General features: G+C 39.7%; 57 protein-coding genes and 1 pseudogene (2 of these 58 cut by a window edge). 16 read left to right on the forward strand and 42 right to left on the reverse strand.

What is annotated here, in order from left to right:
- From PAN07_RS00240 to xerS, 6 genes are all read left to right on the forward strand, one after another.
- Window positions 1-101: the end of a hypothetical protein gene (locus tag PAN07_RS00240; protein WP_084863447.1), read on the forward strand. The gene continues 1078 nt to the left of window position 1, outside the view; only the last 101 of its 1179 coding nucleotides appear in the window; its start codon lies off the left edge, out of view; its stop codon occupies window positions 99-101.
- Window positions 102-289: 188 nt separating this feature from the next.
- Window positions 290-1141 (forward strand): ribosome biogenesis GTPase YlqF, encoded by an 852-nt coding sequence (gene ylqF / locus PAN07_RS00245; protein ID WP_033683581.1) that lies wholly within the window; start codon window positions 290-292, stop codon window positions 1139-1141.
- The gene (locus PAN07_RS00250) at window positions 1128-1907 is read left to right on the forward strand and encodes a ribonuclease HII (protein ID WP_084863445.1); all 780 of its coding nucleotides are present in this window, start codon (window positions 1128-1130) and stop codon (window positions 1905-1907) included. Before ylqF ends, PAN07_RS00250 begins: the two co-directional genes overlap by 14 nt.
- 16 nt (window positions 1908-1923) lie before the next feature.
- Window positions 1924-3474, forward strand: a complete 1551-nt coding sequence (locus tag PAN07_RS00255; protein WP_084863539.1) for a ClC family H(+)/Cl(-) exchange transporter — start codon at window positions 1924-1926, stop codon at window positions 3472-3474.
- Between the two features lie 72 nt (window positions 3475-3546).
- The gene (locus PAN07_RS00260; protein WP_084863443.1) at window positions 3547-3990 is read left to right on the forward strand and encodes a MepB family protein; all 444 of its coding nucleotides are present in this window, start codon (window positions 3547-3549) and stop codon (window positions 3988-3990) included.
- A gap of 331 nt (window positions 3991-4321) precedes the next feature.
- Window positions 4322-5392, forward strand: a complete 1071-nt coding sequence (gene xerS, locus PAN07_RS00265) for a tyrosine recombinase XerS (protein ID WP_084863441.1) — start codon at window positions 4322-4324, stop codon at window positions 5390-5392.
- Between the two features lie 71 nt (window positions 5393-5463).
- On the opposite strand, the gene PAN07_RS00270 is transcribed toward xerS, so the two are convergent.
- The 17 genes from PAN07_RS00270 to eno form a co-directional block, all read right to left on the reverse strand.
- Complete coding sequence (locus PAN07_RS00270; protein WP_020901378.1) at window positions 5464-6453, reverse strand: lipoate--protein ligase; 990 nt, start codon at window positions 6451-6453, stop codon at window positions 5464-5466.
- A 56-nt stretch (window positions 6454-6509) separates the two neighbouring features.
- A complete protein-coding gene (gene lpdA / locus PAN07_RS00275) occupies window positions 6510-8213 on the reverse strand; it encodes a dihydrolipoyl dehydrogenase (protein ID WP_064276157.1) in 1704 nt (567 codons plus the stop codon).
- A 45-nt stretch (window positions 8214-8258) separates the two neighbouring features.
- The gene (locus PAN07_RS00280) at window positions 8259-9302 is read right to left on the reverse strand and encodes a dihydrolipoamide acetyltransferase (protein WP_000752717.1); all 1044 of its coding nucleotides are present in this window, start codon (window positions 9300-9302) and stop codon (window positions 8259-8261) included.
- Window positions 9303-9411: 109 nt separating this feature from the next.
- Window positions 9412-10404, reverse strand: a complete 993-nt coding sequence (locus PAN07_RS00285) for an alpha-ketoacid dehydrogenase subunit beta (protein ID WP_000448714.1) — start codon at window positions 10402-10404, stop codon at window positions 9412-9414.
- A 15-nt stretch (window positions 10405-10419) separates the two neighbouring features.
- Window positions 10420-11388: a thiamine pyrophosphate-dependent dehydrogenase E1 component subunit alpha gene (locus PAN07_RS00290; protein ID WP_023948180.1), complete on the reverse strand. Its 969-nt coding sequence runs from the start codon at window positions 11386-11388 to the stop codon at window positions 10420-10422.
- Window positions 11389-11541: 153 nt separating this feature from the next.
- Window positions 11542-12903, reverse strand: coding sequence for a sodium-coupled multidrug efflux MATE transporter PdrM (gene pdrM / locus PAN07_RS00295; RefSeq protein WP_269796692.1), 1362 nt, complete (start codon window positions 12901-12903; stop codon window positions 11542-11544).
- Between the two features lie 41 nt (window positions 12904-12944).
- On the reverse strand, window positions 12945-14213 hold the full coding sequence (locus PAN07_RS00300; protein ID WP_064276153.1) for a dihydroorotase: 1269 nt from the start codon (window positions 14211-14213) through the stop codon (window positions 12945-12947).
- Window positions 14214-14225: 12 nt separating this feature from the next.
- Window positions 14226-14690, reverse strand: coding sequence for an 8-oxo-dGTP diphosphatase (locus PAN07_RS00305; protein ID WP_001135786.1), 465 nt, complete (start codon window positions 14688-14690; stop codon window positions 14226-14228).
- Between the two features lie 9 nt (window positions 14691-14699).
- Window positions 14700-15353, reverse strand: coding sequence for a uracil-DNA glycosylase (locus tag PAN07_RS00310; RefSeq protein ID WP_269796693.1), 654 nt, complete (start codon window positions 15351-15353; stop codon window positions 14700-14702).
- 11 nt (window positions 15354-15364) lie between these two features.
- Window positions 15365-16120 (reverse strand): DUF4336 domain-containing protein, encoded by a 756-nt coding sequence (locus PAN07_RS00315; protein ID WP_084863435.1) that lies wholly within the window; start codon window positions 16118-16120, stop codon window positions 15365-15367.
- A gap of 64 nt (window positions 16121-16184) precedes the next feature.
- On the reverse strand, window positions 16185-16877 hold the full coding sequence (locus PAN07_RS00320; protein WP_020901385.1) for a YjjG family noncanonical pyrimidine nucleotidase: 693 nt from the start codon (window positions 16875-16877) through the stop codon (window positions 16185-16187).
- A 34-nt stretch (window positions 16878-16911) separates the two neighbouring features.
- Window positions 16912-17526, reverse strand: a complete 615-nt coding sequence (locus PAN07_RS00325; RefSeq protein ID WP_020901386.1) for a hypothetical protein — start codon at window positions 17524-17526, stop codon at window positions 16912-16914.
- A gap of 168 nt (window positions 17527-17694) precedes the next feature.
- The gene (locus PAN07_RS00330; protein ID WP_020901387.1) at window positions 17695-18858 is read right to left on the reverse strand and encodes an AAA family ATPase; all 1164 of its coding nucleotides are present in this window, start codon (window positions 18856-18858) and stop codon (window positions 17695-17697) included.
- Complete coding sequence (locus PAN07_RS00335) at window positions 18855-19940, reverse strand: hypothetical protein (protein WP_084863433.1); 1086 nt, start codon at window positions 19938-19940, stop codon at window positions 18855-18857. Before PAN07_RS00335 ends, PAN07_RS00330 begins: the two co-directional genes overlap by 4 nt.
- A gap of 740 nt (window positions 19941-20680) precedes the next feature.
- The gene (locus PAN07_RS00340) at window positions 20681-21223 is read right to left on the reverse strand and encodes a ClbS/DfsB family four-helix bundle protein (RefSeq protein WP_084863432.1); all 543 of its coding nucleotides are present in this window, start codon (window positions 21221-21223) and stop codon (window positions 20681-20683) included.
- 56 nt (window positions 21224-21279) lie between these two features.
- Window positions 21280-21774, reverse strand: coding sequence for a YkgJ family cysteine cluster protein (locus PAN07_RS00345; protein WP_000031481.1), 495 nt, complete (start codon window positions 21772-21774; stop codon window positions 21280-21282).
- A gap of 176 nt (window positions 21775-21950) precedes the next feature.
- On the reverse strand, window positions 21951-23255 hold the full coding sequence (gene eno / locus PAN07_RS00350) for a surface-displayed alpha-enolase (protein ID WP_000022813.1): 1305 nt from the start codon (window positions 23253-23255) through the stop codon (window positions 21951-21953).
- 163 nt (window positions 23256-23418) lie between these two features.
- On the opposite strand from eno, the gene PAN07_RS00355 reads away from it, so the two are divergent.
- On the forward strand, window positions 23419-23865 hold the full coding sequence (locus PAN07_RS00355) for a DUF1694 domain-containing protein (protein WP_084863430.1): 447 nt from the start codon (window positions 23419-23421) through the stop codon (window positions 23863-23865).
- Here PAN07_RS00355 and PAN07_RS00360 read toward each other — a convergent pair.
- The 12 genes from PAN07_RS00360 to abc-f form a co-directional block, all read right to left on the reverse strand.
- Complete coding sequence (locus PAN07_RS00360; protein ID WP_269796694.1) at window positions 23862-24977, reverse strand: glycerate kinase; 1116 nt, start codon at window positions 24975-24977, stop codon at window positions 23862-23864. The two genes, PAN07_RS00355 and PAN07_RS00360, sit on opposite strands and share 4 nt — an antisense overlap.
- 8 nt (window positions 24978-24985) lie before the next feature.
- On the reverse strand, window positions 24986-25630 hold the full coding sequence (gene serB / locus PAN07_RS00365) for a phosphoserine phosphatase SerB (protein ID WP_049487210.1): 645 nt from the start codon (window positions 25628-25630) through the stop codon (window positions 24986-24988).
- A gap of 58 nt (window positions 25631-25688) precedes the next feature.
- On the reverse strand, window positions 25689-27122 hold the full coding sequence (gene glgA / locus PAN07_RS00370; protein WP_269796695.1) for a glycogen synthase GlgA: 1434 nt from the start codon (window positions 27120-27122) through the stop codon (window positions 25689-25691).
- Entirely contained in the window at window positions 27119-28258 is a 1140-nt protein-coding gene (glgD, locus tag PAN07_RS00375) for a glucose-1-phosphate adenylyltransferase subunit GlgD (protein WP_049501774.1), read from the reverse strand. The genes glgA and glgD overlap by 4 nt, the downstream gene beginning before the upstream one ends.
- The gene (locus PAN07_RS00380) at window positions 28248-29390 is read right to left on the reverse strand and encodes a glucose-1-phosphate adenylyltransferase (RefSeq protein ID WP_000787251.1); all 1143 of its coding nucleotides are present in this window, start codon (window positions 29388-29390) and stop codon (window positions 28248-28250) included. Before PAN07_RS00380 ends, glgD begins: the two co-directional genes overlap by 11 nt.
- Window positions 29380-31308: a 1,4-alpha-glucan branching protein GlgB gene (gene glgB, locus PAN07_RS00385; protein ID WP_084863426.1), complete on the reverse strand. Its 1929-nt coding sequence runs from the start codon at window positions 31306-31308 to the stop codon at window positions 29380-29382. The genes PAN07_RS00380 and glgB overlap by 11 nt, the downstream gene beginning before the upstream one ends.
- A gap of 417 nt (window positions 31309-31725) precedes the next feature.
- Window positions 31726-32013, reverse strand: coding sequence for a hypothetical protein (locus PAN07_RS00390; RefSeq protein ID WP_192856310.1), 288 nt, complete (start codon window positions 32011-32013; stop codon window positions 31726-31728).
- Window positions 32014-32079: 66 nt separating this feature from the next.
- Window positions 32080-34359, reverse strand: a complete 2280-nt coding sequence (gene pulA / locus PAN07_RS00395) for a type I pullulanase (protein ID WP_084863537.1) — start codon at window positions 34357-34359, stop codon at window positions 32080-32082.
- A 115-nt stretch (window positions 34360-34474) separates the two neighbouring features.
- Window positions 34475-36433, reverse strand: a complete 1959-nt coding sequence (ligA, locus tag PAN07_RS00400; protein ID WP_084863423.1) for an NAD-dependent DNA ligase LigA — start codon at window positions 36431-36433, stop codon at window positions 34475-34477.
- A 92-nt stretch (window positions 36434-36525) separates the two neighbouring features.
- Window positions 36526-37704, reverse strand: a complete 1179-nt coding sequence (locus PAN07_RS00405; protein ID WP_269796696.1) for an MFS transporter — start codon at window positions 37702-37704, stop codon at window positions 36526-36528.
- Between the two features lie 76 nt (window positions 37705-37780).
- A complete protein-coding gene (locus PAN07_RS00410; RefSeq protein WP_269796732.1) occupies window positions 37781-38644 on the reverse strand; it encodes a MutR family transcriptional regulator in 864 nt (287 codons plus the stop codon).
- A 2-nt stretch (window positions 38645-38646) separates the two neighbouring features.
- Window positions 38647-40548 (reverse strand): ribosomal protection-like ABC-F family protein, encoded by a 1902-nt coding sequence (gene abc-f, locus PAN07_RS00415; protein WP_269796697.1) that lies wholly within the window; start codon window positions 40546-40548, stop codon window positions 38647-38649.
- A 153-nt stretch (window positions 40549-40701) separates the two neighbouring features.
- On the opposite strand from abc-f, the gene PAN07_RS00420 reads away from it, so the two are divergent.
- The gene (locus PAN07_RS00420) at window positions 40702-42420 is read left to right on the forward strand and encodes a phospho-sugar mutase (protein ID WP_004254235.1); all 1719 of its coding nucleotides are present in this window, start codon (window positions 40702-40704) and stop codon (window positions 42418-42420) included.
- A 111-nt stretch (window positions 42421-42531) separates the two neighbouring features.
- Complete coding sequence (locus PAN07_RS00425; protein ID WP_023947468.1) at window positions 42532-42879, forward strand: thioredoxin; 348 nt, start codon at window positions 42532-42534, stop codon at window positions 42877-42879.
- 37 nt (window positions 42880-42916) lie between these two features.
- Here the strand turns inward: PAN07_RS00425 and PAN07_RS00430 are convergent.
- The 11 genes and pseudogenes from PAN07_RS00430 to PAN07_RS00480 all read right to left on the reverse strand — a co-directional run.
- Window positions 42917-43621, reverse strand: a pseudogene (locus PAN07_RS00430) (ion channel); the annotation flags it as partial.
- Window positions 43622-43636: 15 nt separating this feature from the next.
- Window positions 43637-43891: a type II toxin-antitoxin system RelE/ParE family toxin gene (locus PAN07_RS00435; RefSeq protein ID WP_031237105.1), complete on the reverse strand. Its 255-nt coding sequence runs from the start codon at window positions 43889-43891 to the stop codon at window positions 43637-43639.
- 1 nt (window position 43892) lies between these two features.
- Window positions 43893-44135, reverse strand: coding sequence for a DUF6290 family protein (locus PAN07_RS00440; protein ID WP_031237103.1), 243 nt, complete (start codon window positions 44133-44135; stop codon window positions 43893-43895).
- A gap of 90 nt (window positions 44136-44225) precedes the next feature.
- Window positions 44226-45035 (reverse strand): MBL fold metallo-hydrolase, encoded by an 810-nt coding sequence (locus tag PAN07_RS00445; RefSeq protein WP_000004961.1) that lies wholly within the window; start codon window positions 45033-45035, stop codon window positions 44226-44228.
- A 1-nt stretch (window position 45036) separates the two neighbouring features.
- Window positions 45037-46386: a cell wall metabolism sensor histidine kinase VicK gene (vicK, locus tag PAN07_RS00450; RefSeq protein WP_269796698.1), complete on the reverse strand. Its 1350-nt coding sequence runs from the start codon at window positions 46384-46386 to the stop codon at window positions 45037-45039.
- Entirely contained in the window at window positions 46379-47086 is a 708-nt protein-coding gene (gene yycF / locus PAN07_RS00455; protein WP_000722072.1) for a response regulator YycF, read from the reverse strand. Before yycF ends, vicK begins: the two co-directional genes overlap by 8 nt.
- A 55-nt stretch (window positions 47087-47141) precedes the next feature.
- Window positions 47142-48317, reverse strand: a complete 1176-nt coding sequence (gene mutY / locus PAN07_RS00460; protein WP_023947456.1) for an A/G-specific adenine glycosylase — start codon at window positions 48315-48317, stop codon at window positions 47142-47144.
- A 188-nt stretch (window positions 48318-48505) separates the two neighbouring features.
- Window positions 48506-49480, reverse strand: coding sequence for a phosphate acetyltransferase (pta, locus tag PAN07_RS00465; protein ID WP_000451571.1), 975 nt, complete (start codon window positions 49478-49480; stop codon window positions 48506-48508).
- 43 nt (window positions 49481-49523) lie between these two features.
- Complete coding sequence (locus PAN07_RS00470; RefSeq protein ID WP_001209983.1) at window positions 49524-50420, reverse strand: RluA family pseudouridine synthase; 897 nt, start codon at window positions 50418-50420, stop codon at window positions 49524-49526.
- Window positions 50417-51235 carry an NAD kinase gene (locus PAN07_RS00475; RefSeq protein WP_000799056.1) on the reverse strand — a complete coding sequence of 273 codons (819 nt, stop codon included), beginning with the start codon at window positions 51233-51235 and terminating at the stop codon, window positions 50417-50419. Before PAN07_RS00475 ends, PAN07_RS00470 begins: the two co-directional genes overlap by 4 nt.
- On the reverse strand, window positions 51219-51890 hold the full coding sequence (locus PAN07_RS00480; protein ID WP_000171682.1) for a GTP pyrophosphokinase family protein: 672 nt from the start codon (window positions 51888-51890) through the stop codon (window positions 51219-51221). Before PAN07_RS00480 ends, PAN07_RS00475 begins: the two co-directional genes overlap by 17 nt.
- A 128-nt stretch (window positions 51891-52018) precedes the next feature.
- On the opposite strand from PAN07_RS00480, the gene PAN07_RS00485 reads away from it, so the two are divergent.
- From PAN07_RS00485 to PAN07_RS00515, 7 genes are all read left to right on the forward strand, one after another.
- On the forward strand, window positions 52019-52588 hold the full coding sequence (locus tag PAN07_RS00485) for a CYTH domain-containing protein (RefSeq protein WP_084863410.1): 570 nt from the start codon (window positions 52019-52021) through the stop codon (window positions 52586-52588).
- 112 nt (window positions 52589-52700) lie between these two features.
- Window positions 52701-53660: a ribose-phosphate diphosphokinase gene (locus PAN07_RS00490; RefSeq protein ID WP_004260180.1), complete on the forward strand. Its 960-nt coding sequence runs from the start codon at window positions 52701-52703 to the stop codon at window positions 53658-53660.
- A 9-nt stretch (window positions 53661-53669) separates the two neighbouring features.
- Window positions 53670-54785, forward strand: coding sequence for a cysteine desulfurase family protein (locus PAN07_RS00495; RefSeq protein ID WP_084863408.1), 1116 nt, complete (start codon window positions 53670-53672; stop codon window positions 54783-54785).
- Between the two features lie 4 nt (window positions 54786-54789).
- Window positions 54790-55137: a DUF1831 domain-containing protein gene (locus PAN07_RS00500; protein WP_000863540.1), complete on the forward strand. Its 348-nt coding sequence runs from the start codon at window positions 54790-54792 to the stop codon at window positions 55135-55137.
- 7 nt (window positions 55138-55144) lie between these two features.
- Window positions 55145-55360 (forward strand): DUF4649 family protein, encoded by a 216-nt coding sequence (locus PAN07_RS00505; RefSeq protein ID WP_000462491.1) that lies wholly within the window; start codon window positions 55145-55147, stop codon window positions 55358-55360.
- A gap of 82 nt (window positions 55361-55442) precedes the next feature.
- Window positions 55443-56084 (forward strand): redox-sensing transcriptional repressor Rex, encoded by a 642-nt coding sequence (locus PAN07_RS00510; RefSeq protein WP_084863404.1) that lies wholly within the window; start codon window positions 55443-55445, stop codon window positions 56082-56084.
- Window positions 56085-56101: 17 nt separating this feature from the next.
- On the forward strand, window positions 56102-56791 hold the full coding sequence (locus PAN07_RS00515) for a gamma-glutamyl-gamma-aminobutyrate hydrolase family protein (protein WP_084863402.1): 690 nt from the start codon (window positions 56102-56104) through the stop codon (window positions 56789-56791).
- Here the strand turns inward: PAN07_RS00515 and radC are convergent.
- Together radC and pcrA are read right to left on the reverse strand one after the other, a co-directional pair.
- A complete protein-coding gene (radC, locus tag PAN07_RS00520; RefSeq protein WP_049546591.1) occupies window positions 56788-57468 on the reverse strand; it encodes a DNA repair protein RadC in 681 nt (226 codons plus the stop codon). The genes PAN07_RS00515 and radC overlap by 4 nt on opposite strands.
- Window positions 57469-57510: 42 nt before the next feature.
- Window positions 57511-57671 carry the 3' end of a DNA helicase PcrA gene (pcrA, locus tag PAN07_RS00525; RefSeq protein WP_084863401.1) on the reverse strand. It continues 2131 nt past the right edge of the window, so the window shows 161 of its 2292 coding nt (coding positions 2132-2292); the start codon falls outside the window, past its right edge; the stop codon is at window positions 57511-57513.

The following is a 57671-nucleotide window of genomic DNA, read 5'->3' on the forward strand; positions in this document are numbered from 1 at the left end:
AAAGCCTTCAAACAGAGCATCTCTCCTCAGCACAAGAAAGCTGGATAGAAGGAATTTTGACAAATTGTATAGTCCCATTTTTATCTCGAATACTCATCTAAAACTAAATATATAAGTCTTAGAATTTTATATAAAGTTAATATATAAATTAAGTGAATTTGAAATCAGCCTTCCTTTATAAAGTAGCTATTACAAATAAAAGCTTGTGCAAAAAAGAATAATTTATGATAGAATAGAGGATAAGAAAGAAAACGTTTTTACAGTTTTTTCAATCCGAAGGAGATATATTATGGCCACTATTCAATGGTTTCCTGGTCACATGTCTAAAGCGCGTCGACAGGTGCAGGAAAATTTAAAATTTGTTGATTTTGTGACGATTTTGGTGGATGCACGCTTACCTCTATCTAGTCAAAATCCTATGTTGACCAAGATTGTTGGTGACAAACCAAAACTCTTGATTTTAAACAAGGCGGACTTGGCTGATCCAGCAATGACCAAGGAATGGCGTCAGTATTTTGAATCACAAGGAATTCAGACGCTGGCTATCAACTCTAAAGAGCAAGTGACTGTTAAAGTCGTAACAGATGCTGCCAAAAAGCTCATGGCTGATAAGATTGCTCGTCAGAAAGAACGTGGTATCAAAATTGAAACCTTGCGTACCATGATTATTGGGATTCCAAACGCTGGTAAATCAACTCTCATGAACCGTTTGGCTGGTAAGAAGATTGCCGTTGTCGGCAACAAACCAGGTGTTACCAAGGGGCAACAATGGCTTAAAACCAACAAAGACTTGGAAATCTTAGATACGCCAGGGATTCTTTGGCCTAAATTTGAGGATGAAACTGTTGCACTGAAACTGGCCTTGACTGGAGCTATCAAAGACCAGTTGCTTCCTATGGATGAGGTGACCATTTTTGGTATCAATTATTTCAAAGAACATTATCCAGAAAAGCTGGCTGAACGCTTCAAACAAATGAAAATTGAAGAAGAAGCGCCTGTTATTATTATGGATATGACCCGTGCTCTCGGTTTCCGTGATGACTATGATCGTTTTTACAGTCTCTTCGTGAAGGAAGTCCGCGATGGCAAACTCGGTAACTATACCTTAGATACATTGGATGACCTCGATGGCGACGATTAAAGAAATCAAAGAACTCCTTGCAACAGTCAAGAATTTAGAAAGTCCCGTTTTTTTAGAACTCGAAAAGGATAGTCGCTCTGGAGTTCAAAAAGAAATCAGCAAACGTAAAAAAGCCATTCAAGCTGAATTAGATGAGGATCTTCGTTTGGAAATCATGCTTTCCTACGAAAAAGAACTGTATAAGCAAGGTTTGACCTTAATTGCTGGTGTTGATGAGGTTGGCCGTGGTCCTCTGGCTGGTCCTGTAGTCGCTGCAGCCGTTATTTTACCTAAAAATTGTAAGATTAAAGGCCTCAACGATAGCAAGAAAATTCCTAAAAAGAAACATCTGGAAATTTATCAAGCCGTTCAAAATCAAGCCTTGTCAATCGGGATTGGTGTCATGGATAATCAGGTCATCGACCAAGTCAATATCTATGAAGCAACCAAACTGGCCATGAAGGAAGCAATCTCCCAGCTCAGTCCGCAACCTGAGCATCTCTTGATCGATGCCATGAAACTAGAATTGCCCATTTCACAAACATCTATCATCAAAGGAGATGCCAATTCCCTCTCGATTGCAGCAGCATCTATAGTAGCTAAGGTGACACGTGATGAATTGATGAAGGAATACGACCAGCAGTTCCCTGGCTATGATTTCGCTGCTAATGCCGGTTATGGCACAGCTAAACACCTGGAAGGACTTGAAACACTAGGAGTTACCCCAATTCACCGGACCAGCTTTGAACCCGTTAAATCACTGGTTTCAGGAGAAAAAGAAAGTTAAGTTAGAAGGAATGATTATGGAGGAACAGTCAGAAACACTCAGTTCCAAGAAAGAATTTGCCTTTGCCTCAAGCACTATATTATCCCAAGTTGGACGAGGAATCATTGTTGGTCTCGTCGTCGGACTCATCGTCGGATCCTTTCGGTTTTCAATCGAAAAAGGCTTCCACCTGATACAAGGACTTTATCAAGATCAAGCGCACCTAGTGCGCAATCTTTTTATCGTTGGTCTATTTTATTTAATAGTTTGTTGGCTCAGTGTGAAATTAACTCGGTCAGAAAAAGATATCAAGGGTTCAGGAATTCCTCAAGTCGAAGCCGAACTGAAAGGGCTCATGACCCTAAACTGGTGGGGCGTACTTTGGAAAAAATATATTCTAGGAATTCTTGCTATTGCAAGTGGCCTTATGCTGGGGCGTGAAGGGCCAAGTATTCAACTTGGGGCGGTCGGTGGTAAAGGTATTGCTAAGTGGCTTAAATCCAGTCCAGTAGAGGAACGATCCTTGATTGCGAGTGGAGCTGCAGCAGGATTAGCCGCAGCCTTTAATGCACCAATAGCAGGCCTCCTCTTTGTCGTAGAAGAAGTTTATCACCATTTTTCACGCTTTTTCTGGGTCTCAACTCTAGCAGCCAGTCTCGTAGCAAACTTTGTTTCTCTGCTCATATTTGGCCTAACACCCGTACTGGATATGCCAGATAATATCCCACTCATGACCCTAGATCAGTATTGGATTTACCTCCTCATGGGAATTTTTCTAGGACTTTCTGGTTTTCTTTATGAAAAAGCTGTACTCAATGTTGGTAGAGTTTATGACTGGATTGGGCAAAAAATCCGTTTGGATAGAGCTTATTACCCAATTTTCGCCTTTATTCTCATCATACCAGTTGGGATCTTCTTACCGCAAATCCTTGGTGGTGGAAATCAGCTGGTTCTTTCCTTAACTGAGCAAAATTTTAGTTTCCAAGTTCTATTAGCTTACTTTTTGATCCGCTTTGTTTGGAGCATGATTAGCTATGGAAGTGGTCTTCCAGGAGGAATTTTCCTACCAATTTTGGCGCTTGGTTCCTTACTTGGTGCCCTAGTTGGTGTCATTTGTGTGAATATTGGACTTGTCAGTCAGGAACAATTTCCTATATTTGTCATTCTGGGAATGAGTGGATACTTTGGAGCAATATCCAAGGCTCCCTTAACTGCTATGATACTCGTAACTGAGATGGTAGGAGATATTCGCAACCTCATGCCACTTGGTTTAGTAACCTTAGTTGCCTATATCATCATGGATTTACTTAAAGGTGCGCCAGTCTATGAGGCCATGTTGGAAAAAATGCTGCCAGAAGAAGCGACAGATGAAGGAGAAGTCACTCTCATTGAAATCCCTGTATCTGACAAAATCGCTGGAAAACAAGTACACGAACTCAACCTGCCACACAACGTCCTCATCACCACCCAAGTTCATAACGGTAAGAGTCAAACAGTTAACGGCTCAACCAGAATGTATCTCGGTGATATGATTCATCTCGTAATTCCAAAAAGTGAAATTGGAAAAATCAAAGATTTGTTGTTGTAACATTTATTTACATAATTTAAATTACGCAAATAAAATCATTAAGAAAATTCCAAGGAGGACCTCTACATCATAATGAAAATACTTGATGTTCTACATAAGTTTTATGGTGATTTTGAATTCATTGAAGAAAAGTGTAATGAAAAATACGAAGGCATCCTCATCAATATAAAGGAAGATGAAGATAAAGAATATAAAAGATGTCGCTTAGCAAAAAGAACACCGAAAAAAGAAGGATATTTTACAGCATTTTGGAAAAAAGACCAAAATAACAAGAACATTCCTTATACCAATGAAGATTTAGGAGATGAACTCGTTATTGTTGTTATCGATAATGATAAGAGCGGACTTTTTATTATTTCAAATGAAGAGGCAATCCGTAGAAAAATTCTATCAACAAAAGACAACAATGGAAAAATGTCTATGAGATTTTATCCACCTTGGTGCACAAATTTAAATACAACGGCTCTAGCAACACAAAATTGGCAATTGAAATTTTTTAGAGAAATTGAATTATAAGAATAATTTTTTCTAATTTTAATAGGAAAACGTTAAAAATTTTTTAATGGATTCATATATACAAATATACAAAAAAGACTTGGTTTTTATTTAACATAAAATCAGGTCTTTTTTAGTCTAATGACCTATTTCTAGTAGTATTTATAAAATATGAAATTGACTATTTTCTTAATGAAAAAAATTTCCAGTTATATAAAGATCAGATAAATTAAAAGTTTATAAAAAACACTTTAAAAAACTCCCACAACATCTTTCCGAAAAACTATAATTTTCTTGAAAAATATGCAAGTCTATGCTATACTACTTGTAGACTTAATTATGGAGAAAATACATGAAACGCGAGATTTTACTGGAACGAATCGACAAGCTAAAACAAATCATGCCCTGGTATGTTCTGGAATACTACCAATCTAAGCTTGCTGTACCTTACAGTTTTACAACCTTATATGAATACCTCAAGGAATACGATCGATTTTTCAGCTGGGTTTTGGAGTCTGGTATCTCAAACACTGATAAAATGTCTGATATCCCTTTATCTGTCTTGGAAAATATGTCAAAAAAAGACATGGAATCCTTTATCCTTTATCTACGTGAACGTCCTTTGCTGAACGCCAATACAAGCAAACAAGGTGTTTCTCAGACAACCATCAATCGGACCTTGTCAGCCCTTTCTAGTCTTTACAAGTATCTGACCGAGGAAGTCGAAAATAACCAGGGAGAACCTTATTTCTATCGTAATGTAATGAAGAAAGTTTCGACCAAGAAAAAGAAAGAAACACTTGCTGCTAGAGCTGAAAACATCAAGCAAAAACTCTTTCTAGGTGATGAAACAGAAGGTTTTCTGACTTATATCGACCAAGAGTACCCACAACAGCTCTCAAATCGCGCTCTCTCATCATTTAATAAGAATAAAGAACGTGATTTAGCCATTATTGCCCTTCTCTTAGCGTCTGGTGTCCGCTTATCTGAAGCTGTTAATCTGGATCTAAGAGACCTTAATCTCAAAATGATGGTTATTGATGTCACTCGAAAAGGTGATAAACGTGACTCGGTCAATGTCGCTGCATTTGCAAAGCCCTATCTAGAGAATTATCTAGCTATTCGAAATCAACGCTATAAGACGGAAAAAACAGATACAGCCCTCTTTTTGACACTCTATAGAGGTATTCCCAATCGTATCGATGCTTCCAGCGTGGAAAAGATGGTTGCTAAATACTCTGAGGACTTCAAAGTTCGTGTAACTCCACATAAACTGCGCCATACCCTAGCAACCAGGCTCTATGATGCCACTAAATCACAAGTTTTGGTCAGTCACCAGCTAGGACATGCCAGCACACAAGTCACTGACCTCTATACCCATATCGTCAACGATGAACAAAAGAATGCTCTGGATAGTTTGTAAACTACATAAAATAAATTATGTAAAACAAAACTCAAAAAAGAAGCTGGTCAAACAACCAACTTCTTTTCTTTTTATCCCACTACCGCTTCAGCGATTTCTTCACGGCTAATACCAGCGAAGTAGCGTGTAATATCAATAGTGTCTAAGGCTTTAAGAACATCTTCGCGTTCATATTTGACGCCACGAAGGACATCTTCTACAGCTGCAACGTCCTCGATACCAAAGAAGTCTCCATAAATCTTGATATCTTGTATTTTTGATTCGACGACATTAGCAAAGACTTCAACTTTGCCACTAGTGAATTTTGTACCACGACGGATGTTGAATTCAGGTGATTTACCGTAGTTCCAGTCCCAAGTTCCAAACTTAGTATCCTTAATGCGATTGATTTCAACCAATTCTTCTTCTGAAAAGACGTATTCAGTCATCTCTGGGTACTCTTTTTTCATGTATTCCAAGAGCAAATCACGGAATTCTTCAACTGTGATTTTTTCTGGTAATTCATTGACAATATTGGTTACACGGGCACGAACTGATTTGACACCTTTTGATTCAAATTTATCTTTTGAAACCTTGAGGGCATTAGCAAGAACTGACAAATCAACGTCAAAGAGCAAGCAACCGTGGTGCATGATACGGCCATTGATATAAGCTTGAGCATTGCCACAGAATTTCTTACCGTCAATTTCTAAGTCATTACGACCTGTGAACTCAGCTTTAACACCGAGTTGAGCCAAGGTATTAATAACTGGAGTAGAAAAGCTCTTGAAGTCAAAGGCCTTGTTTTCATCTTCTTTTGAAATGATGGTGTAGTTGAGGTTGTTTAAATCGTGATAAACAGCTCCACCACCACTGATACGGCGGACTACCTCAATACCATTTTCTCGAACATAATCACGGTTGATTTCTTCAATAGTGTTCTGGTGACGACCAACAATGATAGATGGTTTGTTAATCCAAAGAAGGAAGATTTGATCCTCATCAAGGAGGTGTTTAAAGGCATATTCTTCCAAGGCGATATTAAAGGCAGTGTCGTTTGAATGATTGATAATATATTTCATGATATCCCTTTATACGATAGAGACTGGAAAAAATTCCAGTCTAATCTATCTTCATTTTATTTTTTCTTAGGTGAATGGATGGCCATTCCTAGAACATCTGCAAATGCTTCATACATCACTTCAGAGTAAGTTGGGTGTCCGTGGATAGTTTTCAGCATTTCTTCAACAGTGATTTCCATTTCGATAATGCTTGATGCCTCGTTAATCAATTCTGCGGCTGCAGGACCGATGATGTGAACACCAAGGATTTCTCCATATTTCTTATCTGCAATGACTTTTACGAAACCTTGAGCTGCATCTGATGCAATGGCACGACCGTTAGCAGCAAAGTTGAATTTACCGATGGCAACATCGTATTTCTCACGGGCTTGTTCTTCTGTCAAACCTACTGCTGCTACTTCAGGAAGAGTGTAGATAGCTGCAGGAGTCAAATTCAACTTGGCAACAGCATGACTTCCTTTAAGGGCATTTTCAGCAGCAACTTCACCCATACGGAAGGCTGCGTGCGCCAACATCTTAGTACCGTTGATGTCACCTGGTGCGTAGATACCTGGAATAGAAGTTTCCATGTATTCGTTGACCTTGATGCGACCACGATCCAATTCAAACTCAACATCGCCAATACCTTCAAGATCCGGCACACGACCGATTGAAAGAAGAGCTTTATTTGCGATGATATCGTCTTTTCCTTCAACTTTGATACGAAGTTGACCATTTTCCTCGATGATTTCTTGCAGTTTAGTACCAGTCAAGATGGTCATTCCTTTACGCTCAAGGATCAAGCGAAGGTTCTTAGATACTTCTGCATCCATAGCTGGCACGATACGGTCCATCATTTCGATAACAGTTACTTTTGAGCCAAATGTCATGAAGGCCTGACCGAGTTCTATACCGACAACACCACCACCGATGATAACAAGGCTTTCTGGTACTTCGTTCATTTCAAGGATGTCATCGCTGGTCATGACAAGTGGAGATTCCATACCAGGGACGTTGATCTTGCTGACTTTTGAACCACCAGCAAGGATGATTTTCTTGGTTTCAAGCAATTCAGAACCATTTACCAAGACGTTCTTGTCTTTAGTGATCGTACCAATTCCTTTATGAACAGTAACTCCGTAGCTACGAAGAAGACCAGCAACTCCACCCACCAAGGTATTAACAACCTTAGACTTGGTTTCAAGGAGTTTGTCCATATCTACAGTAAAGTTTGGATTTTCGATTACGATACCACGGTTTGCAGCATGACCAATGTTTTCGATAATTTCAGCGTTATGAAGGTAGGTCTTAGTTGGGATACAGCCACGGTTCAAGCAGGTTCCACCAAGTTCAGATTTCTCAACAAGGGCAACCTTACCGCCGAGTTGGGCAGCTTTGATGGCTGCAACATAACCAGCAGGACCTCCACCAATCACAACGATATCAAAAGCATCATCGCTCTTACCATCATCGTTTGAGGCACTTGCTGCAGATGCTGGGCTAGCTTCTGGCGCTGCGGCTCCAGCTGTTGGGATATTTTCCCCTTCTTCGCCAAGGTAACCGATAACTTCCGTTACAGGGACTGTTTCACCGTCCCCTTTAAGGATAGCAATCAAGTACCCATCTTCTTCGGCTTCCAATTCCATGCTGACTTTATCAGTCATGATTTCCAAAAGGATTTCTCCTTCTTTTACAAATTCTCCGACTTTTTTATTCCATTGGACGATTTGTCCTTCTGTCATATCCACGCCGGCTTTTGGCATAATTACTTCTAAGGCCATGTCTTCCTTCCTTTATCTATATCTTTAAAATGAATACTCTTGTTCTTAAATCAACATTGAGATTGGATTTTCAATCAATTCTTTCAAGTCCTTCATAAACTTAGCACCAGCCATACCATCTACGACACGGTGGTCGATGGTTAATCCTAGGCTCATGATAGGGCGAATCACAATTTCACCATTGACGACAACTGGCTTCTCGATTGTCGAACTGACACCAAGGATAGCTGAGTTTGGTTGGTTGATGATCGGACCAAAGGACTGAACGCCAAACATTCCCAAGTTACTGATAGTAAATGTTGAATTTTGCAGTTCACTTGGAGCCAATTTGCCATCCAAGGTACGGCCAATAACATCCTTGAAGGCTACAACCAACTCTGAAAGAGTCATCTTCTCAGCATTGTAAACAACAGGTGTCATCAATCCATTATCCATCCCAACTGCCATCGCAAGATTGACATAGTTGTGAGTGATAATGGTCTTGCCATCTTCTGTCAATGAAGCGTTGATATAAGGATGCTTCATCAAGGTTTTCACAACAGCAAGTGAAAGAAGATCTGTTACAGTAGTCTTCTTCCCAGTTGCTTCCATGATTGGCTCAAGAACCTTCTTACGAAGAGCCAACATTTCAGTCATATCAACTTCATAGTTGAGCGTGAAGGTTGGCGCAGTTAGGTAAGATTCAACCATGCGTTGGGCAATAACCTTACGCATTGGTGTCATTGGAATACGCTCGATTTCACCATATGGTGTTACATTATCAGGAACTTCTTCCACTTTTTCAATCTGAGCAGGAGACTTGATGGTATCGTTTTCAATATTTTCAGGAAGCAAGGCCAAAACATCCTTCTTCATAATCTTACCACGATGACCGGTTCCTTGAATTTCCTGCCAAGCAATGTTATGTTCGAGGGCAATTCGTTTTGCAAGTGGCGAAATGCGAACCACGTTTGTGTCTTTATAAGTTTCCACGTCTTCTTTGTGGACACGACCGTTTGCACCTGAGCCAGAAACGTCGTAGAGGTTGATCCCTAAATCATCCGCTAACTTTCTAGCTGCAGGAGTCGCTCTTAGCTTGTCATCAGCCATGACCTCTCCAATTCTATACTAAGATATTAAGGACGAAGAGCTCTGCACCTAAGAGATACAAAGATTCTCGTCAGCTTTATTTTGTTTACATAACTTATCTTATGTAATTTTATTCTTTGTTATATGTTTTACGGATGGCATCTTTGATGCTTTCAACTGTTGGAATCATTGCATTTTCTAGATTTTGTGCATAAGGCATTGGCACATCTTCTCCTGCACAACGACGGATTGGTGCATCTAGATAGTCAAATGCTTCTGATTCTGAAATAATAGCTGAAATTTCACCGATATAGCCACTTGTCTTGTGGGCATCGTTGACCAGAACAACTTTACCAGTCTTCTTAACTGAGTTAATAATAATATCCTTATCAAGCGGAACAAGGGTACGTGGGTCAACAATTTCAACTGAAATGCCTTCTTCTGCTAATTCTTCAGCTGCTTGAACCACACGGCGAAGCATTTTTCCATAAGTAACAACTGTTACATCCGTACCTTCACGTTTGATTTCCCCAACTCCAAGTGGAATCGTATAGTCTGGATCAACTGGTACTTCCCCTTTTTGGTTAAATTCTGACTTGTACTCAAGGATAATAACAGGGTTGTTATCACGGATAGAAGACTTAAGCAGTCCTTTCATGTCCGCAGGCGTACCTGGTGCTACAACCTTAAGTCCTGGGATATGAGTGAACCAAGACTCTAGAGATTGTGAATGCTGGGCTGCAGAACCAACTCCGTTACCAGCTGCACAACGAACAGTCATTGGAACCTGACCTTTCCCACCAAACATATAGCGTGTTTTAGCAGCTTGGTTGACGATATTGTCCATGGCAATAACCGAGAAGTCCATGAAGGTCATATCGACGATGGGACGAAGTCCTGTCATGGCTGCTCCGGCTGCTGCTCCAGAGATGGCAGCTTCAGAAATAGGACAGTCACGAACACGTTCTGGACCAAATTCTTCAAGCATTCCAACAGAAGTTCCGAAGTCTCCTCCGAAGACACCGACGTCTTCTCCCATCAAGAACACATTTTCATCGCGACGCATTTCCTCAGACATAGCAAGGATAATGGTGTCACGGAAGGACATTGTTTTTGTTTCCATTTTATCTCTTTCTCCTTAGTCTGCGTAAATATCTTCAAAGGCTGATTCAAGCGGTGGGAATGGACTTTCTTCTGCAAATTTAACAGAAGCTTCTACTGCTTCCTTGACTTGCGTTTGGATTTCTTCCAATTCTTCGGCACTTGCAATAGTGTTTTCAATGAGGTACTTGCGAAGGTTTTCGATTGGGTCTTTTTGTTTCCACAATTCCACTTCTTCGCGGGTACGATATTTACCAGGGTCAGATGATGAATGGCCAAGCCAGCGATAAGTCACACTTTCAATCAAGACAGGCCCATTGCCACCACGAACATGGTCTACAGCTTTCTCAAATTCTTCGTAGACATCGATGACGTTGTTTCCATCTTCGATGAACATTCCAGGAATTCCATAAGCGGCGCTACGTTGATGGATATGTTCTACATTAGTCATTTTCTTGATATCCGCAGAGATACCGTAACCGTTGTTAATGCAATAGAAAATGACTGGCAGCTTCCAGATAGAAGCCATGTTCACTGCTTCGTGGAAAACACCTTCATTGGTCGCACCATCTCCAAAGAAGCAGACAACGATTTTACCGGTATTTTGCATTTGCTGACTGAGGGCTGCCCCAACAGCAATCCCCATACCACCGCCTACGATACCATTGGCACCAAGGTTACCAGCATCAAGGTCGGCGATATGCATAGATCCACCTTTACCTTTACAGGTTCCAGTGTATTTTCCAAGGATTTCAGCCATCATTCCGTTGAGGTCAATTCCTTTGGCAATAGCTTGTCCGTGACCACGGTGGTTTGAGGTAATTAGATCATCTGGATTGAGAGCCAACATAGCACCCACGTTAGCCGCCTCTTCTCCAACAGAAAAGTGCGTCATTCCTGGCACTTTCCCTTTCTTTACTAATTGCGCAATTTTTAAGTCCATACGACGGATTTCTTCCATCTTACGGAACATCTCTAGCAAAAGATTTTTATCTAAAATTGACATCTTCTTGCCTTTCTAACTTTCTTCTTACCTTACTATTTTACCGTTTTTGACAAATACTGTCAAAGTTTTTCTAAAAGAAATTTCACAAAATAAAAAAGAAAACCCCATGAAAACAAGGGATTTCCTTATCAAGAATATTTTTTCACAAACTTTTTAGCGTTTAGATTTTTCTAAAGATTCAAATCTCTTCATAATCACAGTTAAACGCCAACGGTAGAGAACCCCACTCACAACCAAACTAATAATCAAGCCGATCCAATAAGAATAAGCTCCAAAATCTGTTAGGGAATCAAAGACCATAGCTACTGGGATTGCTACGCCCCAATAACCAACCAAACCAAGGTAAAAAGGAATAACTGTATCCTTATAACCCCGCAAAATTCCCTGAAGCGGTGCCGCAAAGGTATCTGCTAACTGGAAGAAAAGGCTGTAAGTCAAAAAGCGTGCTGTCAAATCGATAAATTCTGGGTCGTTACCATAAAGACTGGCCACATTTCCTCTAAAAATGTAAAGGAAGGTTAAGGTGAAGGCCGCAAAAATGAGGGCAGTCCATCTTCCTAGACCAATGTAGGTTTTTGCATCATCAAATCGCTTGGCTCCCACTTCATAAGACACGACAATGGCCATAGCCGATGAGATACTCATAGGAAAGGCGTACATGAGAGATGAAAAGTTCATAGCTGACTGGTGACTAGCAATAATCAAAGACGAGAACTTAGCCATAATCAAACCAACCACGGAAAAGATAGCTACTTCCGCAAAGACCGTTCCCCCAATAGGGAGACCTAAGCGAACCCCTTCCTTGATTTTATCCATATTAAGCGGAATGCGTTTCTCAAGATGCAAGGCTTTGAGCTTCTCCTGTTTAAATAAAACCAGAACAGAAATTCCCAACAAGACCCAGTAGGCCAAAGAAGTCCCTAAACCTGACCCAGCACCTCCCAACTCTGGAACACCAAAGGCACCGTAAATCAAAAGATAGTTAAATCCACTATTGAGAGGAAGTAACAAAAGCATAAGATACATGGACAGTTTAGTCAAGCCCAGCGAATCCAGCAAGGAGCGAATAACGCTAAAAAGCAATAAGGGGATAATCCCAATAGATAAAAACCAGAGATAGCGAACCGCTACTGCTGCCACTCGAGCTTCTAACCCAATATGATTCAAAACAGGTGGTGCCAGGAAAAGTACTAGTCCCAGCAAGACTACAGATAGACCCAGGGCCAGATAGATAAACTGGTAAAAATCTGACGCTACTTCTTCCTTTTTCCCTCGACCAAGATGGTGACCAATGATGGGCACCAGAGCTGACACAATCCCTGTTAGGAATGTAAAGAATGGATTCCAGATACTGGTTGCCATAGACACACCAGCCAAGTCCATGGTATTGTATTGACCTGTCATAGTCGTATCAACAAAGGAGGCAGAATAATTGGCAAATTGATAAATCAGGATAGGGAAAAATATCTTTAAAAATAAGATAAACTTATCTTTAAAATGATGGGTTTGGTACATATAGGCTCTCTATTCTTTTTGTTTACAGAGCAGACTCCCACCTAGTTTTGATAGACGATTTGTCCCTTACAGATGGTATATTTAACCTGCCCTTTTAAGGTTTCACCGATGAATGGTGAATTAGCTGCTTTCGAAGCAAAATGGGAGTCCACAAGGCGGTCAGCCTTAGCATCAAAAATAGTGATGTCCGCTGGACCATTCTCAGCCAAGTAACCTGCTTCAAAGTTATAAAGCTTGGATGGGTTGTATGTCATTTTTTCAAGTAATTCCATCAATCTTAACTCACCAGCTTCCACTAAATAGGTCAATCCAAGGGACAGTGATGTTTCTAAACCAGTCATACCAGATGGCGCTTTGGTAATATCCTCAACATTTTTTTCATCCGCATGGTGAGGCGCATGGTCAGTCGCGATAACTGTGATGACGCCTGATTTAAGACCTTCGATAACAGCACGACGATCTGATTCCAAACGAAGCGGAGGATTCATCTTAGCATTGCTACCTTGTGTCAAAAGAAGTGCTTCTGTCTTAGAAAAATGCTGTGGCGCTACTTCTGCTGTGACTTGCGCACCTAGCCCCTGAGCAAACTCCACTACTTTAACACTTTCTTCCTTAGACAAATGCTGAATATGAACATGGGCCTTGGTTGCATAGGCAATCATGACATCACGCGCCATCATAGCATACTCAGCTACCCCAGTCGCACCGCAGATATGGAAATATTCTTTAGCAATATTTTCGTTAAAGCCAAGAACACCATTCAAACCTGGATCTTCCTCATGAAGACTAATAAAGGTATTAAGCTTTTTAGCTTCCTCCATGGCTTCCTTGACAACTTTACTGCTCTCAAGCGGAATACCGTCATCAGAAAAGCCAACCGCACCAGCTTCTAAAAGTGCCTGAAAGTCAGTCAAATCTTGCCCATTAAAATTCTTGGTAATGGTCGCAACCGTCTTAACATTAATCTTCTCTTTGGCAGCTGACTGGAGAACTTCTTGCAAAGTCTCAACGTCTGAAATGGTTGGACTAGTATTAGCCATCATGACAACCGTGGTAAAACCACCTGCAGCGGCTGCTAGGGCACCCGTATGGATATCTTCTTTATGAGTTTGTCCAGGTTCACGGAAATGAACATGAATATCGACCAAGCCAGGAGCAACTACAAGACCAGTAGCATCAATTATTTCGGCTCCTTCTTCCTTGACCTCAGGCGCAATTTTGATAATTTTCCCATCTTGGACCAAGACATCACACACTTGATCCAAACCAGACTTGGGATCCATTACACGACCATTTTTAATTAGTAGCATCTGCTTTCTCCTTTATTCATAGAAATCAACTTGGGTATCCAACAATTTATCCCCATCATAAACAAACTTGGCTGAAAAGAAGGGTTTATCCTCTAAAAGCCACTCAACAAAGGTGTGATCCCCTTCCCAAGTCGGCTTGCTCAGTACCTCATCATAGGGAACCCATTCTAGCGTCCCCTCATTGCAGTCAATCAAGTCCCCCTCAAACTCTGTTACTTTAAAAACATAGGTGTACCAGTCTAAATCTGGTGTAAATTCAGGAAAAGTGATAACACCTTTTAGAACTGGCTTGGCTTTAAGCCCTGTTTCTTCAAGGATTTCACGCGCAGCACATTCCTGAGGGGTCTCACCACGCTCTAGCTTACCACCCACACCAATCCATTTTCCTTTATGAACATCATTGGGTTTCTTATTACGGTGGAGCATGAGCAATTCTTTCCCGTTATCAATGTAGCAAATCGTCGCTAACTGAGGCATATTCTCTCCTTATCTAAGCCAATCGATTGGCTCTTGTCCTGTTTCTGTTAAGAATGCATTAGCCTTGGAAAAAGGCTTGGAACCCCAAAATCCTCTGTAAACAGATAAAGGACTGGGATGGGCTGATTCGATAATCAAGTGCTGAGGATTGGTAACCAGAGCCTTTTTTCTGCGTGCGTAGGCTCCCCAAAGTACAAAGACCACTGGTCTATCTAGACGATTGACCACCTGAATTACAGCATCCGTAAAAGGCTCCCATATCTGACCAGCATGACCATTGGCCCGTCCAGCAGGAACAGTCAAACAAGCATTAAGAAGCAAGACTCCTTGCTCAGCCCAAGACGTCAAATCATGAGATTTCTTAACCCCGATATCGTCTGACAATTCCTTCAAGATATTTTGCAGGGATGGCGGAGCTGGAATAGAGTCCGGTACAGAAAAACTCAAGCCCTGCGCTTGACCTGGCCCGTGATAGGGATCTTGCCCTAGAATCACCACCTTAACGTCTTCTAGGGGTGTGGTCAAGAGAGCCTGAAAAACCTTTTCCTTGGGTGGATAAATAGTCCCTTGAGAATAGACCTGCTCCATAAACTGATTGATTTTCCCGAAATAACCCTCAGGTAATTGCTCCTTAATCAAAGCATGCCAAGACGAGTGTTGCATCTTTCCCTCCTTTATCTTATCCATCTAAAAGCACGTCTTAATTCATCTGTACCATTTTTAAAAAAGCATAAACCATGTGCAAGTATAATCTTATCCGGTTTCCAGTTTAACATACGGGAAAAGGAAACCTTTGCTTCCCTTTGTCTTCCTAAAAAAGTCATCCTATAATCAATAGGAGTTTGACCATCAGGGGCTGTTACACGAGCTAAACGATAGAATTTTCTGCGGATTGGACTAGCTATTTTTTCAGGTTCAAAATTCTCTATAAGGTCTGTTACAATGAGTGTTTTAGTTGATTTATGAAAAAACACGACCTCTTCGATGACAGAACTTCCCTTAAAAATAAGCTGATCAATCTCATCAGACCATAGGTCAGGAGCCTTATCTGTTAAGGCAGCATCAAATTCCACCTTGACATTCTGACTTTTCGCTCTTTCTTCAACTCCTGGACTAGACCATGCTTGCGCATGAGGATATCTTTTTCTCCAATCTGCAATATAGGCGTAGTGAATCTTATTTGGTGAAATCAGGTAAGCGACTCTGCCCAAAGCGTCCAGTTCAGTAAAGAGTTTCTCGTTTGGCGCAATAGGAGAATGAAGCCAAAGTTTGCCATCATTTAACTTAATCACCGTCATGCGTGTCTGAAAAGGAAGTTTGAAGATCTTCATATCCATTTGAATCAAATCACCATCCACTATCCAAATATTTTGATCAACTTCCTTTAGTGTATACAATGGTTCATAAAGAGAAAGTTCTGTCCTTAACATCGTTAACCATTCCTTCGTTTTTACTGCCTCTATTATAGCAAAAAGTGGCTATGGAAACCACTTTTTACAGTTTATCTAAGTAATCCAGCAAGTCTTGGTAAGAATGGACTTCGTAAGTCGGCTGGGCTTGTGTGTGATTTTCGAGGCGATGAGGGTTGTACCAGATAGTGTCAATCCCCGCATTATTGCCACCTTGAATGTCGGCGGTTAGAGAGTCTCCAATCATCAGCGTCTTTTCTTTGCTAAACCCTGCAATCTGTTGACCAATCTTTTCATAAAAGACAGCATCAGGCTTTTGTGTTTGCAGCTGTTCAGAGATAAAGACTTGATTGAAATAAGGTGCCAGACCAGATTGAGCCAAACGTCCCGTCTGAATGGCAGTAATACCATTTGTCGCAGCATACAAGTCATAATCACGCTCGATGAGGCTATCTAATAGTTCATGAGCACCTGAAAAGGTTTGCCCCTGCTGGGCGAGGTAAAATTGGTAACTCTGGGCTAGAAAACTACCGTCTTTTTCCTGTCCAAAATTAGAAAATAAACGAGAAAAGCGCGTGTTAACCAGCTCTTGTTTACTAATTTTCTTTTGCTCCAAGTCCTTCCAGAGAGCCTTGTTCATGGGAACGTAATAGTCTTTATAGGCTTGAATATCCTCAACTCCTTCTTCTTTTAGAAGTTGCGTCAAAGCCACATCCTCAGCAGCATCAAAATCAAGAAGAGTGTGGTCAAGGTCGAAAAGTAGAAATTTGTAGGACAATTTGGTGTTTTCCTTTCTGAGTGAGAAAAAGTCGCTAATATTTATTTGGGAAATATTCTTTTCCCAACTGCCATAAATACTGATCAATCTCTTTAAGATTAAATTCGTCTAATCCGTAGTATTCTCTAAAAGCAATAATTATATTTTTAAATTTTTGATAATCTTTTAGATCTGCATTCTTAAATTTAGAAAATTTATCTGTTTTTCTAAAGTATTTCAATACCTTTTCTACATAGCTATCATAAATAGGGTATTCTTTAGGATTATGATGGGAACAGTATTTGGTAGAAAAAGAATAGAACTTTCTAGTTACTCCATTGATAGTGACATTCTGAATTTCATTGACTAAAGTTACATCACCTTGTCTCAATCTCTCGTCAATTTTAAGACTCAGAATATGCTCTGCAACTGGATAAACTGAAAAAATATTTGTACTATAAAAATCATTCAACGTAGCAACCTTTAATAAGATGTCAGAAATTTCTTCGTTACTTGGTAACAGCTCAAAAAATAATTTATCTAAAGCATCTTCTTGCAACTTATAATTTTTAAGATTTTTCCACGTTTTCAAGTATTTTTCTACTTCACTGGCTGACGGTTTAGAAATAACAATATCTGATTTCTGTTTTCTATTGTAGTTTATTTGCATATCTATCTCACTCCAAGTAGTTATTCAAAAAATTTGATAGATTAATTATACCCTAACAGCCTAGACAGCAGTACAAATTAACGCAAATTTATAAACAAACGCAAACAATTGCGGTTTCTACCGTGATTGTTATTTTAATTCATCTAGAAAGGTAGGATATCAATTTTATCAATATTTTTTTCTGAAATCTTCCGCAATTGCATCTTGAACAAGGCGTTTTATATGACGAAGATTATTTTCTTCTGAAAAACTCAGAATTTTTTTCATTAATTCGTCGCTAATTTCATAGGTAGTATTTTTGATAGAATTTAACTTATCCACCAGACTATCTGCTTGTTCTTGGATGAATAAGCGTTTTTCATCCAAGTTAGGAATCTGAAAATCGCTAAGTAAATCAAACCGAGACCTTAGGGAAGCTGGAATATATTGCAGATAGTGCTGAGAAGTCATATTGGAAGTAAAGACAATAGTATAACCATTTAGATTATGAGCGATGCCACGCCTATCTGTAAATTTACCGTCTTCTAGTAGTTCATAAAAAAAATTAAACACGGCTGGTGTCGCCTTTTCAAATTCATCAATCAAAATAATTTTAGATTTGGATGAATTAATTTTTCTAATCAGTTCGCCACCCTCATCGCTTCCAACGTATCCGAGCGGAGAACCTATTAAACTATTCAACACCCCTTCTGTCGAGTAATTTCCAAAATTAATTTTGGTAAGCTCTTCATCTGGATAGAGTGACTTTGATAAAATCTTAGCAAATTCTGTTTTACCTATTCCAGATTCACCAATCAGAAACACGGAAAAAATCTTCCGGACTCCTATTCTTTCGAGAAGTATAAAGTTTTCATACTTCTGTATAAAATCTTCCTTAAATAAATCATGACCAATTAGGTTGCTAGCAACCTCCTGTATTTTATTGCTAAACTCAGTATCACTACTATCTTTCGTTTCGTCGTCAGAATTAAAATTTTGAACTTCTGGATTAGCAAAATTTTTGTTTATCTCTTCATCTTCAAATAGAAGTGGCAACTCTTTCAGTACACTTTCGTATTTTAACTTATTTAGCCAAAAAATAAAGGAGTTAGACACTCTACTTAGCGAAAAGAAAACTCGACCTATATACTGACTATTGTAGGCGTTTAAATTCATCAAGGCTGATAAATCTATGACCAATCCATCTACAGCATCAATCTCCTCGCATATATCTTCTATTTCACTCAAATTAGTGAAATCGTAAGATAGAATACGAGTGATATCAATCCTTTTACTTTCCAAGAAATGTTCTTTTAAATCATCTATTCTTGTAACATCATATAAATAAATCACGACTCACTCTCCACATTGATTTTTTGAACAACAGCAATCACATCTATCAAATGATATGTTCCATTTAACTTTTCATAGTTGAAATCTATTTCGAATTCCGACCCAGATTCATCGCTCTTTTCAGATGATGAGGATTTTGGGATAATATCTTTTACATTGTTCGTCACGTTATTTTTCTTGGTTTGCTTACTCATAAACTCTAAAAATTTTGTTGACATGGTATCAACTTCAGAAAAATTAATCTTACCTCTATCTATTCCGACTAAGTTAAGTTTTCCAAGTTGAAAATCACTATGTCTATACCCATTCTCAAAACCTTCAACTTCTCCATAGGGGAAACGAATCAAGAATTTTTCATTACCTTGTTTGAAACTATAATCAATCGTGTAGTCAGTCAAGAAAGTAGAAAGTAGGTTTGACATATTTAACTCAATTCCCTCCGTACTGGGATTGTCCAACTTGCTAGCCTGTAACACTTGCAATATAAGTGGAATATCTTGTGCATTTACGGGATTAAGAGTTACACTGTCAAATTTTATTAAATCTCCTTGCTCTATGTTCTCAGCTTGAAAATTTTTGGACATTTCATAGACTTTTCTAAAAATCGTAGATTTAGTGCTTTTAACTTCGAAACTTTCACTAATTTTACTTTCCGTAGTTAATTCGTTGCTATTTCCATATCCTGAATACAAACCATTTCTCGTTCCAATTTCAAAAAAGTTTTTGTGACTTGTTGTACTGCTATTTTCCTTCTGAATAGTTGTCTTGACAGTATCATCAATTAAGGTAGCAATTTCATAAGACTTAGCCGAATTGAGATATACTAAGTTGAAATAGTCTATGTTTGACTGAGAATTATCTGCTGCTGTATTAATTTTATTGATAGAGTCTATCCGCCAACTCCCAGAAATCAATATTGCACTAGCCATTAGTAATACATTTAAGTCGATATTGGCTATAGTAATTAGATAATCCAACGCGGGCTGGAGCAGTACATATAATATAGTTACAAATAGAAATTCATCCTTCTTTTTATTTCTTAAAAAGTAAAAGGACAATATTGTCACTACAGCAATAATCATCTTATGTCCAGAATACGGTTGTAATATATTAATTTTAAACAACCAACAAATGATTGTATATGCAACCAATGTATAGCTAATTATTCTACGATAATTTACACCTAGGAAAAAATTTTTTACCACTAAACACCTCTAGCTTTCTTAATCTTATATTTATAAATCATTACAAAAATAGCAGAAATAATTTTTTATAATTCGATTATACCACAAGCCCAGAGATCAGTTTTTAAAAAAAAAATATACTTATACCTCGATCAATATAACATCCTGAGATGTGTTCTATATTTGTATTGAGCTAAATTCCTTAAAATCAGCAACACTCTTCCAATCAACAAGTCGATTTTTTAAAAGAAAGAAACAAAAGCAAAAGGCTAGGACTGCTGTAAGCTCCCCCAAACAGAGGGATACCAACTCTTTTCTAACTTTCTCTTTTTGTATTTTCATCATCACACCCATCAATCTATCATCCTAAATCAGAAAAAACCATTCGAACCAGTTTATCATCAACATTTCTCAGAATTAAGGCATTCTAAGAATCGAATAGTTCATTCTGCTTCAATATCAATGCAATTCTAAACTTAGAATTACATTAAAATAAATGTTTTGGCACTCTTCTAAGCCATTGATTACCTTAAATTTTAGTTTTTGAAGGATTCTAAAGCTAGAAGAACTCAAAAATGAAGATAACTAAGCTATTCGAAGCTTAGAAGAACCTTTTCTAAAATCCATACCCACTTTAACTAGCGACGCTTACAATTCTTCTGATGTGATTTGAGTTTTTTCAGAGCCCAATCATAGTGACTGGAGGTGCTACTGACAAAGTAGGAACCTAGACTTGTCCCACCTGTCCACTTATAGACACCTTTGGTAAAGAGTTCGTCATTGCTAAAAACTTCTATCAACTCTAAAACCTTCCTATGTGATTGTTCTAGGAGTCTAGTCGCTTCTTCTAAGGAGGTTTTCTGGTGCTTCTTCCAAAAAGCGACATTCATTTCTCCATAAGTTTTCCAATTATAAGATTCAGGGAGAAAAAGTCTTTCGAGACCTTCTTGATTAGAATGTACCCAAGTCAAAAGTAACTGCTGCCATTCATAAAGATGAATCAGGACATCTCTTAGATTCTTATCCCTTTTCCAGTGAGCTTCTTTTTTCTTTGGGTCTCTTGATAAATCAAATGGAGTCTGTAGCTCATCTTCACTTAGTTGGGAGATGAAACGATTAAGCTTTTCATAGTTTTCCTTAGAGGCCAGTACTAGCTCCTCTTTTGTTTTAGGTCTTGGCATAGAGTTCTCCCTTCATATCTCTAGTTATTATTAGAGATTTTTTATCCTTTAAATCTCTATAACTTATCCTTTAATTTCTCAACAAAGAGATAGGCTGCTGGACAGGTCAAAGTATTCTTAATCGTCAAATGGTTGATTTGATGGATCTTTTTCCTGTCTGTATGAGGAAATTCACGACAGGCCTTTGGACGAACGTCATAGATGGAACAGAGATTATCTCCTCCTAAAAAGGGACAAGGCATGGATTTAAAAACCTTATCACCATCTTCATCTACCTGCAGAAACTCCGCTTCAAAAGCAGGTAATTTCATCTTAAAGTACTTAGCAATACGAGTGATGTCTGCTTCCTTGAAGTCGGGTCCCAATGTCTTGCAACAGTTGGCACAGGCAGTGCAATCAATCTCCTCAAAAACTTCTTGGTGAATCTGCTGGGCTATCTTGTCTAGATTTTTAGGAGGTTTTTTCTTTAAATTGGCTAAAACTTTTCGATGCTCCTTCTGCTTTTGTAAGGCTAGCTGGTGGTAGTACTCAATATCAATTTCTTTAGACATGATTTCTTTCTAATTCACGTATTTTTGTCTATTATACCATAAATACTGCCCCTTTTTTGCCCCCTAAATACAAAAATAGCCCTTCGGATAAAATCCGAGGGGCTAGAAACGTTATTAAATCAACGGCCGAACTTTTGAATTTCAAGGTTCGGGATAAAATAGTTCACTGAACTATTTTATTTTTTAAGGTTGTAGAATGATTTCAATCCACGGTATTCTGCTACTTCACCAAGTTGGTCTTCGATGCGAAGCAATTGGTTGTATTTAGCGATACGGTCTGTACGTGAAAGTGAACCAGTCTTGATTTGTCCTGCGTTAGTTGCAACTGCGATGTCAGCGATTGTTGAATCTTCAGTTTCACCTGAACGGTGTGATACAACGGCAGTGTAACCAGCTTCTTTAGCCATTTCGATAGCTTCAAAAGTTTCAGTAAGAGTACCGATTTGGTTAACTTTGATAAGGATTGAGTTAGCAGCACCTTCTTGGATACCACGTGCAAGGTAGTCAGTGTTTGTTACGAAGAAGTCGTCACCAACAAGTTGTACTTTCTTACCAAGACGTTCAGTAAGAGCTTTCCATCCATCCCAGTCGTTTTCATCCATACCATCTTCGATAGTGATGATTGGGTATTTGTTAACCAATTCTTCAAGGTAGTCGATTTGTTCTGCAGATGTACGAACAGCAGCGCCTTCACCTTCAAATTTAGTGTAATCGTATACTTTACGTTCTTTATCGTAGAATTCTGATGAAGCACAGTCAAATCCGATAAATACGTCTTTACCTGGAACATATCCAGCAGCTTCAATCGCAGCAAGGATAGTTTCAACACCGTCTTCAGTTCCTTCGAAACGAGGAGCGAATCCACCTTCGTCACCTACGGCAGTTTCCAAACCACGTGATTTAAGGATTTTCTTAAGAGCGTGGAAGATTTCAGCACCGTAACGAAGAGCTTCTTTGAATGTTGGCGCACCAACTGGCAAGATCATGAACTCTTGGAAAGCGATTGGAGCGTCAGAGTGAGAACCACCGTTGATGATGTTCATCATTGGAGTTGGAAGAACTTTAGTGTTGAATCCACCAAGGTAGCTGTAAAGTGGGATTTCAAGGTAGTCAGCAGCAGCACGAGCTACAGCGATAGACACACCAAGGATTGCGTTTGCACCCAATTTACCTTTGTTAGGAGTACCGTCAAGAGCGATCATAGCACGGTCGATAGCTTGTTGATCACGTACATCGTAGCCAATGATAGCTTCAGCAATGATGTTGTTTACGTTGTCAACAGCTTTTTGTGTACCAAGACCACCGTAACGAGATTTGTCACCGTCGCGAAGTTCAACTGCTTCGTGTTCACCAGTAGAAGCTCCTGATGGAACCATACCACGTCCGAAAGCACCTGATTCAGTGTAAACTTCTACTTCAAGTGTTGGGTTACCGCGTGAGTCTAGGACTTCGCGAGCGTAAACATCAGTAATAATTGACATTTTTTACTCTCCTTATGAGTTAAATTTTTTACACCTCTATAATACCTTAAAACCCCTCCTTTTTCAAGAAAAAACGTTATCTTTGTGCAAATTTTCCTTAACTTTATAAAGTAATCGCTTTCTTTTGTCTGTTTTATTCTAACTTTTATGATATACTGTTTTCATGACAGATTTATCAAAACAATTACTTGAAAAAGCTCATGGTGGGCCAAAATTAAATCCGGATGAGCAAAGACGCTATCTTGGCACTTTTGAGGAAAGAGTTCTTGGATATGCAGATATTGACACAGCAAATAGCCCTCAGTTAGAAAAAGGTTTTTTATCTATTTTAGAAAACCTTCAGGAAAAAGCAGAGCCACTATTTGTGAAGATTTCACCAAATATCGAATTTGACAAACAAGTTTTCTACTTAAAAGAAGCTAAAGAAACTGATAGTCAAGCTACCATTGTATCTGATGAGCATACTTCTTCTCCTTTTGGCCTGATTATTCATAGCAATGCACCAGTACAAGTAGAAGAAAAGGACCTTCGACTTGCTTTTGCAAAACTTTGGGAAGTTAAAAAGGAAGAACCAGCCAAAACATCCATCTGGAAGAAATGGTTTGGCTAAATCTTGCGCATATTTAATAAATTCCCTATATTGGCAGCCGTGTGCTCCAAATAGAGACGGGCATTTTTCAAACTATCTTCTAGAGGTTCACTTTTCTCCAAAATTGAAAAAGCCGCTTGGATATTTTCAAATGGTAGGGAAGGTAAATCTTCAGCAAGACTACCACAAATAGCAATGACAGGAACTCCGACAGGGGTTCTTTTTGCTACGCCTATAGGCGCTTTCCCAGCAAAGCTTTGACAATCTAGTCTTCCTTCTCCTACAACTACCAAGTCAGCATCTGCAACTTTCTTATCAAAGTCAATCAAATCTAAACAAGTGTCAATTCCAGATACGATACTTGCTTTAGCAAAGGCACACAAACCGCCAGCAATTCCTCCACCAGCTCCTGCACCTTTAATTTCTAATGTTGCAGGCGAGACTTTTTCATAAAAATCTTGGATTGCCTGATCTACGACTGCAAACATAGTAGGATGTAAACCTTTTTGCTTTCCAAAAGTGTAAGTCGCACCTTGCTGACCACATAAGGGACTCACGACATCTGCTAAAATACGAATTTGCACATCTTCAGGAATTTCATAGCGATTTTCTGTTGACATAGAAGCTAAGTTTAGTAAGGATTGACCGCAAGCAGGCAAGACATTTCCATCCCTATCATAAAATCGATAACCTAAACCAGCAGCAATCCCAATTCCTCCGTCATTACTGGCCGTGCCACCAACACCGATATAGATATCTTTAATCTCTTGAGCAATGAGATGGCGAATCAACTCTCCGATACCACGAGTTTGGATTTGAAGTGGATTTCGTTTCTCTATCGGAATCTTTCCAAGGCCAACCAAATCAGCAACTTCGAATAGTGCCAGTTTCCCTTTTTGAAAATAGTGCATGGCTTCTTTTTGTCCAAAAGGTCCTGTCACTTGGATCCATTTTTCTTCTAGGTCAAGAGAATGTCGGATAGCATCTACAGTACCTTCTCCCCCATCACCAACAGGGCAGAGGAGACAGTCTACATCTACTATCGATTGTTGGAAGCCTCTTTTTATTGCTTCAGCTACCTGTTGAGCTGTCAAGCTTTCCTTAAATGAATCTGGTGCAATTACAATCTTCATATTTTACCTCATTCTAACCAGTCAATCAAAGGAAGAACTTCTAAAAAATCCCTCTTATCAACATGATTCGGTATTTCTTTTTTGAGCACTTCTTTGGCACAAAAGGCGATTCCTAGTCCTGCTGACATCAACATTAATAGATCATTGGCCCCATCACCGATTGCAATCGTTCTTTCTTTAGGAAGTTTTAGTTTCTCTCTCCATTTTTCCAAAGTCTTTTTTTTGACCTGGGGACTGATAATTTGTCCAATCAATTTTCCTGTTAGAAGACCATCTTTGACTTCAAGTTGATTGGCAGAGAAATAGGCAATACCAAGTGATTTTGCTAGTCTCTCAACTATTTGCGTAAAGCCACCAGACACCAGACCAACTAGGATACCATTCTTTTGGAGAATGGAAATGAATTCCTGGGCATTTGGCGTTAGATGAATAGAATTGAAGACTTTATCAAATACCGAAATAGGAAGGCCTTCCAAGAAGGAAACTCTTTTTCTTAAACTGCTTTCAAAGTCTAACTCTCCTCTCATTGCCCGACTTGTAATCTGCGAAATTTCCTCCTCACGACCTACCTCTCTTCCCAAAAGGTCAATCACTTCTTCTAGGATTAAGGTTCCATCAACATCCATAACACACAAGCCTTTTACTTGAGACATTAGTTCTCCTCTCTAAACAGCCCAAAAATCGTATGAAGTCATCATACGATTTTATCTATTAATTAACTAAACTGTGGTACAAGTCAAGGTATGACTTGCAGGCTGTATCCCATGAGAAATCACACTCCATAGCTTGTTTTTGTAGATTTCTCCAAACGTCAGGATGGTGTCTATACAAGTCCAATGCTGTTTGGAAAGTCCAATTTAACCAATAAGGAGATAGATTGTCAAAGCTAAAACCAGTACCACTTCCTTCGATTGGATTAAAGGCTTTAACGGTATCTCGCAAGCCACCAACTTCATGGACTAATGGCAAGGTTCCGTAACGCATAGCCATCATCTGAGACAAGCCACACGGTTCAAAACGACTCGGCATGAGGAAGAGGTCACAAGCAGCGTAGATTTCTTGAGCTAGTTTGACATCAAAAGTGATATTTGCTGATAGCTTGTCTGGATAGATTTGAGCAAACCATGAGAAAGCTCCTTCAAATGCTGGATCGCCAGTTCCCAAAAGAACAATCTGAATATCTTCTTGCAAGATATGGTGCAGACTTTCCACCACCACATCAAAACCTTTTTGACGTGTCAAACGAGAAACAATTCCCACCAGAGGAACATCAGCTCTAACTGGCAAGCCAACTCTCTCTTGTAATTTTGCCTTATTCTTGGCTTTTCCAGACAGATCTTCCTTATTAAAATGATAGTCTAAAAGGGCATCCGTCTGAGGATTATAAAGGTCAGCATCAATCCCATTCACGATACCAGAAACTTTACCAGACTCCATCCTAAGAATCTGATCCAAGTTACATCCAAACTGACTAGTCATAATTTCATGAGCATAACTAGGTGAAACGGTTGACACACGATCCGCATAGAGAATACCTGCCTTCATCCAGTTCAGACAGTTGTTCCAGCGAAGGGTACCATCCGCATAACGTTCAAAGCCCACTCCAAACAAATCCCATAACATTCCTTCTGAAAATTGTCCTTGGAATTCCAAATTGTGAATGGTTAAAACAGTTTTAATACCTTGATAGGCTTGAATCCAACGGTATTTTTCCTTCAACAAGAAAGGAATCATAGCTGTATGGTAGTCATGAACATGGAGAAGATCAGGAATAAAGTCAATCCTTTCCATAGCCTCAATGGCAGCCAGTTGGAAAAAGGCGAAGCGTTCTCCGTCATCAAAATCACCGTAAACATGCCCACGGAAGAAATAATATTGATTATCGATAAAGTAGAAAGTGACACCATTTAAGACTGTTTTCTTAATCCCACAGTACTGTCTGCGCCAACCAACACTAACCTCAAAATGAAGAACATCTTCAATCTGATTTCCAAATTTAGCCTCTACCATGTCATAGTAGGGTAAAATTACTGCAACTTCATGTCCCGCTTTTACCAGTGATTTAGGAAGAGCGCCAATGACGTCTCCCAAACCACCTGTTTTTGAAAAGGGTGCACCCTCAGCTGCTACAAATAAAATTTTCATGAATGAATATCCTCTGTTACTTTAGCACCTTTCTTAACGACGACTGGATGTTCTGCAGTTCCACGGATCACAACTCCATCCGCAACTTCAACACCCTTGTCCAAGATAGCATATTCTACCTGAGCACCTTCTCCAATAACAACACGAGGGAATAAGATGCTATCTTTAACCAAGCTATCCTTATGGACATGAATATTACGTGATAAAACAGAATTAGCCACTTGACCTTCAATAATACTACCAGAGGCAAACTGAGAAGTGCTTACCTTAGATGTATTGGCATAGTAAGTTGGCTCTTCATTTTTGACCTTTGTATAAATCTTTTGATTTGGTGAGAAGAGAGAGTAGAATTTTTGAGATTCAAGCATATCTTTATTAGCTTGATAATAAGACTCTACAGAGTGAATATTTGCAAGGTAGCCTGTGTACTCGTAGGCAAAAGCCCCTTCTTTGGCCGCCAAATCCCGTAAAACATAGCGCAATTTCTCTGGATGTTCTTTCTTAGCTTCTTCTTCTAAGCGTTCAATCAACCAAGGTGTATCAACGACAAAGATATCTGTGGACATATTGTAAACTTCATCTGTTGACTTGCTATCAAAGAGTTTATGAGAACGAACATGGTCTGTTTCATCTACTTCCAAGATTGCGTTCACTTCTGAAATATCTTTCTTAGGAAGTTTCTTATAAACAACTGTAATAGGCCCCTTTGTTGTGTTATGAAGGTGGAAAACTTGGTTCAAATCAATATTAATCAAAACATCACAGTTGAGTGAAACTGTTTGGTTTGAACCAGAACGTTTCAAATAAGTAAGAAGCTGTTGGTAGTACTCTTTTCCAACTGTACTACTTTCCACACGGGTATTGTAAATACCTAGATAGTAGTGGCTAAGAAGAGTTGACAAGCCCCACTCACGCCCTGAACGGATATGGTCAAAGACTGAACTGATATTGTCTTGTTGGAAAATACCGAAAATACTACGCACACCAGCATTAGCAAGACTTGAGAGCGGGAAGTCGATCAAACGATATTTACCACCAAATGGCAAACTAGCTACTGGACGGTGGTCGGTCAATGTTGACATATCATGAAAACCAACTGTGTTTCCTAAAATGGCAGAATATTTATCAATCTTCATCTGTTGCTACCCCCACTACTTCATCATATCCTACAACTTGTACTTCTTCTGTTCCATCAATTTCGACACCATCAGAAATAACTGCACCTTCACCAATAATGGCACGTTTGATTTTAGCTCCCTGACCAACAATTGCACCACTCATGATAACTGAATCTACTACTTCTGCCCCTTCGCGAACTTGCGCACCTGTTGAGAGGATAGAATGTTTAACAGTTCCATCTACGAAACAGCCATCGACAACCAAGGAATCTTCCACATGAGCATTTGCCCCAAGGAAGTTTGGTGGTGAAATTAAGTTTCTTGAGTAAATCTTCCATTGACGGTTACGGCTATCCAAGGCATTTTCTGGTGAAATGTACTCCATGTTAGCTTCCCAAAGAGACTCAATCGTACCAACATCTTTCCAGTAACCATTAAATTCGTAGGCATAAACACTTTCACCTGACTCAAGGTAATTTGGAATGACATTCTTACCGAAGTCTGACATATCGACATTGCTCTTTTCAGCAGCAACGAGCATATTGCGCAGACGTTGCCAATCAAAAATGTAAATTCCCATAGAAGCTTTTGTAGATTTAGGTTGAGCTGGTTTTTCTTCAAATTCAACAATACGATTGTTTGCATCTGTATTCATGATACCAAAACGGCTAGCTTCCTTAAGAGGAACATCAAGAACTGCTACTGTCAAACTGGCATTATTATCCTTGTGAGACTGGAGCATATCATCATAGTCCATTTTATAGATGTGGTCCCCAGAAAGAATCAAGACATACTCAGGATTGACACTGTCTATATAGTCGATGTTCTGGTAAATAGCGTGACTAGTCCCTTCGAACCAACGATTTCCTTCACTTGCAGAATAAGGTTGAAGAATAGAGACCCCAGAATTGATACCGTCTAGTCCCCAGCTTGAACCATTCCCGATATGGTTGTTGAGAGCAAGTGGTTGGTACTGTGTAATGACTCCAACATTGTGAATTCCTGAGTTGGCACAGTTTGAAAGAGCAAAGTCAATGATACGGTAGCGCCCACCAAATTGCACAGCTGGTTTTGCAATGCTTTGAGTGAGTTTACCGAGACGAGTTCCTTGCCCACCAGCAAGAATCAAAGCTAACATTTCATTCTTCATTTTCTACTCCTTTTTGGTTTTTACTTGTGACAATTTTAGTAGGTTTCAAGCGGCGCTTGATTTTCCATACACTTGCTCCCATAGCCGGTAGGGTAAAGGTCAAGGTCTGCTCATAATCCTTCCATAGTCCTTCTTGCGTTTGAACGGTTTGGTTATGCTCTTTCCAGACACCTCCCCACTCTTCTAACTCAGTATTCCAGACTTCTTCATAAATCCCTGCGACAGGCAGTCCAATTGTAAAATCTTTTCGTTCAACAGGTGCCATATTAAAGACGCAGACTAGCATGTCGTCCTTCTTACCTTTACGGATGAAGGTAAGAACACTCTGGTCTCGATTATCCGCATCAATAATTTCAATGCCATCATAGCTGGTATCAATTTCCCACAGACAGCGGTGGTCTTTGTAGAACTTGTTTAGCTGAGATGTAAAATACTTCATCTTCGCATTCATTGGGTCTTCTAGGTTAGACCATTCCAACTGTTCTTCAGATTTCCATTCTAGGAATTGGCCGTATTCGCTACCCATGAAAAGCAATTTCTTACCAGGGTGACAAATTTGGTAAGTGTAAAGATTGCGTAAGCCTGCGAATTGATTATAACGATCTCCCCACATCTTATGCATCATACTCTTCTTACCATGAACCACTTCATCATGCGAGAATGGTAAGAGATAATTCTCCTTGAAGACATACATAAAGCTGAAAGTCACCAGATTAAAGTCATATTTACGGTAAATCGGATCTTCTTCATAGAAACGGAGGATATCATTCATCCAGCCCATATTCCACTTGTAGTCAAATCCTAGACCATCTGAATCCTTGGTGTCAGTAATCTGAGTAACTGATGAACTTTCCTCAGCTATCATCATAACATCTGGATGAGCTTGTTTAATGACATCATTCAAGCGTTTTAAGAAATAATAGCCTTCGTAGTTTAGATTGCCACCATCCTTGTTAGGCGTCCATGGTGCATCATCATAATCAAGATAGAGCATGTTGCTAACTGCATCCACACGAATACCATCTAAATGGTAAAAATCAATCCAAAACTTAATACTAGAAATCAAGAAGGACTGGACTTCATTTTTTCCAAGGTCAAAATTGAGAGCTCCCCAACCATAGTTGTGAGCCTTATTATGGTCTTGGTACTCAAAAGTTGGAGTCCCATCATAATAAGCCAAGGCATCATCATTTATAGTAAAATGACCAGGTACCCAGTCTACAATAACACCAATATTGTTTAAGTGACATTCCTCAACAAAATCTTGAAACTCTTCAGGACGACCATAGGCATGCTCTAAAGCAAAGTACCCCATAAGCTGGTAACCCCAACTCAAACCGAGAGGGTGGGACATCAAGGGCATAAACTCAATGTGAGTATAGTTCATCTCAACCAAGTAAGGAATCAGCTCATCCTTCAATTGAGAAAAACTAAAGGGGCTGCCATCAGGATTTCTCTTCCAAGAGCCAGCATGAGCCTCGTAAATATTGACAGGACGCTCTTCAAAGCTCAAGCGTTTTCTACGGGCTAGCCAGAGACCATCCTTCCATTTCTTTTCTGGAATATCTGTTAAAATAGCACCAGTCCCAGGTCGTGCCTCATACCGTACAGCCAAAGGGTCAATCTTCATAAGCTGATGACCATTTGCACGTGTGATATGGTACTTGTAAATTTGGCCTTCTTGAGCAGAACTTGTAAAGACTTCCCAGACTCCAAATTCATTCCGTTCCATCGGAATTTGATTTTCAACCCAATTGGTGAAATCCCCTACTAAGTGAACAGCCTGAGCATTGGGTGCCCACACACGAAAAATATAGCCATACTCTCCATTTTTTTCTTCCCTATGAGCTCCCAGATAGTGCTGGAGGTGAAAATTTTCACCTGTCATAAAGGTTTTTAAAGCATTATTCTTATCCATACACCCTCCTAATTCTGTAAGCGTTTTCTATAGATTTATTATACTACCTTTTTAGGGAAGATTCAAGTAAATTACGGAATTTGCAAAGAAATCTTTTGAAAGTCTTCAACAAATTCACTGATGTGTTCACTTGTAAATCAAGAAATTTTCAGAAACGCTTTGAAAACGAATTGTTTTTTATAATACTATCATAAAGTTCGTTATTTAGCTAACAAAAATATAATTTTAAGTAAAAAAATAAATCAGGAAACGAATCTCCTGATTTTATTGTTTTTATAGTAGTTTAGCATATTTTCGGCACCTCTTCCAAGTAAAGTATAACGCACTATACTTTACTTCGTTAGGAAACATTGATACTATCAACTCCACACATCCTACATAGACAGTTGCCATTATGTTTTTTAATATTCTTCAAAACTATATCTTATACAAATTATTTAATCTTTCTAACTCTAATACATTCATACATACTTCTACTCCAGTAACTCCCCCCTTACTATGAATAACCCCACAAGAAAACACAATCCTCTCCTTACTCAAAATATTTGACAACACTACTAATGATTCTAAAATATAATCCTTTATAATAATAAAACTATTATTTTCATCTTTAACAAACTCTATAAATCCAATATCCTTACACCTATCACCAAGATGAAACCTAAGTGATTTCAAAAAATAATCTAAAAAAACATCACTATCCATAGAAAAGCCTTTAATTTTTTAAAAATATTCTGATATAACATTCAAAAATAAAATTGTAAATCTATTCTACAAAACTTTAAAGACGCTGGCACTTACGCCACCAACCATGTCTTTATCACTTAAATGGCTATTGGTCACCAAGAGTTCTAGGTTCCCTGCATTTTCAAACTGGAAGTCTTGCCCTTTAGCATTAAATACAACCAATAAATGTTCTTCCCCTTGAATCTCATAGACAATCCAACCACTATGTTCGTGAGCTGAATGAACAAAGACATGATGGTAAATTTCATCATAAGTAGGGTAAGAAAAGGCACTGGTTTCTGTCTTCAATCGAATAATTTGACGAATGAATTCAATGCTGTCTTGACGTTCATTGATCAAATCCCAGTTGACTTGATTCACACTGTCAGGAGCATTATAGCTATTCATTGCACGCTCTCTATCATCATGAGTCAACTCACCATTTTCACCTGTCGCAAGCAGCTTGGTACGGCCAAATTCTTGACCGATTTCCATAAAGGCCATCCCTTGCATAAGCAGATTCATGGCTGTGGCAGTTTCGACCTTGCGCATGATTTGCTCGGAAGTTTGGTCTGGATGAAGGGTTGCCAACAAATCGTGAAGATTGTAGTTATCATGGGCCTCGACATAGTTTAGAACTTGATTTGGACGAATATATGATCCTAATTCACGACTGCCTAGAATTGCTTTGGCTAGAATTGGCTCTGTAGCAGCACCACTAACAAAACCTGACTTGATAGCACCATAAACTTCTCCACCTTTGACAGCATCACGCTGATTGTCATTAAAGAAACCAATATTTGGCATCTGGTAGGCATTGTCTTTCTTAGCCTTATCATAAGGCGCTAGGCCTGTTCCCATATCCCATCCTTCTCCATAGAGGATAATGTTAGGGTCGATTTCATCCAAACTCTGACGAATCATCTGCATAGTCTTGACATCATGAATCCCCATCAAGTCAAAACGGAAGCCGTCAATATTGTATTCCTGTACCCAGTATAGAAGAGAATCAATCATATACTTGCGGAACATTTCGTGTTCACTGGCAGTTTCATTTCCAACACCCGTTCCATTCTGGAAGGTACCATCTGGATTCATACGATAATAGTAATCAGGGACAGTTGTTTGGAAAGGTGCATCAACAACTGAGAAGGTATGGTTATAGACCACATCCATAATAACACCAATACCCGCATCGTGATAAGCTTGAACCATGGTCTTCAAATCACGAATGACCTGAGCTGGATCATTTGGATTGGTTGATAAACTTGTTTCTGGTGCGTTATAGTTTTGTGGGTCATAACCCCAGTTGTAGGTTACATTTCCATCCTCATCGTATTCTTTGTGACGATCTGCAATTGGTTGCAACTGAACATAATTGTAGCCGATCTTCTTGATGTAATCAAAAGCAGTTGCTTGGCCATACTGGTTAACTGTCCCAGTCTGAGCAGCACCCAAGAAAGTTCCTCGAAGATGTTCATCCACACCTGAGGTCGGTGATTTAGTCAAATCACGAATATGCATTTCGCAAATAACTGCCTTACATGGATTTTCCAAGCGCCAAGTAGCCTCAGAACCGTGCTTGACCTCGAAGTTTTCAACTTGCTTTTCTGCATGGCCTAGAATAGCTGAACGTTTGCCATCAGGACTGGTCGCGATGGTATAAGGATCGCGTGTCAAGGTTTGGTGATGAGGGAATTGGACTTGATACTGATAAGCCTTACCAGTCAAATCTTCCTCAACATCCAAACTCCAGACACCGATTGTATTGTCTTTATGGTTATAAGAGTAGCTATTGCCTCGCTCCATCTCAAAAGTTTTCCAAACAGGTGCATCATTAGTAGCTGATTCATAAACGACAACCTGCACTTCTGTCGCTGTTGGAGCCCAGAGAGCGAAATGAGCCTGATTGTCCTCTACACGGCAACCCAATTCTCCTTGGTAACCCCAATGATGGTCAAAACTGGCACTGTTAATAGCCTTATCAAAGGCAAAAGGATTTTGATTCTTATAGAAAGGACTGGCAATAGCAGGATTTTCAGAATAATAAATCCTGTCATCCCCTTCCAAAATCCATACCTCTGTTAAAAGAGGATAGTGATTAAAACGGATAGCATATTCTTTACTGGTTTGACCTGTATGAACCACAAAATTCAAGCTTTCTAGGGCATGAGCACTTGGGTGTTCAAAACTAAATAAGGCGCCAAAATAATCTTCTTTGTAGCTCAGCAAATCAATTCGCTGGTCCTGACTTTTTACAAAAGAGCAAGTGTCGTATTCACCATTCTTGCGATGGTAATGAATGCGCATAGGGTAGTTATACATTGTTTTTTCCATTTTCTATTCTTAATTTATTTTTGTTTCACTAAAAAATTCTTGACCGATTTTGTTCCGATTAACAAACTAGTTATACTTTCTAAACTCTGGTTTTAAACTATCATTACAGACTTTCTAGCCAAGCTTCATCTCGAACCTCAATACCAAGTTCTTGTGCTTTTTGAAGTTTGCTTCCAGCATCTGCTCCTGCCACAACGAGGTCGGTCTTTTTAGAAACACTGCCTGTTACTTTTGCACCCAGACTTTCGAGTTTACTTTTAGCTTCTGAGCGTTTGAGACGTTCCAATTTCCCAGTCAATACAACGGTCAAACCTGACAAGGCCGCATCCGCTACTACTGTCTGACCTTTATAATCCAGATTGACCCCAGCTTCTTTCAATTCTCTGAGAAGAATTTCAGAGCCCTCTATCGCAAAATAAGTCTGAAGACTCTTGGCAATCACACCACCCAGACTCTCAATACTAGCCACTTCCTCTGGATCTGCTTGGGCCAGATTTTCAATCGAGTGAAAATGTTGAAGTAACAACTGACTGGCCTTGCTTCCAACATGGCGAATTCCCAAACCAAATAAGAGCTTCTCGGCAGAATTTTCCTTAGATGCTTGAATGGCTTGATACAGTTTAGCAGCAGACTTTTCCTTAACCCCCTCTAAAAGGAGGAAATCTTCTTCTTTCAAACGATAAATATCTGCCACATCCTTAACCAGATTAGCAGCAAATAGTTTCTCAACAATAGATGGACCAAGGCCTGTAATATTCATAGCATCTCGAGAGGCAAAGTGAATCAAGCCTTCCATGATTTGAGCAGGACAACGCGGATTGATACAACGGAGGGCCACTTCATCTTCAAAGTGCAACAAGTCAGAATCACAACTTGGGCAGTTTGTAGGGATATCTAGTTTCTCTTCAGAAACCCGTTTGGATTCTACCACACGCAAGACAGCAGGGATGATATCTCCAGCCTTATAGACGATAACCGTATCATCTTTGCGGATATCTTTTTCAGCAATATAATCTACATTGTGCAAGGTCGCACGGCTAACTGTTGTTCCAGCAAGCTGAACAGGAGTCAGATTGGCAGTTGGGGTCACAACACCCGTACGGCCTACTGTCCAGTCAACCGACAGGAGTTGAGCTTCTTTTTCCTCAGCAGGAAACTTATAGGCTACTGCCCACTTTGGAGCCTTAACAGTAAAGCCAAGTTCTTCTTGATCTGCTAGGTCATTGACCTTAATCACCACCCCATCTATATCATAAGGTAGATTCTCTCGTTCCTGTCCTACTTCTTGGATAAAATCCCAAATCTCATCCATATTTTCAGCCAGAATTCGTTTAGAATTGACTACAAAACCGAGCTGTTCTAGGTGCTTCAAAACCTTTTCTTGGCTATCACGAGTTGACGGACTAGCTTCTTGATAGAGGAAAGTGGCAAGATTACGCTTGGCAACTACTGCTGTATCCAGCTGACGCAGAGTTCCTGCCGCCGCATTACGAGGATTGGCAAATTCAGGCTCTCCATTTTCTTGGCGAGTTTGATTAACCTGGTCAAAAGAAGCGCGTGGCATGTAACATTCCCCACGAACAGTGATATCTAACTCTTCTGGTAGTGTCAAAGGAATGTCCTTAACACGCTTAAGATTTTCTGTGATGTTCTCCCCAACAGAACCATCTCCACGCGTTGCACCTGCAACTAGAATCCCCTTTTCATAAGTCAGCGAGATAGACAAGCCATCGATTTTCAGCTCACAAATATAGGTTGGATGAGCCACTTCCTTACGAACACGCGCATCAAAAGCTTCAAGCTCCTCACGTGAAAAAGCATCCTGCAAACTATAAAGAGGATACTGATGACTATATTTTTCAAAACCATCTAAAACCTTGCCACCAACACGATGGGTCGGACTGTCTGCTAATACTTGATCTGGATAGGCGGTTTCTAACTCAACCAACTCACGATAAAGACGGTCATACTCACTGTCTGAAACCGACGGATTGTCGCTGGTATAGTACTCAGTCGCATAACGATTGAGCACGGCGACTAACTCATTCATTCTTTTATTCATAAGACCATTTTACCATAAACTAAGCCCTCCTCACAAACGAGAAGAGCGGAAAAAATACTTAGATTGGAATTATTTTTAAAACTCAAGCAGCTTTATATCAATTTTTCAAAATGAGTTCGAACATAAATAAACGATATACAAGACAAGATGATAACACCACTTCCAATTATCAGGAAAGAAGAGAGATGTACACTTGGCAAGACTGTCATAAATCCTTTTGCAATAGGCATAAATAGAATAGCTAAGGTAAAAATTGTACTCAGTACCCTCCCAAGAAATTCGCTCTCAACCTTGGTTTGTACTCGAGTAAAAAAGTGAATATTAAAAATCGTCATAAACAATTCACAAACTAAATTTCCAGAAAAGGAAAGAAAAGTTGCCAGTGGTAATCCCATCATAAAAACTCCGACACCTGTCAAAGCTAGTAAAATCAAAAGATTATAAACATTAGCTTTAATTTTACTAGCTAGAAGAGCCCCAATGATGGAGCCAATCGCACCCATGGTTAAGATAGTCGCATAAGCTCCTTCTACTCCATATAGTTTATTTGAAAAAGGAAGCAAAAACTCAAAAGCCGCAAAAAAGAAATTAACGCTGGAAGCCACTAACAGGAGAAAGAAAATCTCTTTTTGATGCCAGATATAGTGCAAGCCATCTTTGATATCTGCAAAAATATCTTTACCAGTAAAAAGTTTCTTATCTTGAACCATTGGTTCTTCTTTTGGAAGTAAGGCCACTAGAACAAATGCTATAAAAAAAGTCAAAGCATCTAGTAAGAGCGTCAGATGGAGACTTGCAAATTGTAAGACCAGAAAAGAAAGTACAGGAGAACTCACACTGACAACCTGCAAGACCAACTCCAAACGAGAATTGTAGAGGACCAGTTCATCCTTCTCTACCAATTCTGTGATAATGGCCTTATTTGCAGGTCTAGAAAAGGCAAAAGCAATAGCCTGCACAATATTGGCAAAAATCAAAGCGCCAATCATCCAGCTGTCATTCCTTATGAAAGAAATAGCCAGACAAAGAATCCCACAAACAAGGTCTGTCACCATTAAAATCCTACGACGAGAAAAACGGTCTGAAATGACTCCACCAAAAGGATTTACGAGAATAGATGTGACCAGTTCAGAAATCTGATACATTCCTAAAACTGTCTGTCCGATAGTCCCCATGGAAGCCAACCAGACACTATTTCCATAATCATAGAGCATATTCCCTATCTTGTTAACAGCTCCACGGCTAATCAACTGTACGGCATAGCGATTCATAAAAACTCCTCTCAAATTTTGAAACTATTGTATCAAAACTTGGAGGAGTTTCTCATTTTTCCCATATTTGGGAAAATTAATCTTTGACAAATTTCTCGTAGTGTTCCTGATAGTAGGCTACTTGCTCTGGAAGACCTAGCACGTCAAAAATATGCATGGCCTCTTGCATCTGCTTACAGCCTACTTTACACTGTCCCTTTTGATACAAGGCAAAACCTTTTAAATAATGGAAAACATTACGCTCATAAAGTTTAATACCTTTACCAATAATCTTCTCTGTATAAGTCTCAAAATATCTTGCATTGTCAAAAGAAAGATGCTCTAAACAATGCTGGTAACAATTAAGGGCTAAAATCAAGACCAGTTTTCTATGGCGACCAATTTCTTGATAAAATCCCTCCCTCTCCATCACTTCTCTACCAATTCGAGTGACGTAGTCCACATCGTAGAAACTATAGAGGTTTCCAAAAAGAATCAACTCATACATGGTCCATTCTTCTGTTTTGAAGAGATAATCTGCTACCTTATCCAAATCATCCCGCTCCATATGATAACTCGAATCTCTTTGACAAATCAGACCTTGTAGCAAAATCCAGTTCAGCTCAAAATAAAGGGGATTCGTCGAACTCTTAGCCTTTTCAAGTTGTTCTCTTTGAAGCTTTTGAAAACCTGCAATATCATTTGAGTAGTAAAGGGGTACAATTTGTCCCATCATGGCAACATGTTCATGATTATGAAAATTCCTTGCCTTGTCCATGAAATTTTCGATTGTAACATGAATGTTATCTAAAATATCAAAGAAACGGGAAACTGCTAGATCAGACTCCCCAAGCTCGAAGCGAGATAACTGAGAAGTTGAACAGGACTCGCCTGCAGCCTCCTTTAAGGAATAATTGCCACTTGTTCGAAATTCACGAAATACTTTTCCAAGATGTTCCATTTTTACACCTGCTCTGATAATTCTTCCCATTCAAGCATCGCTTCTTCCTGACGGTGGCTGATTTTGTCCAGCTCAACCTGTAATTCCATCAGTTTGTCGGCATCGTTTGTTTCCAACATTTGTTCAGAAATGACTTGACTTTGACTTTCTAATTCTTCAATTTCAGCTTCTAGACTTTCGATTTGTCGCATGAGTTTGCGAACTTCTTTTTGACTTTCTTTCTGAGCTTGATAGTCATTAACTGGACTTGATTCTTTTGCTTGATTGCTAGTTGAAGCTTCCTCAGCCTGAAGCATTTCTACTTCTGCTTTCTTCTCAACATAGTAATCGTAATCTCCCAAGTAGAGAGTTGATCCATTCTCTGACAATTCCAGTACATGAGTTGCCACACGATTGATAAAGTAACGGTCATGGCTGACGAATAGAAGAGTTCCATCAAAGTCAATCAAGGCATTTTCTAGCACTTCCTTGCTATCAATATCCAAGTGGTTGGTCGGCTCATCCAGAATCAAAAAATTATTGTTTTCCATGGAAAGTTTAGCCAGGAGCAAACGCGCTTTCTCCCCACCAGACAGCATGCCAACTGATTTTTTAACATCATCTCCTGAGAAAAGGAAGGCACCAAGACGGTTACGAATTTCAACTTCAGGTGTCAGTTTGAAATCATTCCAGAGTTCATCCAGTACAGTATTACTTGCTGTCAACTTACTTTGGGTTTGGTCATAGTAACCAACCTCAACATTGGCCCCAAAGCGTTTTTCTCCCTTGATAAAAGGAATCTGTTCCACAATAGACTTGATAAAGGTTGACTTGCCGATACCATTTGGACCAACGATGGCAACAGCATTCATCTTACGAAGGTCTAGGTTGATAGGCTCTGACAATATTTCCCCATCATAGCCAATAGCCACATTTTCAACAGTCAATACAACATTACCCGACGTTTTTTCAGACTGGAAGGTCATATTGGCTGATTTCTTGCCAGCTTCAGGCTTGTCTAAACGCTCCATTTTTTCCAGTTGTTTACGACGAGATTGGGCACGTTTGGTCGTTGAAGCTCGGACTAGATTGCGATTGACAAAGTCTTCCAGAGCAGCGATTTCCTTTTGTTGCTTTTCATAGTTTTTTGCTTCAGTAGCTAGCTTCTGCTCCCTCAACTCGACAAAACGAGAGTAATTCCCCACATAACGATCCAAGGAATGCTTGGTCAAATCTAGCGTAATTGTCGCAACCTTATCTAAGAAATAACGGTCGTGGCTGACGATAATGAGGGCACCGCTATAATTTACCAAGTAATTCTCTAGCCAGGCTATAGTTTCAATATCTAAGTGGTTAGTTGGCTCGTCCAAGACCAAGAGATTTGGCTTTTCAAGAAGCATTTTGGCAAGTGCCAAACGAGTATTTTGACCACCTGAAAGCTCGGCAATTTTCATCTGCCACATAGACTCGTCAAACTTAAATCCATTCAAAATCGCTCGAATATCAGCTTCATAGGTAAAGCCACCTGCTTGGCGAAAATTCTCAGATAAACGATCATAATCTGACATCAGTTTGTTCAAATCCTCACCAGACTTTTCACCCATCTCTAACTCCATCTGACGCAGTTGTTTCTCCGTCCGACGTAAGTCATCAAAGACATGAAGCATTTCATCGTAGATGGTATTTTCAGACTCAAAACGGCTATCTTGGGCTAGGTAAGACAGAGAAATATCTTTTTTCTTATTGATTTCTCCACTAGTTGGCTCCTCTTCTCCAACCAAAATCTTCAAAAGAGTAGACTTACCTGCACCATTTTTCCCAACGAGAGCAATCCGGTCTCGTTCATCAACTTGTAGGTTAATATTATCAAAAAGAACCTCTCCTGCAAAAGAACGTTCAATTCTATTAGCTTGTAAAATAATCATAAGAGTAGTATAGCATGTTTCCCTAAGGCATTCAAGACTTGATAAACCGGCATATGTCACTACTTTTCTGTAAATTATGCTAGGGTTTTACTAAAATGCTAAAAAATGCTATAATGTGAACGGTTAAAACAATTTACAAAAAGGAGAATTTCAATGTCTTACCAAGAAAATTACCAGAAATGGGTTGATTTTGCGGAACTTCCTGACTACCTTCGTCAAGATTTGGAAAATATGGATGAAAAAACTAAGGAAGATGCCTTCTATACAAATCTTGAATTTGGTACTGCAGGTATGCGTGGCTTGATTGGTGCGGGTACAAACCGTATCAACATCTACGTTGTTCGCCAAGCTACTGAAGGATTGGCTCGTTTGATTGAGTCAAAAGGTGGAAACGAAAAAGAACGCGGTGTAGCAATTGCCTACGATAGCCGTCACTTCTCACCTGAGTTTGCCTTTGAATCTGCGGCAGTTCTTGCTAAACACGGCATCAAATCTTATGTATTTGAAAGCCTTCGTCCAACTCCAGAACTCTCATTTGCAGTTCGTCACCTCAACTGTTTCGCAGGTATCATGGTCACAGCTAGCCACAACCCTGCACCATTTAACGGATACAAGGTTTACGGTGAAGACGGTGGACAAATGCCTCCACACGACGCGGACGCTTTGACTACTTATATCCGTGCAATCGAAAACCCATTTGCAGTTGAAGTTGCTGATGTGGAAGCTGAAAAAGCTTCTGGCTTGATTGAAGTTATCGGCGAAGCTGTCGATGTTGAATACCTCAAAGAAGTTAAGGACGTAAACATCAACCCAGCCTTGATTGAAGAATTCGGTAAAGACATGAAAATTGTCTACACACCACTTCATGGTACTGGTGAAATGTTGGCTCGTCGTGCTCTTGCCCAAGCAGGATTTGACTCTGTTCAAGTCGTTGAAGCGCAAGCAACTGCCGATCCGGACTTCTCAACTGTAAAATCTCCAAACCCAGAAAGCCAAGCAGCCTTTGCCCTTGCTGAAGAACTTGGTCGTCAAGTTGGTGCAGATGTTCTTGTGGCAACTGACCCTGATGCTGACCGTGTTGGTGTTGAAGTTCTTCAAAAAGATGGTAGCTACCTCAACCTTTCAGGTAACCAAATCGGTGCTATCATGGCAAAATACATCTTGGAAGCCCACAAAAATGCCGGAACTCTGCCTGAAAATGCAGCCCTTTGCAAATCTATCGTATCAACTGACTTGGTAACGAAGATTGCTGAAAGCTACGGCGCAACCATGTTCAACGTTTTGACAGGTTTCAAATTCATTGCTGAAAAAATCCAAGAATTCGAAGAAAAACACAATCACACTTACATGATGGGATTTGAAGAAAGCTTCGGTTACTTGATTAAACCATTTGTACGTGATAAAGATGCTATCCAAGCCGTTCTTGTCGTTGCAGAACTTGCTGCCTACTACCGTTCACGTGGTTTAACACTAGCTGACGGTATCGAAGAAATCTACAAAGAGTACGGCTACTATGCAGAAAAGACAATTTCTGTTACCCTTTCAGGTGTCGATGGTGCTGAACAAATCAAAGCGATTATGGCGAAATTCCGTAACAATGCTCCGAAAGAATGGAACACAACAGCTATCACTGTCGTAGAAGACTTCAAGGCTCAAACTGCTACTGCTGCTGACGGTACCGTTACAAACTTAACAACTCCTCCAAGTGATGTGTTGAAATACACACTTGCTGACGGTTCATGGATTGCAGTTCGCCCTTCAGGGACAGAACCAAAAATCAAGTTCTACATTGCAGTTGTAGGTGAAACCAACGAAGAATCACAAGCTAAGATTGCGAACATCGAAGCAGAAATCAATGCTTTTGTAAAATAAAGTCCTATAAAAGATGAGACCAACCAATCTCATCTTTTTTTCGTATCAAATCTAAGCAATTTTAGAAACTTTATGGCATACTAGACTTATCAATGAAAGCGAGGTAATCTCATGGAACAATTTTTAGATAATATCAAAGACCTTGAAGTCACTACAGTTGCGCGTGCGCAAGAAGCTCTTGATAAAAAAGAAACTGCAACCTTCTTTATTGGTCGCAAAACTTGCCCTTACTGCCGTAAATTTGCAGGTACTTTAGCAGGTGTCGTAGCTGAAACCAAAGCTCACATCTACTTCATCAACAGTGAAGAACCAAGCCAACTCAATGAGTTGCAAGAATTCCGCTCACGCTACGGAATCCCAACTGTACCAGGCTTCGTTCACATTGCAGATGGACAAATCAATGTTCGTTGCGACTCTTCAATGTCAGCACAAGAAATCAAAGATTTCGCTGGATTGTAAAAAAGCCACTCATCGAGTGGTTTTTAAATGGTCAAAATTACGTTTTTTCAAGCAAATCTTGTATCATCCGATGCAGTTCTTCGATTTTCTCAGATTGTTTCTCTATTAATATTCTTTGGCCCGATAATTCGTCTTGGAGTTTATCAAGTTTTATCTGTTCATCTGGATTATCTTTTACAAAAAAGTTCGTCAAGGCACTTGTTAACATTCCTATTGTACTAATCCCTACCAACATTAATAAAAAAGCTAGCCATTTCCCAAAAAGGGAAACTGGAACAATATCACCATAACCAACAGTGGTTACTGTCACAAGAGCCCACCAAAGACTATCTGAGAAAGATTTTTCTTCAACTACAGATAAAATTGAACTTCCTACTAGAACAATAAAAATATTAACATACAAGATATAAATCAGGCCATTTGTCCGTAAGAATCTACTAATTTTTCTTTCTAATTTACCTGTAAGTCCAATTATTCTAAGTAAACGAGTCAGTTTCAGTAATTTTGTCAGCCTTGCTAAGCGGAAGATACGCCCTAATCGCAATACTGTAAAAATGGCATTTAAAGGAAGGATAGCTAACAAGTCAAAGATATTTTCAAGTATAAACCTCCATTTTGCTTTACTTGAAAAGAACCGCCAACCATAATCTACCACAAACACAAACCAAAGTAGCAAGTCAATAATACTGTATGGAGGACTGTCTAAATCAATCATCTCAGCAAATCCAAGTAATACCAGAATATACTCAACTTTAATTCAATAAATATCTCTCCGATGACCAACTTCTAGAGTAGCAACGACTAATTCATCATCTACAATTTGTACGATAACTCGATAATTACCAATTCTATAGCGCCATTGACCAACGCGATTACCAACCAAAGCCTTTCCGTGTCGTCTTGGGTCTTCCAAAACATTGGTTTGTAAATAGTTTGTAATTATCTTCTGCGTATAACGATCCAATTTTTTCAATTGCTTGATGAAACGTCTTGTTGGAACTAATTTATACAAATTATTCATCCTCCAAGCCTAAATCATGCATCATTTCTTCCCAAGTAACGGGTTCAACTCCTTTTTCCAAGTCTTCTAAATACTCTTGATAGGCTAAATCTGCCACACGAGCATCGTATTCGTCTTCTAGAGCTTCAAGAGTTTTGGTGCGGATAAGTTCCGACAGGGAAACTCCTTCAAACTTAGCCATTGCTTTCATAAATGTTTTGTCAGCTTCAGAAACTTTTAATGTAATAGTAGTCATCTTTTGCACTCCCTTTTTTAATAGTAACACCATTGTATTACTTTTTAGGTGTTCAGTCAATATAAAAAGAACACCTTCTTAGCGTTCTTTCTATATATCTGTCAATGGTGTTGCGGTATCTGGTGAGGTATCATAAACCTTAAAGTCTACTCCTACACCTAGATCAGCTTGCGCCAGCTGATTGACCATGGTCATATGAGCCAGTTCCTTGATATTGTTTTCCTTAGACAAATGTCCTAGGTAGATTTTCTTAGTACGATTTCCTAGCGTCCGAATCATTGCTTCAGCACCGTCCTCGTTAGAAAGGTGACCGAGATCTGATAGGATTCGTTGTTTGAGTCGCCAAGCGTAAGAACCTGCTCGCAAAATCTCTACATCATGGTTGGACTCGATAAGATAGCCATCTGCATTCTCGACAATTCCTGCCATACGGTCACTAACATAACCTGTATCTGTCAAAAGAACAAAACTCTTGTCATCCTTCATAAAGCGATAGAACTGCGGTGCGACTGCATCATGGCTTACACCAAAACTCTCGATGTCAATATCTCCAAAGGTTTTGGTTTTGCCCATCTCAAAGATATGCTTTTGCGAAGAATCCACCTTGCCAAGATACTTGCTATTTTCCATGGCCTGCCAAGTCTTTTCATTGGCATACAAATCCATACCATACTTGCGAGCCAACACACCGACTCCATGTATATGGTCTGAATGCTCATGCGTAATCAAGATAGCATCCAGGTCTTCAGGTTTGCGATTTATTTCAGCAAGTAGGCTGGTGATTTTCTTACCAGATAAGCCTGCATCCACTAACAATTTCTTTTTTGGGGTTTCCAGATAAAAGGAATTTCCACTGGAACCCGACGCTAAAATACTGTATTTAAAGCCTGTTTCACTCATTCTAGTCTTCTACTTCGTCCTCCCATACTTCTTCCTTCACTGCATCCTTATCATAAGGGAGCACAATGGTAAAGGTTGAACCCTTACCATATATACTCTTGGCCCAAATAAAGCCCTTATGTTGTTTGATAATTTCTTTGGCAATAGACAGTCCTAAACCTGTTCCACCTTGGGCACGACTTCTAGCACGATCCACACGGTAGAAACGGTCAAAGATACGTGGTAAATCCTGCTTAGGAATACCCAAGCCTTGGTCTGAGATGGATAAAATCATCTGATCATCAGTAGTCTTCATGGTCACTGTGATTTTCCCACCATCTGGAGAATATTTAATGGCATTGTTGAGAATATTATCAATCACCTGCGTCATCTTGTCTGTATCAATTTCAATCCAGACAGAGGTAATCGGATAATCTCTAACCAATTCGTATTTCTTCTCTTCGTCTGGTCCCCTCATCTTATCAAAACGGTTAAGGATAAAGGTAATAAAGGCAGTAAAGTTAATCAGTTCCACATCTAGATGACTGGTTGCATTATCAATACGTGAAAGATGGAGAAGATCCGTCACCATCCGCATCATACGATTGGTTTCGTCTAGAGATACCTTAATAAAGTCTGGTGCAACAGGTTCTGACAAGGCTCCCTCATCCAAAGCTTCAAGATAGGATTTTACACTAGTCAGTGGAGTCCGTAACTCATGACTAACGTTAGAAACAAAGAGTCTCCGTTCGCGCTCTTCCTTCTCTTGCTCCGTTGTATCATGCAGAACGGCAACCAGACCTGAGATAAAGCCAGATTCTCGACGGACCAAGGCAAAGCGTACACGAAGGCTCAGATATTCACCATTGTCATCCTGAGAATCAATCATGAGTTCAGGAATCTGCGTAATCAAATCACGAAGTTCATACTCATCTTCAATCTTAAGCAATTCTAGAATACTTTTATTGAGAACCTCTTCTTTCTGAACACCTAGCTGTTTCTTAGCCATGTCATTAATCATAGTAATCTTGCCACGACGATTGGTCGCAAGGACTCCATCCGTCATGTAAGACAGGATACTATGTAATCGTTTACTCTCTTGTTCCAGATTTTCTTGAGTCAAACGGATTACTTCTGATAAATCATTGAGATTATTGGTAATATTAGTGATTTCAGAGCTTCCCTGCATATCCAATACCTGAGAATAGTCTCCTGCAATCAGGTCTTTCACCTTTTGATTAATTTGCTTCAACCGAATATTATCTCGCCGATTTTCTAGCAAAAGTAAGGTAACAATCAAGATAAAACCCAATAAAATTAAAATGAAGATAAAATCACTAGTAAGAATATTTTTTCTAATAAATTCAATCATTATTTCTCATATAATAACCAACACCGCGACGTGTTAGGATATACTCTGGACGACTTGGTGTATCTTCAATCTTCTCACGCAAACGTCTGATAGTTACGTCAACTGTTCGAACATCTCCGAAATAATCGTAACCCCAGACCGTTTCAAGTAAGTGTTCTCGCGTAATTACTTGACCGATATGAGAAGCCAAGTGATACAAAAGCTCAAATTCACGATGAGTTAAATCTAGTTCTTCACCGTATTTTTTAGCTACATAAGCATCTGGTACAATCTCCAAGTCCCCAATTTGCAAGGGTTGGGTTTTCTTTTCATCTGATTCTTGATTATCTACAGAAACCAAGTCCGTGCGACGAAGAAGGGCTTTGACACGCGCCTGCAACTCACGATTTGAGAAGGGTTTGGTTACATAGTCATCTGCACCAAGCTCTAAACCGATAACCTTATCAAATTCGCTGTCTTTAGCTGACAGCATGATAATAGGAACACTACTCGTCTTACGAATAGTCTTTGCAACTTCTAAACCATCAATTTCGGGAAGCATCAAATCCAGAATAATAATATCTGGTTGCTCTGCTTCAAATTGTTCTAGTGCTTCACGACCATTAAAAGCAGTTACAACCTCGTAACCTTCCTTGGTCATATTAAACTTGATAATATCCGAGATTGGTTTTTCATCATCTACAATTAATATTTTTTTCATTTGTTCACCTTTTTCTCTACTATTATATCAAAAAAATAAAAAGAAGACACAATAGCTAGTCTTTACTACTGTCTAAGTTGGCTTGTGCATAAGCCTGCCAGATTTTTTGTTGGGGTTTGGCAAGTGGGTAATTCTTAAACTCTTCTGGTGAAAGCCAGCGAACTTCCCTATCTGGAAAGTCATTGTAGTCACTCACCTGACCTGCTACAATTTGAACATGCCACTTACGATGACTAAAGATATGCTTGACAGTCTCAAAATAAATATCAAGCCAATCAACATCTAGGTCATAGTCCTGCTGGAAACTCTCTTCTGGACTGGGACCAAAGTTCACGCTTTCTTCTGCAACCTGATGAAAGAGGTCAAACTGCTCTCCTTGCGAAAAGTTATCAACTTCTATCAAGGGGAAATGCCAAAAACCTGCCAATAGCTTTTCACTTTCATTTTTTTCAAGTAAAAATTGTCCCTGAGTATTTTTGACCACCAAGGCTTTAAGATAAATTGGAACAGGCTTTTTCTTGGGAGCCTTAATTGGATAACGGTCCATTGTGCCATTCTGATATGCCGCACTAAAGTCCTTAACTGGGCTTTCTTCTGGTCTGGGATTTACAGGCGCCTCAATATCAGATCCTAAGTCCATCAAAGCTTGATTAAAGTCACCAGGCCTTTCTGGGTCAATCAAGATTTCCATCATTGCCTGAAAAATTTTACGATTACTTGGAATCCCAATATCGTGATTAACTTCAAATAGACGTGCCAAAACACGCATGACATTACCATCTACAGCTGGCTCAGGCAAGTTAAAAGCAATACTGGAAATGGCTCCTGCAGTGTAAGGTCCAATTCCTTTCAAGCTGGAAATTCCTTCATAGGTGTTTGGAAATTGACCACCAAAATCAGTCATAATCTGCTGGGCTGCAGCCTGTAAATTACGAACTCGAGAATAATAACCCAAACCTTCCCAAGCCTTCAACAAACGCTCTTCAGGCGCATTCGCCAAACTTTCTACTGTTGGAAACCAGTCCAAGAATCGTTCGTAATAAGGGATAACCGTATCCACCCTAGTTTGCTGGAGCATAATTTCAGACACCCAGATATGATAAGGATTTTTACTTCTACGCCACGGTAAATCTCTTTTGTTTTCATCATACCAAGCGAGAAGTTTCTCACGGAAAGAAATGATCTTCTCCTCCGGCCACATGACGATACCGTATTCTTTCAAATCTAACATATCTCTAGTATAACACAGAAGATTCTAACTGTCCTTTTCCTAGTATTAGTACTCTTCGAAAATCAAATTCAAACCACGTCAACGTCGCCTTGCCGTACTCAAGTACAGCCTGCGGCTAGTTTCCTAGTTTGCTCTTTGATTTTCATTGAGTATAAAAAGCCTCTTCCCAAAGGAAAGAGGACTAAATCTTATTGATGAACAGCTTGGGCTGCTGTGATAAGGGTCAACTTGTAAACATCATCTGCATTACATCCACGAGAAAGGTCGTTAACTGGCTTGTTCAAACCTTGCAAAACAGGTCCTACAGCCGCAAAGCCACCAAGGCGTTCTGCCATCTTGTAACCGATATTTCCTGCCTCGATACCTGGGAAGATGAAGACATTTGCTTGACCAGCTACCGTACTTCCAGGAGCTTTCAGAGCTGCAGTTTCAGGAACAAAGGCTGCATCAAATTGCAATTCCCCATCTATTTCAAGGTCAGGACGCAAGTCGTGAGCAATTTTAGTTGCTTCTACAACCTTATCAACACTTTCACCAAAACCTGAACCCTTAGTAGAATAACTTAGCATAGCAATTTTAGGTTCGATGCCAAACATCTTAGCTGTGATTGCTGAGTTGATTGCAATTTCAGCCAAGGCTTCAGCGTCTGGATTGATATTGATGGCACAGTCCCCAAAGAGGTAACGCTCCGTACCACGAACCATGAGGAAGGCACCTGAAGTACGAGTTACATTTGGACGAGTTTTGATGATTTGAAGAGCTGGACGAACTGTTGAAGCTGTTGAGTGAATCGCTCCTGACACCATTCCATCAACCAAGCCCAAGTAAACCAACATAACACCAAAATAGTTGACATCTTCAACCAAAACCTTGCGTGCATCTTCTTCAGACATTTTGCCCTTGCGACGTTCTACCAAGGCAGCAACCATTTCTTCAAATTTATCGTAGTGTTGAGGGTCGATGACTTCATAACCGTCCTCAATACCTTCGATTTCAAGATAAATTTTAATTTTTTCAGGATTTCCAAGCAAAACAGGAATCACTTCTGTTTCTTTTACCAGGCGTTTAGTCGCTTGAAGAATACGAGGTTCTTCCCCTTCAGGGAGAACGATACGAGCATTTTTACCAACCAAGTTGGCTTTGAGACTTTCAAAAACTTCCATGAGTTTTCTCCTTTTAGATAATAATTATACTCTGAAACTGTTTTTATAGAGTATTAGTTGATAACTGGGTAATAAGGTTGCTAAAATCATTCGGCAAGGGACTTTCTAACTGCAAGTCTTGCTCTAAAAATGGATGATAAAAAGATAGGTAATGGCAATGCAGGGCTTGGCGCTGAATTCCATCGTCTAGACTACCACCGTACAAATCATCTCCCAACAAAGGAAAACCAATATGAGAAAAATGGACTCGGATTTGGTGGGTTCGCCCAGTGTGCAGGCGAATGTCTACCAAATGAATATTCCCATAAGATGCTACAATCTTGTAAGAAGTATGAGCATACTTTCCACCTTTAGCCACCCGTCTAGTGATAATAGAGTCTTCATCACGCGCAATCGGAGCAATAATTTCTCCCTCTTGCTCCAAGTGTCCATCACCTTTAACCAAAGCAAAGTAGCGTTTTTCAATGGACTTCTTCTGCAACTGCTTGTCTAATCGTGCGTGGGCATAGCCGTGCTTAGCAAAGAGCATCAAGCCAGAAGTATCTCTATCAAGCCTAGTCACAATGTGAACCTGCTGATTTTCATAGTTTTGCTTGACGTAGTAACCCTTAATAAAATTGGCAATGGTATTAGAGTGGTTGACACTAGGAATAGAAGCCACTCCATAGGGTTTATTCAAGACTAGAAAATGGTCATCCTCATAGAGAATGTCTAATGGTCTCTCGATAGCTTCTAGAGTTTCAAAACCTTCCTCAGCGGGAATATCAATGGCAACGCGGTCTCCAATGTCCAATAGATACGTCGCATTTTGTGGTTGATCATTGACCAGGATAGCTCCGCCTCGAAACTTAATCTTAGCCAGGAGCCCCTTAGAAACCTCGTGCTTTTTTAAGAAGGTCTTAACCTTGACATGCTCATCTGCGATAAATTCAAACCTCATTCGTCCACCTCTCCGATAAAAGCATCCTTAACTCGGTTCCAGAAACTGGTATGGCTCGGTGATGCGACAAAGTGAATCTTATGATGGTCGATTTGATACTCAATTCGTTCAATATTGCGGAAGGAATAAACGCTATTGTCAACCGAAATAGTATGGTAATCGTTTCTCGTCGGGATAAGTTCAATCTTATCCTTCTTTGGAACAATAATGGACGAACCCAGCGTTCGATAGACACGATTGTTAAGGCTGGCAATTTCCGTTAATTGCAAAGCTTCAATGGTTGGGTGTAAAACAGCTCCACCGAGCGACTTGTTATAGGCTGTACTACCAGTCGGTGTCGAAACTGTTAGCCCATCTCCACGAAAACGTTCAAAGTGGACACCGTTAATCACAACATCCGCCACCATGGTTCGATCAGACCTGCGGATGCTGGCTTCATTTAATGCTCTAAAAATCTTCACTTCACCATTTTCAAGAAAGACCTTCACATTTAGAACAGGGTAAGAGACTCTTGCTCCGGTATCTAGCTGCAAATTAGTCACTAGCTTATCCAACTCAAAATCACGGTAGTCCGTATAGAAGCCCAAATGTCCAGTGTGAACACCAATGAAGCGGACCTTGTCAAGCTGGTTTTCGTACTTATGAAAGGCCGACAAGAGCATACCATCCCCACCGATGGAAATAACGATATCTGGATTGGTATCATTGAGTATAAACTGATTTCTCTTCAAACGATCTCGCAATTCATACAAAACCCTTTGACTCTGCGGTTTTCTATTAGCTATCAGGTCAATTCTTTTACCTGTATTCTTCATCTGTATCGTCACTGTTTCCTACACCATCATTTAATTTTCTACTCAAAGGATCAAAAAGTGCCTGGGCTTCCTGGATATCATCTCGAATTTTACCCATTTCTTCATCCAACTGATGAGCAATCTTGGCTGTAATTTCCAGTCGCTTCTTTATCTCCTCTGGGAAATCCCCTTGGTACTTGTAGTTGAGAGAATGTTCTATCGTTGCCCAGAAATTCATGGCCAAGGTACGTATTTGAATTTCCGCCAAAATGGTTTTAGCACCATTGATAGTGTCAACCGTATATTCTACTACCACATGATAGGAACGATAGCCTGATGCTTTTCGATGAGTAATGTAATCACGCTCCTGTATGATCCGCATATCCTGACGTTTGCGCAAAATTTCCACTACTTCCTTGACGTCATCTACAAACTGGACCATCACACGCAAGCCAGCAATATCCTGCAAATCGTGTTCCAAGGTCGCATAAGTAATGCCACGACGAGCCATTTTTTCCTTGATACTTTCAATCGGCTTGACTCGACCAGTCACAAACTCAATCGGAGAATGCTTATTTTGCTTGCGATATTGCTTACGAATACCACGAAGTTTAATCTTTAACTCACCAACAGCTTGAATGTAAGGATCTAGAAATTCTTCCCATTCTAAGGTCATATATTCTCCCTTGTTCTCATATTATCCTTCAAAAATATCTTTGATTTTTTCTCCAGATTCATATACAATAAATACAATGCTTATTATACCATAAATCCGCTTTCAACGATAAAGAAAAGGTAAGAAAAATGAAACATTTAGAAATTGAATTGAAAACACTCCTGAAAAAAGATGAATATGATCGTCTAAAAGACCAGTTCACAGGTGTCACTCCTGTTCTTCAAAAAAATTACTACATCGACACGCCTGATTTTGAACTGCGAGAAAAGAAGGTTGCTATGCGCATTCGAACTTTTGAAGACTGGGCAGAATTGACACTCAAAGTCCCGCAAAGTGTTGGAAACATGGAGTACAACCAAAAATTGGAACTAACAGATGCTGAAGATTATCTGGCTAAAGAAGAACTTCCTCAGGGACTGGTGCTGGATGAATTGGCTAAACATGGTATCCAAAGTAAAAAATGGCAGGTTCTTGGTTGTCTAACAACTCTTCGCTATGAAATGCAAACACCAATTGGCCTCATGGCACTGGATGAAAGTCAGTACTTTGATATTACAGATTACGAATTAGAGCTTGAGGTGGAAAATCACGAGCAAGGAAAGCAAGATTTCCAGCAATTTTTAGAGAAAAATCAGATTGCTTACCAAAAAGCTCCTTCAAAATTGGTTCGATTTGTCAAAAGCATGAAAAATAGCTGAAATAATCTCTATTTTTTGGTAAAATAGAAAAGATAAAAATACACAAAACCTAGTTCATATATGTAAAGCAGATATAACTCGGTTTTATAAAGTTTACAGAGGACGGTCTATAATGTCAGATAGAAAAAATATGAAACTTTTCGCGCTCAACTCTAACCAAGAGATTGCACAGAAAATTGCTCAAGCTGTTGGTGTCCCACTTGGAAAACTATCATCACGTCAATTTTCAGATGGAGAAATCCAAGTAAATATCGAAGAAAGTGTCCGTGGTTATGATGTGTACATCATCCAATCAACAAGTTTCCCTGTTAACAACCACCTAATGGAATTGCTTATCATGGTCGACGCTTGTGTGCGTGCAAGTGCCCACAGCATCAACGTTGTTCTTCCATATTTTGGCTATGCACGTCAAGACCGCATCGCTTCACCTCGTGAGCCACTTACAGCAAAACTAGTTGCCAATATGCTAGTTAAGGCTGGTGTCGATCGTATCCTTACGCTTGATTTGCATGCCGTTCAGGTTCAAGGCTTCTTTGACATTCCTGTTGATAACCTTTTCACAGTTCCCCTATTTGCAAAACATTATTGCGATAAGGGCTTACTTGGTTCAGATGTTGTTGTTGTTAGCCCTAAGAATTCAGGTGTGAAACGCGCTCGTAGCTTGGCTGAATATCTTGATGCTCCTATCGCCATTATCGACTACCCACAAGACGATGCAACTCGCAACGAAGGTTATATCATCGGTGATGTTGAAGGTAAGAAAGCTATTTTAATTGACGATATCCTTAATACAGGACGTACCTTCTCTGAAGCTGCCAAAATCGTTGAACGTGAAGGAGCTACAGAAATTTATGCTGTTTCTAGCCACGGTCTCTTCGTCGAAGGAGCTGCTGAACTTCTTGACAAAACTAATATTAAAGAAATTCTTGTGACTGATTCAGTAGCAACAAAAGAAAAAACTCCTAAAAACGTATGCTACATCACTGCTAGTGAGTTAATTGGTGATGCCATCGTCCGTATTCACGAAAGAAAACCAGTCAGCCCACTCTTTGCCTACAATAAAAAGAAATAAGGTGATTCTTTGATTTATTTGGACAATGCTGCAACGACTCCCATGTCAGCAGTTGCTATTTCAGCGATGACCAAGGTTATGCAAGAAACCCACGGAAACCCTTCTAGTATTCATGGTCATGGTCGTCAAGCTGGTAAACTCTTGCGAGAAGCCCGTCAGGAACTAGCCCAGTTACTGGGGACAAAACCTCAACATATCTTTTTCACTTCTGGTGGGACTGAAGGCAACAATACTGCCATCATTGGCTACTGCCTTCGTCATCAAGAACAAGGAAAACATATCATCACAACTGCCATTGAGCACCATGCCGTCCTTGAAACAATTGATTACTTGGTTCAACACTTTGGTTTTGAAGCAACCATTATCCAGCCAGAAAATCAAGAAATCACAGCCCAACAAATTCAAAAGGCTTTACGTGACGATACGATTTTGGTTTCTACCATGTTTGCCAATAACGAGACAGGAAACCTACTGCCCATTGCTGAAATTGGCCAAATACTCAAGCAACACCCTGCTGCCTATCATGTCGATGCAGTTCAGGCTATTGGAAAAATCCCTATTCACCCAGAAGAATTGGGCATTGATTTTCTCACTGCTTCGGCACATAAATTCCATGGTCCCAAGGGAATCGGTTTTCTATACGCATCTAGCATGGACTTTGATTCCTATCTACATGGCGGAGATCAAGAACAGAAAAAACGTGCAGGGACTGAAAATTTGGCTGCCATCGTAGGCATGGTTGCAGCCCTAAAAGAAGACCTAGAAAAACAAGAAGAACATTTTCAACATATACAAAATCTAGAAACTGCCTTTCTGGCAGAGCTAGAAGGATTTCAGTATTACCTGAATAGAGGCGAACACCATCTCCCTTATGTTCTCAATATTGGATTTCCTGGCCAGAAAAATGACCTCTTACTCCTTCGGCTAGATTTAGCTGGAATTTCAATCTCTACTGGCTCAGCCTGTACTGCAGGCATTGTCCAATCCAGCCATGTTCTTGAAGCTATGTACGGAGCAAATTCAGAACGCTTGAAGGAATCCGTTCGTATCAGTTTGTCGCCAGAAAATACTGTTGAAGACCTACATACCCTCGCAAAAACCTTAAAAGAAATTATCGGAGGTTAGCCATATGGCATTTGAAAAAACCATTCAGTTAAAAAATTGTCGTTACGACTACACTCTTAGCCCTTCTGTTAAAAAATTCACCCTTAAGGACAATACCTTTTTTGAGACTAAGGTTGGTAACTATGAATTGACTCGCCTTTTGGAAAAAGTTCCGAACAGCGGTGAGGGATTCCAACTCAAAATCATCATTAACAAGGAACTTACAGGTGCTAAAATCAATATCACTGACAAGTTTGGGCTACGCCTAGTTGATATTTTCAAATCAGAAGACCACCACATTCATCAGGAAAAATTCTACTTCCTCATGGATAGCTTGGTAGAACGTGGTGTCTTTACAAAATCAGAAAGATAAAGCCAAAATGTTTGAACTGACCTATAAGGACAGCTATCATGTAGAGCGTACACTCAAATATGAAGATTATGAGGCTCTCATGCTGGCTCTGTCAGGATGTGTGACTCTGCCAGATACACTTTATGTAACTTCTTTGACCTTTAAAGGGCAAGAAGTTTACCAAGGACTTGTCGGAGACCTCTACCGTTTTCTATCACATGCAGATTTTTTACATCAAAACTAAGATTTTTCTTAGTTTTTTCTTGTTTTTGTTGATTTTTTCACAATGTTTCTATAAAATAGAAGAATAGAAAGGTTGTGATTTTGTGAAAGATAAACAGTCTGCTATTCCAAAAGCTACAGCAAAAAGACTCTCTCTCTACTATCGAATTTTTAAGAGATTTCATGCAGAAAAGATTGAACGTGCCAACTCTAAGCAAATTGCAGAGGCTATCGGTATTGATTCCGCGACCGTACGTCGGGATTTTTCCTATTTTGGTGAACTAGGTCGGCGTGGATTTGGCTATGATGTCAAAAAACTGATGACATTTTTTGCCGATTTGCTCAATGATAACTCCATTACCAATGTCATGCTGGTAGGTATTGGCAATATGGGCCATGCCCTTCTCCACTACCGCTTCCACGAGCGTAACAAGATGAAAATTATCATGGCCTTTGACCTAGATGACCATCCCGAAGTCGGTACCCAAACTTCTGATGGAATTCCCATTTACGGGATTTCTCAAATCAAGGATAAAATCAAGGATGCTGATGTGAAGACTGCTATCCTGACTGTTCCTAGCGTTAAATCCCAAGAGGTTGCCAATCTCTTGGTGGATGCTGGCGTAAAAGGGATTCTCAGTTTTTCACCAGTCCATCTTCATTTACCAAAAGACGTGGTCGTTCAATATGTCGATTTGACAAGTGAACTCCAAACTCTCCTCTATTTCATGCGAAAAGAGGATTAGAAAGCGAAAATCATTTTATGAAAAAACCAGTTATTGGGATTACAGGAAACGAAAAAACTCATCCAGATGATGACATCATGATGAGCTACGCAGCAAAAGGCTTTGTTGAGGGCGTTAAAGACGCTGGAGGGATTCCCATCATCCTACCGATTGGTGATCAAGAAATGGCTAGCCACTATATCAGTATGATTGACAAGCTCATCTTGACAGGTGGGCAAAATGTTGATCCAAAATTCTATGGTGAACCAAAAACCATTGATAGCGATGACTACCACCTTCAAAGAGATATCTTCGAACTAGCCCTCATCAAGGAAGCTATTAAACAGCAAAAGCCGATTTTCTCTGTCTGTCGTGGGACTCAACTCTTTAACGTTGCCATGGGCGGAACTCTGTACCAAGATATCGAAGACCACTGGCAGGATTGTTCAGCCGAATACACAACCCAACGCTTGGTGACCGAACCAGATACTGTTCTTCGAGAAATCTATGGAGAAATCTCCCATATCAACTCCTTCCACCACCAGAGTATCAAGGATTTAGCTCCCAACTTAAAGATTGCAGCTCATGATCCTAAAGATGGTATCATTGAAGCTGTCATGAGTACGGATGATGTTGCCTTTCTCGGTGTCCAATGGCACCCAGAATTTCTATTTGAAAATCGTTCCAAAGATAAAAAACTCTTTGACTATGTCATTAATGAACTTTAGATTAAATCCGTCTTTTCACGATAACTAAAGTAACTAGATTGTGAGACAATCAAATGGTCCAAGAGGACAATTCCCATCAGGTCGCAGGCTTCTTTGACAAGTTTTGTAACATGATCATCATTTCGGCTAGGGGCTACCGCTCCTGAAGGATGATTGTGGACCAAGATAAGAGAGGTTGCCATATGCTTGATAGCATAGTGAAGAATCTCTCGCGGCTCAGCGATACTACGAGTTGCAGAACCGATAAAAATGGTCTGTTGATGGATGATTTGATTTTGAGTATTGAGATAGAGCGCCACCAGGTGCTCTTGTTTTTTGTCCCCTAATTCCTGTTGCATCTTCTTAGCCAACTTTTGGCTACTGAGAATACCTTCCATCTCAATGGTCTCATGCTTGTGAATACGATGCCCCAGTTCAATCATTGCTTGTAATTCTATGGCCTTAACGCGCCCGATACCAGATAGGCTCTGCAATTCCTGCAGGGTCATTTTTTTCAAATCCGTTAGGCTTGAAAGATTGCTCAAGACTTTCTGGGCAATTTCAAAAACGCTGGCCTGACGTGTCCCTGTCCTGAGTAGAATAGCTAGCAACTCTTGATTACTGAGCGCTTCTACTCCTTCCTTGGCCAGTCTTTCTCTTGGTAATAGTGAATCTTCTTGGAATGAAATACTGTACATAAAAATCCTCCTCACTTTATTATTCGTGAGAAGGATGAAAAATTAGATTTTTTTCTCAATTGGGGCTACACTAGCTAAAAGTTTTTTCAAACCAACTTCTGGGAAATTGATTTTTAATTCCTGCGTAGCACCGCTACCTGAAACTTCCAGGACAGTTCCCTCTCCCCACTTCTTGTGGAGGGCAATGTCACCAATGGACCAAT

It is taken from the genome of Streptococcus sp. SM5 (assembly GCF_027497975.1).

Excerpts from the sequence above, each read along its gene's own strand:
- PAN07_RS00250 (WP_084863445.1), top strand. The coding sequence starts at position 1,128 with ATGGCGACGATTAAAGAAATCAAAGAACTCCTTGCAACAGTCAAGAAT.
- PAN07_RS00340 (WP_084863432.1), bottom strand. The coding sequence starts at position 21,223 with ATGCCAAGACCTAAAACAAAAGAGGAGCTAGTACTGGCCTCTAAGGAA.
- PAN07_RS00445 (WP_000004961.1), bottom strand. The coding sequence starts at position 45,035 with ATGAGTGAAACAGGCTTTAAATACAGTATTTTAGCGTCGGGTTCCAGT.
- PAN07_RS00290 (WP_023948180.1), bottom strand. The coding sequence starts at position 11,388 with ATGTCAATTTTAGATAAAAATCTTTTGCTAGAGATGTTCCGTAAGATG.
- PAN07_RS00480 (WP_000171682.1), bottom strand. The coding sequence starts at position 51,890 with ATGACCTTAGAATGGGAAGAATTTCTAGATCCTTACATTCAAGCTGTT.
- PAN07_RS00405 (WP_269796696.1), bottom strand. The coding sequence starts at position 37,704 with ATGAATCGCTATGCCGTACAGTTGATTAGCCGTGGAGCTGTTAACAAG.
- PAN07_RS00380 (WP_000787251.1), bottom strand. The coding sequence starts at position 29,390 with ATGAAGAATGAAATGTTAGCTTTGATTCTTGCTGGTGGGCAAGGAACT.
- PAN07_RS00285 (WP_000448714.1), bottom strand. The coding sequence starts at position 10,404 with ATGGAAACAAAAACAATGTCCTTCCGTGACACCATTATCCTTGCTATG.
- PAN07_RS00490 (WP_004260180.1), top strand. The coding sequence starts at position 52,701 with ATGTCAGATAGAAAAAATATGAAACTTTTCGCGCTCAACTCTAACCAA.
- PAN07_RS00305 (WP_001135786.1), bottom strand. The coding sequence starts at position 14,690 with ATGCCTCAGTTAGCGACGATTTGCTACATTGATAACGGGAAAGAATTG.
- xerS (WP_084863441.1), top strand. The coding sequence starts at position 4,322 with ATGAAACGCGAGATTTTACTGGAACGAATCGACAAGCTAAAACAAATC.
- glgB (WP_084863426.1), bottom strand. The coding sequence starts at position 31,308 with ATGGATAAGAATAATGCTTTAAAAACCTTTATGACAGGTGAAAATTTT.
- ylqF (WP_033683581.1), top strand. The coding sequence starts at position 290 with ATGGCCACTATTCAATGGTTTCCTGGTCACATGTCTAAAGCGCGTCGA.
- radC (WP_049546591.1), bottom strand. The coding sequence starts at position 57,468 with ATGTACAGTATTTCATTCCAAGAAGATTCACTATTACCAAGAGAAAGA.
- ligA (WP_084863423.1), bottom strand. The coding sequence starts at position 36,433 with ATGAATAAAAGAATGAATGAGTTAGTCGCCGTGCTCAATCGTTATGCG.
- PAN07_RS00355 (WP_084863430.1), top strand. The coding sequence starts at position 23,419 with ATGACAGATTTATCAAAACAATTACTTGAAAAAGCTCATGGTGGGCCA.
- pta (WP_000451571.1), bottom strand. The coding sequence starts at position 49,480 with ATGGAAGTTTTTGAAAGTCTCAAAGCCAACTTGGTTGGTAAAAATGCT.
- PAN07_RS00425 (WP_023947468.1), top strand. The coding sequence starts at position 42,532 with ATGGAACAATTTTTAGATAATATCAAAGACCTTGAAGTCACTACAGTT.
- yycF (WP_000722072.1), bottom strand. The coding sequence starts at position 47,086 with ATGAAAAAAATATTAATTGTAGATGATGAAAAACCAATCTCGGATATT.
- PAN07_RS00360 (WP_269796694.1), bottom strand. The coding sequence starts at position 24,977 with ATGAAGATTGTAATTGCACCAGATTCATTTAAGGAAAGCTTGACAGCT.
- serB (WP_049487210.1), bottom strand. The coding sequence starts at position 25,630 with ATGTCTCAAGTAAAAGGCTTGTGTGTTATGGATGTTGATGGAACCTTA.
- PAN07_RS00420 (WP_004254235.1), top strand. The coding sequence starts at position 40,702 with ATGTCTTACCAAGAAAATTACCAGAAATGGGTTGATTTTGCGGAACTT.
- PAN07_RS00485 (WP_084863410.1), top strand. The coding sequence starts at position 52,019 with ATGAAACATTTAGAAATTGAATTGAAAACACTCCTGAAAAAAGATGAA.
- pulA (WP_084863537.1), bottom strand. The coding sequence starts at position 34,359 with ATGTATAACTACCCTATGCGCATTCATTACCATCGCAAGAATGGTGAA.
- PAN07_RS00280 (WP_000752717.1), bottom strand. The coding sequence starts at position 9,302 with ATGGCTGATGACAAGCTAAGAGCGACTCCTGCAGCTAGAAAGTTAGCG.
- glgA (WP_269796695.1), bottom strand. The coding sequence starts at position 27,122 with ATGAAAATTTTATTTGTAGCAGCTGAGGGTGCACCCTTTTCAAAAACA.
- PAN07_RS00310 (WP_269796693.1), bottom strand. The coding sequence starts at position 15,353 with ATGCAACACTCGTCTTGGCATGCTTTGATTAAGGAGCAATTACCTGAG.
- PAN07_RS00410 (WP_269796732.1), bottom strand. The coding sequence starts at position 38,644 with ATGGAACATCTTGGAAAAGTATTTCGTGAATTTCGAACAAGTGGCAAT.
- PAN07_RS00260 (WP_084863443.1), top strand. The coding sequence starts at position 3,547 with ATGAAAATACTTGATGTTCTACATAAGTTTTATGGTGATTTTGAATTC.
- PAN07_RS00345 (WP_000031481.1), bottom strand. The coding sequence starts at position 21,774 with ATGTCTAAAGAAATTGATATTGAGTACTACCACCAGCTAGCCTTACAA.
- PAN07_RS00440 (WP_031237103.1), bottom strand. The coding sequence starts at position 44,135 with ATGACTACTATTACATTAAAAGTTTCTGAAGCTGACAAAACATTTATG.
- PAN07_RS00270 (WP_020901378.1), bottom strand. The coding sequence starts at position 6,453 with ATGAAATATATTATCAATCATTCAAACGACACTGCCTTTAATATCGCC.
- eno (WP_000022813.1), bottom strand. The coding sequence starts at position 23,255 with ATGTCAATTATTACTGATGTTTACGCTCGCGAAGTCCTAGACTCACGC.
- PAN07_RS00390 (WP_192856310.1), bottom strand. The coding sequence starts at position 32,013 with ATGGATAGTGATGTTTTTTTAGATTATTTTTTGAAATCACTTAGGTTT.
- PAN07_RS00335 (WP_084863433.1), bottom strand. The coding sequence starts at position 19,940 with ATGATTATTGCTGTAGTGACAATATTGTCCTTTTACTTTTTAAGAAAT.
- PAN07_RS00515 (WP_084863402.1), top strand. The coding sequence starts at position 56,102 with ATGAAAAAACCAGTTATTGGGATTACAGGAAACGAAAAAACTCATCCA.
- PAN07_RS00505 (WP_000462491.1), top strand. The coding sequence starts at position 55,145 with ATGTTTGAACTGACCTATAAGGACAGCTATCATGTAGAGCGTACACTC.
- glgD (WP_049501774.1), bottom strand. The coding sequence starts at position 28,258 with ATGAAGATTGATAAATATTCTGCCATTTTAGGAAACACAGTTGGTTTT.
- PAN07_RS00475 (WP_000799056.1), bottom strand. The coding sequence starts at position 51,235 with ATGAAGAATACAGGTAAAAGAATTGACCTGATAGCTAATAGAAAACCG.
- PAN07_RS00500 (WP_000863540.1), top strand. The coding sequence starts at position 54,790 with ATGGCATTTGAAAAAACCATTCAGTTAAAAAATTGTCGTTACGACTAC.
- abc-f (WP_269796697.1), bottom strand. The coding sequence starts at position 40,548 with ATGATTATTTTACAAGCTAATAGAATTGAACGTTCTTTTGCAGGAGAG.
- PAN07_RS00470 (WP_001209983.1), bottom strand. The coding sequence starts at position 50,420 with ATGAGGTTTGAATTTATCGCAGATGAGCATGTCAAGGTTAAGACCTTC.
- lpdA (WP_064276157.1), bottom strand. The coding sequence starts at position 8,213 with ATGGCCTTAGAAGTAATTATGCCAAAAGCCGGCGTGGATATGACAGAA.
- PAN07_RS00325 (WP_020901386.1), bottom strand. The coding sequence starts at position 17,526 with ATGCAAATAAACTACAATAGAAAACAGAAATCAGATATTGTTATTTCT.
- PAN07_RS00255 (WP_084863539.1), top strand. The coding sequence starts at position 1,924 with ATGGAGGAACAGTCAGAAACACTCAGTTCCAAGAAAGAATTTGCCTTT.
- PAN07_RS00300 (WP_064276153.1), bottom strand. The coding sequence starts at position 14,213 with ATGCTACTAATTAAAAATGGTCGTGTAATGGATCCCAAGTCTGGTTTG.
- pdrM (WP_269796692.1), bottom strand. The coding sequence starts at position 12,903 with ATGTACCAAACCCATCATTTTAAAGATAAGTTTATCTTATTTTTAAAG.
- PAN07_RS00315 (WP_084863435.1), bottom strand. The coding sequence starts at position 16,120 with ATGTTAAGGACAGAACTTTCTCTTTATGAACCATTGTATACACTAAAG.
- mutY (WP_023947456.1), bottom strand. The coding sequence starts at position 48,317 with ATGTTAGATTTGAAAGAATACGGTATCGTCATGTGGCCGGAGGAGAAG.
- vicK (WP_269796698.1), bottom strand. The coding sequence starts at position 46,386 with ATGATTGAATTTATTAGAAAAAATATTCTTACTAGTGATTTTATCTTC.